Raw genomic sequence first — 57,671 nt, 5'->3', positions numbered from 1 at the left:
ATACGCGCTCCTCCAGGGTCAATGTATACATTTCGCTGGATTGACATACGGCAAACAGGCCGTCGGCCCCCCGCTCGATATACCAGTCGATAAGCCGCTCCAAGGCCTCGTAATCCACTTCGTTCTGCTCCGTAAACGGCGTTAGCATAACCGGCCAATTGCCGTCGGTAATTATCTGATACATATGCGTCCCCTCCCGAATGGTTCGTATCAATGGTTGAACATTATTCTTTTGATGTGAGTATATTTTGCGGTTCCCTTCCTTCGAATATATCAAGCAATGCCTGAGCGGTTATCATGCTGACCCGCGTATACGTCTCGAAAGTTTCGGCTGCGGTGTGCGGCGTCGTAATCAGGTTTCCGATCTGCAGAATCGGATGGTCGGCGGATACGGGCTCGGACTCGTAGACATCGATGGCCGCCCCGGCGATAACTCCGGAAGACAGCGCCCGGGACAGCGCCTGTTCATCCACGACGGCTCCTCTCGCGGTGTTAATGAAAATAGCGGATGGTTTCATCCTGGCAAAAGCCTTGTCATTCATAATATGGTGCGTCTCTAACAGGCTAGGTAGATGCATGCTGACGATGTCGCTATGCGCCAGCACTTGCTCGAAGGTTGTCATTGTAACGCCGTATTCCGAAGCTTTGGCTGTATCTGGATATTTATCATAAGCGATAATCTCGACATCAAAACCCTTTAACTTCTTCGCGGTGAGCTGGGCGATATTACCGAACCCTAGAAGGCCGATCGTTCCCCCAGCAAGCTCGGAGCCGACAAAGCGTTCCCAGCCGCCGTTCTTCGTCGATCGATCCAGCGCCGGAATGTGCCGGCGGACCGAGATCATCAATCCGATCGCCAGCTCGGCCACCGCGTTGGCATTGCCCCTTGGTACATTGGTCACTTGTATTCCATATTTCCTTGCAGCCCCCAAATCGATATTGTCCACGCCGACGCCGAAACGGGCGATGCCTCGAAGCTGCGGGGCAAGCTTGAATACCTCCTCATTCCAAGTGTCCACGCCGGCGATGACGCCGTCGACCGATCCAACCACTTCCTTCAGCTCCTCGAACGTCAGCGGACGTCCGAAACGATTCTCGATAATCTCGCATCCATGGCTCTCGAGCAGCCGCTTCGCATCCGCGCACAGTTTGGAGTAATTCGTAGCCGTTACTAATACCCTTTTCGCATTCATTATTTAACTCCTCCTACCGTCATTCCGCTTACCATATATTTCGATGTGAACAGATACATCACGATGACCGGAATCGATGCAATGATGGAGCCGCCCATCAGGGGTCCCCACGCGAATACGTCGCCGACGATCATATCCGACAGTCCCAGCGTGATCGTCTTGTCTGCGCCTTTAGTGACAACGACCAAAGCGTATAAATATTCGCTCCAGCATAACGTGAATGAAAAAATGAAGGTAGCCGCAATGCCCGGCGCCGATAATGGAAAAATGATGTGGGTCATCGTACGGATTCTCGAACATCCATCGATCATGGCCGCTTCCTCGATTTCGTCCGGGATGGATTTGAAATAGGAAATGAGCATCCAAGTAGCATACGGAATCGTGATCGTCGGATAAATCAGCATGAGGCCGTAAATGGAATTGTTGATGCCGATTGCCGTCACCAGCATGTAGAGCGGGATAAACAGAACGGCCCTCGGCATCAGGTACGCATAGAGGATGCTCTTGGAGATGAAGCTTCTCCCTCTAAACTTGAGCTTGGAGATCGCATACGCAGCCAGCATGCTGACCGTAATCGAGAACAAGGATACGATCAATGAGACGAACAAGCTGTTTTTGATATTCGTCATAAATCCCTTTTCGTTGATCAGCTTATCGTAGGCGGTGCCGAGAAATTCCTTCGGCCAAAACGTAGGCGTCATGGAATAGATCTCCCCGTTGGACTTGAAAGAGGTAATCACCATCCAATATAAAGGGAAGAGCGCGAATATTAGCAGCAGCGCGAGCGTCGAGTATACCGTAATTTGCTTGCCGAGCGAATTCTTCATCAAGATCACTCCTTACTTGTCGGACGCCAGCGAACGCTTGGTCACATAATGGATCAGCATGATCAGAGGCGGCAGCGTAATGAGGGATATCGCAATGGCTTTACCGAGACTCATGTTCAGAAAGCCAACGGTATAGCTAAGCGTGGACAGCACCTGCGTGCCGTTGTCCGGGCCGCCGCGTGTCAGAAGCCAGATGATCTCGAAGTCGTTCAGCGTCCAGATGGTGGTGATAACGGAAGATAGAATGGTCACTTCTTTTACCGAGGGGAGCGTCATGTAGAAAAACCGCTTGACTGCTCCCGCTCCATCCAGCATGGCGGCTTCATACATCTCTTTGGACACCGTCTGCAGGCCGGCCAGAATGGCAATGCCCATGAACGGAATGCCGCGCCACACGTTGACGAGAATGACGGAGAACATGGCCAGGTCAGGTGTGGCCAGCCAGCCGACGGGACTGTCGATGATCCCTGTTTTGAGGAGGATGGCATTCAGCACGCCGCCGACGTCGGAATAAATCCACTGCCAGGTAAAAACGGAAACGATCGTCGGAATGGTCCACGGAAGAAACAGCATCACCCTGAAAAAGTTTCGGGCGACGATATTCTCGTTGAGCACGAGCGCCATAATCATTCCGAACACCGCTTTCAGAATGACCGCCACCATCGTAAAGACAACGGTGTTCCATACCGCCTTCCAAAACACGGAATCGGTAAACAGCTCCGCATAGTTCCGCAAACCGATGAACGTTTCGGGAACGCCGACTACTTTATTGGTCAAGCTAAGATAGACCGCCCAGCAAAAAGGGAGCGCCATGACAGCCAGCAAATAAATTAGTACCGGACTCATGAGGAGGTAGGCCAGCCTGCTGCTTGTACCGCCTTGTTCCCGCCTAGGCGCCGGGGGCTTCCCCGGTGAGGTTTGAACTTCCAAGCTTTTCATGGAGAGCACCTTCTTTCTGTCGCTTCAGGCTCGTCCGCAGCCACGGACCTTGCATCGATGCCTTGTATTCGGACTGCGGTAGCCTGATGCGCGGCTAAGTCATAACCCTACTTCGCGTATACCGCCTCGATCTTACTCTGTAATTCGTCCACTGCTTGCTGAGCCGTGAAGCCTGAATCCAGCAGCATTTTTTGGAAGACGTCGTTGACATATCGAAGGTTATAAATCTCTCCAGCTTTCGGATTATACTCCCCGGGGTATCCAAGGAAAGCGAAATGTGCGATGGAGTCGACGAATCCTTTGTTCTTCTCCTCCTGCCAGACGGATTCGTTTGCCAGATCCGTGTAGATCGGACCGGTCAATGGAGCCCCGTTCTGCACCCACTGGCCGTACCACGTTTTGTCCGCCATATATTCGATGAAGGATTTGGCGAGCTCCTTGTTCCGGGATGCCTTGAATATGCCCAGATTATTGCTAATGCCAGGCACTACGGCTCCCTTCGGTCCTGCGGGCAGCATGGCGATCCCTGTATTCTCGTACAATTCGGGATTATCGTTCTTGATCGTCGCAGCCAAGCTTCCTACGTTGAAGATCATGGCTGATTGGCCGCTTAAATACGATTTGTTATTGCCGCTGTCATCCCATCCGATGGAGCTTGGAGGCGTCACCTTATCTTCGATGAAAATGTCCCTGATCAGCTGAACCGCCTGAAGAGTTTCGGGCGAATTCACCGCCACGTTCTTGCCGTCCTCGGTATCGAGGGAACCTCCGTAGGACCAGATGATCGCCCGGGTGAGCCATTCGGCATCCGAATTGCCTTTCCCGTAACCGAGCCCTGCACCGTATATCCCTTTGGAAGGATCCGAGAGTGCCTTCGCCATTTCGCGGAATTCTTCCCAGGTTCCGGGCGGCTCGCTGTACCCGGCAGCCTGAAGCATGTCCTTACGGTAATATAAAGCCGTGGACTCGGTCCAGAACGGCACTCCGTATAGCTTGTCCTCGAACGTTACGGAGGTTTTCAGGCTGTCCTGTATTTCCCCGTTTGCCTTCTCCACGCTGACCACAACGTCGGTAACATCCTCGAGAACGTCCTTGGCGTAGAATTGTCCGACTTCCTGGTAGCCGAAGAAAGAGACGTCCGGCATTGTACCCGATTCGATGGCTGCCGACCATTTCGGATAAAAGTCCTCGTACGCGATAAACTCCACGTTGACATTCACGTCATGCTCTTCTCCGAACTGCTTTGCCCTCTCTTGGATCATCTGGTTTTGCTCTTCGAACATCTGCTTCTTCATCCAGAATGTCAGGGTTTCCTTCCCCGGATCGGCATTCCCCGATCCGCTGTCTCCCGTTCCCCCTACGCTGCATCCTGCCATCAATAACATGGTTAAAGCTGCCGTTATCCATCGTATAGAGGTTTTCTTCATCTTCATCATGTTCACCCCTCAGCATATAGTGGAATGTCCTTACACCATTCATTGTAAGGGCTTCATAAACAGGGTTAAATGATATAGGCTTAACATCCCCTCTCCTTACTTAACATGATAACGCTATCGAAAGCAGCGGCCGAATTACACAAAAAAAGCCCGCTTCCAGCGCAAACGCATGGCTGGAAACGGACGGTATACAGGCTTTATTAGGGCTTTCCGGCTTCCAAGCTGTTTCGGTATTCTTGGGGCGTCACGGAATAATACTTTTTGAACACCCGAATAAAATAGTTCGGGTTGTGGTATCCCAGCTTCAGGGCAACTTCGAAGCTCTTCAAGGAGTGGTCGGCCAGCAGCTCGGCCGCTTGCTCCATCTTCAACCGGAGCACATAATCACTCAAGTTCGATCCGGTCTCCATTTTAAAGAGGCGGGACACGTGAACCGGATGCATATACATATGATCCGCAATGGCTTGCAGGGAAATATCCTGAGACAGATGGTCCCGTATGAACCGTTTCATCCGGGACACGGCAGCGCTCCGGTCGCTGCGGGTTGCCTGTTCGGCGCTAGACTCCAGTAGAGGCAGCACTTGACCCACCCATTTGCCGAGCGTGGCCGCGGTTGTGCATTGCGACAGTCCCGTTACGTCCGCAAGGGACGCTCCGACGATATCGGCCAGACCGCGTCCGTTCTTGTGCGCATACGCGCTTAGCGAGGAGTATATAAAGAAAAAGGCTTCGATTACATGCTCCTGCGATTGGCTGTGCGCGAGCGACAATTCCTTGAGGATCTGCTCAAGCTTCTCTTTAATCTGCTTCCAACTGCCGGATTCCAGCAGATGAGGGAGAAGCGGGGGCTCATAACACTTTTGCAAGGAACGGACCGGATGAAGCTCCTCTTCATCTTCTGCGTAAACGAACATATCACTGTGACTGCCAATATGGCGGCGCAAAGCGAAAAGACTGTCCTGGTACAGCTTTCGGACATCTTCCGGAAAGGAACCTCGTTTTCCTATCAGGACGGAGATCGTTCCTTTCAGGTAACGGCTGACGTTCATCTGTAACTGCGCCGCGAGATGCTTGAGTTCATTTTCCTGTGCATGCTCATGGGGGTGCATCCTGTCCGCCGATTCATCGCTTACAAAAACAAAAAAGACGAGATATCCGTGTATGTCCCTGCATCGCCACAACCGAAACCGTTCCCCGAAGATCTCGTCCGCCATGTTACCGATCGCGTACTCCATGATGGAGGAGTCATAAGGACTCATTTCCGTCAGACGGTCCTCCATCCGTACGAGCATCAAGGCCGCTTGATTGCCGATGGCGGATTTCATTTCAAGCAGCTCCAGTTTTTCGGCCCAAACGTTCTTCGGCGATTTCATGCCTTGAAGCAGCTGATTCAGGAATTCGCCTCGAATTTGAGGCAGATTAGCTCGAAAAGCCTGAACCGCACGGTTGTAGGTTTCGCTGGACTCACGCTCCTGCCGCAGCGATTCCACAGCTCCGCCTACTTTTTCAAGCACGACTTCGTCGCTGACGGGCTTAAGCAGGTACTCGTAAGTGCCAAGCGTTATGGCTTCTTTCGCGTAAGCAAACTCAGCGTAACCGGACAGCAGGATCGTTTTGATCTTCTTCCATCTCGATCTCGTGATCTCGATAAGCTCGAGCCCGTTCATCCGTGGCATCGTGATGTCGGAAATCATAATGTCGACCGGCTGCGTCTGCAGTATTTCCAGCGCTTCGAAAGCGGAGTATGCCTTGCGCACTTCATCAATCCCGATTGTACGCCAAGGTATCGTATGCGCCAGCCCCTCTACCACGCTTGCTTCATCATCAACGATCAGCAATGTATACAACATCATCCCCCCTTGCTCTACTTGGATCTTCCCAGCATAATTCTACGCGAAGCCCTCCCGACGGCGATTCCGAGAAGGTCAAACCCGCATGTTTGCCGTACCGGGTGATCAGTCTCTGATGAATGTTCCACAGGCCGAATCCCCCGCTTTCGTTCAAGGGCTCCTCGACCTGCCGCTTCAGCTTGTCGATGATGCCAACGTCCATGCCCTGGCCGTTGTTGTCAATTCTGATTCTGCATCGACTCCCTTCGGTTTCTCCGGAAATATGAATCATCGCAAAATCCAATTGATCCTCGACGCCATGAATGACGGCATTCTCCACGATAGGCTGGAGCAGTAAGCGCGGAATCTCAAGCTGCATCATTCTTTCGGGAACCTCGATCTCGAAGGTTAGGCGCTGAAGCCGCAGCATCTGAATCGTTAAATAATTGTCTACCAGCTTCATTTCCTCTTCAAGCGGCGCGGTCGGGTTTTCCAGTCGAGTCGTGTACCGGTAATACTCCCCCAAGTTCAGGGCCATGGCCACGACAGCTTCCTTCTCACCGAGATTTGCCATGTTCTTGATGTAGAACAGGCAGTTATACAGGAAGTGAGGGTTGATTTGCGATTGGAGCTGCTTAAGCGTGGCTTCCTTGGATCGCAAAGACTCTTTGTATACCCGTTCGATGAGCTCCTCGATTTGCTCCGCCATATTATTGAAGGAATGGAACAGATACATGAATTCATTCTTCGGCGCATCCTTCAGACGCGTCATATATTGACCGTCCCTGATCCTTCTCACCGCATGAAGCAGGCGGGAAATCGGACGCTGAACATTGCGGTACAACAACAAGGTCAGCAGTAAGACGAGAACAAGCAGGAGCGATACGGAAATGTAAAAGAGGGTGCTGCTTAAAGTGATCGGAGAATAAACACTGTCCAGTCGGACGAAATCCACCAGATACCAGCCCAAACTGCTGGACAAGACGTAATTCATTACATATTTGCCCTGCCCGGATTGCACGATTCGGCTGCCCTCTTCCCCAAGCTGCATCTCGTTCAGGATGCCGGCCGCCATTTGTATCGTCTCCTCGACCGATGTGCTGTTGGCAATAACGGTTCGGTCAGGTGCATACAGGAATGGCTCGCTGTCCCCATCCTGTTTCAACCGATTCAGCATATTGACCAGATTCTGGTCGGTGAAACGGACCTCCACGATCAGATCCTGCGAAGAAGCGGACGTTCTCATCCAGCTGAAAAAGGCTTGTCCTCGCGAATCCCGATGATAAGACCAGTTCTGCTCATGCGCATTAGCCAAGTATTCGGCATCATACCTTGCCGACAAGTCGGTAGTCAGCAATTCTTGATACTGCATTACGTACATAAGGATTTGGCTGTCCCAGCTGCTAGTTGCAATCTGCATATTCAACATATCCGTGATCCGCTGCTGGCTGTCGATTCGTTCCATGAGGGTGCTCCGTGGGCGCTCCGCCAGATAACTCTTGATCCCGTCATCATTGCTCGCAATCACCGAATATTTGGTTAGCTGATCGATCATGTTGTCCATCTGACTCATGAAGAACGTCAGTCGGTTCCGCTGGCCCTCCTCCACAGCCGAACGAACGACGTTGATGCTGACCTGATGGGAGTAGGCATACAGCAAAATAATCGGAATAACCAAGACCGCCAGCAGTGTTGTTAGCTTCGCAAACGTACTTGTCCTTAACCGCTTCATCAAAAAACATACCCCCGTGTCAGAGCGATTCGCTCTACTTCTCGCTGTCGATCAGTTCTTGCAATTGAACGTTTGCCGACTCCGCAGCAACCCCGACATCTTCGCCGATGAGTCCCTTCACCACAACGCTGCCGATAATGTCCCGTGCTTCCTTCACGTAAATGACTTTTGGACGATCATAACTCATTCCGATCGGGATGGATTCATTGATTACCGGAATCAGCTCCTCCGGAAAGCCGGAGATGCCTTCCTTGTCATGCCACAGCGAGCTCCGGGCTCCCGGGTTACCAATCCTCTGGGCTTGCAGCACCATGTCCCGGCCCGAGGCCCACTCGATGAAAGCCCAGGCCGCATCCTTGCGGGCCGATTTCGCATTGATCGCAATGCCCCAAGCGGTAGTGCTGTAGGGCTTGCGGCCGGCTTCGCCTGCCGGAAACAGCGCATACCCAATCTTCTCCTTCGCCAGTCCTGATTGCGTGAGCATGGGGTAGATCGCGCTGGCATCGGTGAAAAACGCCGCCTTTCCTTGAGCGAACAACTCCGCGGACTGAGTCCAACTGTAGTTCAGCACATCCGGTGGACCATATTTTCCGAGTAGCCTTACATACCGTTCAATTCCCTTGACCGCTTCCTTTGAGTTCAGTACCGCCTGATCCTCATTCGTAAAATTTCCGCCTTCGGAGTATACGAAGGACGAGAGCTGGGTGACGAGAGCGCTTCGCTGCCCTCTTGCAACAAAACCGTAGACGCCACGCTCGGGATCGTGCACCTGCTTGACCGCCGCTTCCAGCTGGTCCAAAGTCTGCGGCACTTCGATTTCTTTTTTCTCCAGCAAATCCTTGCGATAAAATAGAATCTGCTGCTCGGTTGAAAGCGGGACGGCAAGCAGCTTTTCCTTCACCGTTACCGATTCCAGCGCCGTTGACGAAAAATCGGCAAAGTCGTAACGTGGATCCGATACGGCATACGATTCCAAGGGCATTAGCCAGCCATTGTTCTCATACAGACTCAGCTCTTCCAAAGGCCGGATCATGAACACGTCGGGACTTTCGCTACCTACCGTCATCTGTACGAACATCTTTTGGCTGAGCTGCTCATTGGTCAACGCTTGAAAATCAACCTTGATGCCCGTCTCCTTCTCGAATTCGGGAAGATGGGCGCGAAGGATATCCGCAACCGGGTTTTTGGCCATATATGCGGTAATCCGCACGTTGTCAAACGGTCGTTCCGATTCGGACATTCTGCTGTCAGCTCCGTTCCTCCCCGCCATGCATCCAGCTGCCGACACCATCATGACGACTATCCATAACACCCTGCAGAAACGTCCTGCAACCTTCATAACTCCTCCTCCTGTTCAGTCGGTCATAAATCGATATTAAAGCGTTTACAATGAAGAAGACACTGAAAAAATTTAACATATGGTACACATATTTAGCGTCATGCATAGTCCTGATTCCCATACGGCTTTTCGGCAGACGAAATGCCCCTCTTTATCAAAGACTTTATTTAAACAAAAAAGCCGCTGATCTCATTCCAGATTAGCGGCTAAAAAATTTACCTATTATGCTTCCTCTTCATAAACAACAACGGTCTGACTTTCTGATTCCCACTTGACGGTTGCATTCAATGCCTCACTTATGAAGCGTACGGGCACATACGTATTGCCCTTTGTAACGGTGGCTGGGGCATCCAATGAGACCTTCTTCCCATTAACGGTTGCTGTTTTACTGCCCACCAGGAGTTGAATGCTAACCCCGTCCTTCGTAACGGTGATGGAACGCTTTTCCGGATTCCATATGACCTCGGCTTCCAAAGCCTCGGCTATGGCGCGAAAAGGAACATATGTATTGCCTTTTTTGACAAAAGGTTCGGCATCCGAAGCTTCGCCGTTCACATACAGCTTAACCCCATTCTTTTTACCCGCCTTTTCGTTAAGCTTACCCATGGTTTTGTATAGATCCAAATTTTTAAAATTTGCTTGAATAGCTTCTTCTTGCAAATACACAGCGTCCGTCACGCTGCCGTTTGTTTCAAGCATGCCCGCCGCCGCTTCTAACGCCTTGTCCTTTTCCATAATGGCTTCAAGTTGTTTTTGTTGTTCGTCCGTCAGCTCGGCCGTATATTCGGTAAGCAAAATATTGGCTAAAACGGCGCCTGCCGGTTTATCTTCTACGTTTTGAATGGCATTTAGCAAGCCTTTGTATCCTTTGTGTCCTTTGTTCTTGGAATCGACTTTATCGGTGGAATTGTCGTTTGTATTTTCTGTTTCCGGAGATATTGAATCCTTAACTTGGTCTTCTTCTTTGCTAGTCGTATCAGATGCCTCTGCTTCCTCGGTTTGAGGCTCTTCATTTCGAGTTTCTTTTTCTTTAGGTCCCTTTGTCGATGCCGCGTTACTCGTCTTGCCAGGTGGGGTGTTACCCGGTTTGGCTGAGATCGTGCCAGCGGCGGTCGCAAACATCAGTGCCGCACTGGTGAGCAGAATAACTGTTTTTTTCATCATAATTCCTCCTGAATGATAAAATTATATGCCCCTTCAATATCGGCAGAATAAATAGACTTCAATAGATATACGTTAAATTAAATAATCCCAGTTAAAAGAAAAAGTCGCCCTGATGGCGACTTTTCTTGCACAAATTTCGATTATTATCATCTGCATTCGTATTTATAATAATCTTGTACATGCACTGCCTTAAATCCAACCGACTCATATAACCTCAGCGCATGGTTGTTTTTCGTTTCGACTTCTAAGTGTACCGTAAATCCGGCAGAGCTTTGCTCTTTAACGACTTGGCGAAGCGCTTTTCTGCCTATCCCTCTGCCCTGATATTCTGGCAATATGGAGAAGCCATAGATCCACGCCTGCCCCTCTTCACGACTTACCCGAAGTTTCCCAACCGTTTTTTCGTTCACGTCAATCATGAGCATATCCGTATGATCCGCGAAATGATGGCTCTCCATCACTCTGGCGTCTTCTTCGTCCAATCCGAAAGCCCTCACGGACAAACGAACGCTCATTTCGTAGTCTTCTTCGGTTGCCTGTCTGAGAAGAATATCGGTTGTCTCCTCCAGAGGCGTTTCGTGCCATTCCATTTGATGCTCCGAGAATGCATATTCAGCACCTTGTTCATTCAAAAAGAATGTTGCCGCATCGGATCTCGCAGGCGCGTTCAACAAGATTTTTTTGTATCCATTGAATTTTACTTGTTCCATTGCAAGGTGAAACAATCGCCCGAAATGCCCCTTTCGACGTTCATTAGGCTTTACCATGCCGCATACTTCGACAGTCGAACCAAAAGGATATAAACCTAGAAACGCTACTAGTTCGTCATCCTCATAATGAAAAAAATCCAGATTCTCCGTTTTGCGTTCTCTGAGCATATCCCAGTTTAGCTTCAGTTGTACATGATCATGAAGTTCACACTCTTTTTGCAATTGTTCAATGTCTTGTAGTTGCTGTGTCGTTAACATTTTTTTCTCCTTTTAACTGTCGAAATCAATAAACTCTGCTATAAATATTCGGCAACTCGTTAATCGACACCTTTTATTTTGTCTCCATGGCGCGCCAAATCACGGTAATCGCTTCCGCACGGCTAGCATGAGATTTGGGTTTTAACATGTCGTTTGGATAACCCTTCATGATTCCATGATCTACTGCAATCAACATCGCTTTCCGTGCCCAAACAGCAATCTTATCCTGATCGATAAAGGTTTTGTTGGTAAGGGGATGATCCAATTGAAAGGCTTGAACCACCATTTGTGCCATTTCTTCGCGCGTAATGAAATCGTCGGGGCCAAAAGTAACCGGATCGTATCCTTGGATGATTCCGTAAGAATACGCTGTTGAAATGGCTTGCCTCGCCCAATGATCCTTGGTATCGGCGAATTCCTTACTGCCTTTATTAGTGAGACTTAATGCTTGAACCAGGATTGTCGCGAATTCTGCTCGGCTCATCGTACGGTCAGGTCTGAAGCTTCCGTCTATATAACCGTTCACAATGCCCTTTTCTGCGAGATTCTCAATGTTCTTTTGCGCCCAATGACCTTTTATATCGGAAAACGCAACACCGATTTCAACAGGCACAATCGTTCTCGCAAAAATCGCAAATGGAGTAAAGTGGTCGGTAGTACCACTTATAATCCCCTCATCCCAGTCTATGTTGACGTTATCCAGTGCTTCCCATTCCTTCGTTTCTTCGTTAACCTGACGAAGTTGGAGCTCATGACTGCCTTTTTGTATGGTGTTGGCGTCAAATTTCAGGCTGATGGTTACGTCTTGATCGAATTTTCCAGACACATCTTTCTTAAACTCAACGACTTTACTAACTGCTCGCTCTCCTTCAGATAGAAGAAATTTATCACCATCTGGAAGTGTTAGATTTATGGATAAACAAAATGGTCGATTCAGTGCTTTAGCAGGGATGAGAATCTGTCCCCCCTCAAAAGCAATGGTTCTCCCTTCCAGGCCTACAAGAAAGGCGTTGTTCGGCAGTGAACATACATGGCTTCCGTTAGTGAGATTTGAACCGCTTGCTTCACTCGCCTTCTGCGTTATCAAACGATACCGGCTGGACGTCACGTTAACAGGATTACCTGTTTGGTCATGTGCTCTTACATGCAAGTACCAATCACCGTCAACGCCGCTTTTCATTAGCGCGGCCTCGTTCGCAAACGGTCTCCAGCCTGTGGCTGGTATGGACGAATCGGTCGTCCACTGAAACTCCAGCGAGGCCGGATCTATGCCGCTCCCTGAATCAATGACCGTCACCCTCGGTACTACCGATGTTACCTGCATTTCGCTTCCATTAGGGTAAATCGTAATCGATGGCGGCGTATTGTCAATCTTCACCGTGATGTCGAGGAATAACGTATTGCCTGCTTGATTGGACGCCTCAAATCGAATGTTCGTCTCGCCTTCGCTCGAAATTTCGATGAGTGCTTTGTTCTCGTAGACTTGTGAAAGCCCCCCGTTCAGCGTATAGGTCAGATTGGAGATCTCGCTGACTGCCGATTCAGCATAGACGCTCAAAGTTACGCTCGACCTACTCCATTCGCCGCTCGTATATTCACTTCCGTCCGCCTTCACTAATGTAGGCGTCAAGTTTATTCCAGTTGTGCTGATGCAGACTGTGCGTCGTTCAATCGATTCATTGCCCGCAGTATCGACGGCTTTGAATGCGATTCTATGAACACCTTCATCGCCCAGGACGATATCAGATAAATAAGGGCTCCACGACACGCCGTCATTTAGCGAATACGTAAATGAAGTGACGCCAGACTCGTCAGATGCTTCTGCACTTACGTTAACCGTTTGATGGCTCCACGTGCGATCAACATACTCCATTCCATCCGCCGTGGTCATCGTAATGGCGATGGATGGCGGTATATGGTCAACGGGACGAGTCAGGTTATCGACGATCCGATCCGTTAAACTGAGCAGCGCATTGTTTGCGCGGTCGGAAATGTTTCCGGATGGTTTATCGTAGGATAGGAGAACTTGTTGGTCTTCTTCAAATGCTTTATCTACTTTAAGGACAAGTGTATTAGTTCCTGATCCGTCCACCCGAGAAATGGTAGAAGGCTTTCCGTCTGTTGTAATTATAATTCCCCCGGCGTCAGTGAGGCTGACTTCTTCATCAAAGCTCACGATGACGTTGCTCGGATGCTCGCTTTCGATCTTCGCACTGGTGATGGTTGGTGGAGCAGCGTCCCATTCGAGGTTGGCTGCAATTCCTTGCAAAACAGGAAACATGGCTCCCTCCTGTAACGCCCATATTCCGCTGAAGTCCCAATCGGTACCAAATCGTGCATACTGTTTCATTTCCGACGTAATCCGCGGTTCACCTTTGCCGGTATCCGATTGTCCGGTCGTTTCCTTATTATAGAAGCTCGAGGTAACCGTACCGAATTCCCGTCCGACCAGGCCGCCGACTTCGCCGCTGCCAGTTACACTTCCGACGGCATACGTGGTCTTGATATCACCGATATTCCTTCCCACGAGGCCGCCAACATCGTAACGACCGTCAACGGAGCTGATGGCATACGAATCATTTACCTTACCGCTCTCATTCCGACCCACGAGGCCTCCGACAAAATCCATACCGGTAATGCTCCCGGCGGCGAAAGACAAGTTCACTTGGCTATTCATATCATTGTGTCCGACCAATCCGCCGATATTGAATTGACCATCGACTTGACCCGTTGCATATGCGTTATACACCAGGCCCGCATTCGAGCCGATCAATCCACCGATATGGCTGTTTCCGCTAACGCTCCCGGTAGCATACACAGCCTCAGTAACACTCCCCATGCCGTTCCTTCCGACCAGACCGCCTACTTCATCCACTCCACCGACAGTAGCACTCGAGCTAGAACTGCCAATCGTTCCGTCGTTATTCCCGACCAGGCCACCTGTCATGCCTGCTCCGGTAACATTCCCTGTAACATGGACCTTCATAATCTGGCTGCTGGGCCCGTTTTGTCCCGACAGCATGCCTGTCTGAAGGCCGCCGGTGACATTCCCGTTCTTCAAATGAACGTCTCGAACCTCACCACTAGAAATATTACCGAACATCCCGACACTCATTAAACTGCTCCTGTTGATATATAAGCCCGTAATATCATATCCTTGGCCGTCGAGTGTACCTGTGAACGGAGTGCTGCCATTACCGATGGGTTCAAATCCAAAACCGTTCCCTGTGCTCGTCCCCCACATATCGGAGCGGGTGTTATCAGTGAATGTCGTGTCGAAATCAATACCCTGCGTCAGTATGTAGTTCGCCGACAGATCCATTGCCATCAGCTGCAGTTGATGCGAGTTCCATATTTCGGTCGACCATTCGGAGCGAAGGAATGGTCGCGTCGAGTCCTCGACCATAAACCAGTCATTGTTGAAATCCCAGCCGGAATAACTCGATTGGGTTAGTGCCTGTGCAGTCGTGAGGCCGCTCGCGGTACAGGATCCGTATGTATCGTATCCACAGGCACTATTCAAGCCGACAGTTTCAGCATCCCAGAAACTGTCGCTCAATTTCCCACTATTACTCCCAACCAGACCGCCCACAGATTGATCGCGCCCGCTGACGCTGCCACTGGCGTATGACTGAAGGATCAACCCGTGGCCCGTGCTGCCCGCAAGACCGCCGACAGCACTCCTGCCACGGACTGTTCCCGTGGCATATGACCTACTTATAAGAGCGGAAATATTATAACCGACCAGTCCGCCGACGTGTTCAGCGCTCCCGCTGACGTCACCCGTGGCGTAGGACCGGATGATTTCTCCACCTTCGCTGTCCCCTACTAACCCACCCACTATAGAGGTGCCACTGATCGTACCGGCAGCATAGGAGTCACTTACCATCCCGTCGCTGCGCCCTGCCAAACCACCCACATAATCGGTCCCGGTGACGGTACTCGTAGAGTAGGAGGAGGTTATTTTACCCTGAATGCCATTGTATCCTACCAACCCTCCGACGGTGGCCATGTTGCTTCTAACCGTTCCGGTAACGTAGGACCCGTTAATGGTTCCATCGCTGCGCCCTGCGAGCCCGCCCACATGGTTGTTTCCAATGATCGAAATACCTTCGAGAGCGATATTTTCTAACACACCATTGGAGCCTACAATTCCGAATAGGCCGACCATGTCCATCTTGGGCTGATTCATGGTCAGATTGCGGATGACATGTCCCGCTCCATCGAAGACACCAGTGAACGGGCTATTGCCGTTTTTGTCATCGCCGATAGGCATAAAGCCAGCCCCATTACTCCAATTTGCAGTCTCCGAAGCATCGATATCCGCTCCGAGCTTGTAATGAGCATTCAAGTCATTACGCACGGCGTTTAATTGATCTAACGTTGTGATGACGTAAGGATTGTTCGCCGTCCCGTCGCCGGACATCGCATCATTCGAATTAGCGAATGCTTGAAGCGGGATGATGCCGATCACGAGTAATAATGTCATCGAAATACAGAAGATGCGTCTCATCTGGTCTTTCCTTCCTTTCGTTATTCAATTGCCACGATGTACATTATATTGGATCTTTCGAGAGTTCGAATCTAACCCCGGTTATAGGCCCGGTTATAGTTACGCAATAAAAGAGACCCGCCGTGCGGCGAGCCTCCTGTTACAACCTTCCGTGTTTAACCCTGGAACTCTTTCCCTCTTTTGATCGCCTCGACTCGGTTTTTCGCCTGCAGCTTGCTGTAAATGCGATTGATGTGTGCCTTCAAGGTCCCCATTCCGATGCCGAGCGTTTCAACGATCTCCGGATTGTCCAGCCCTTCCTCCATATAACGAAATATCGAATATTCTCGCGGTGTCAGAAGCTTTTCCAATGTTGCTTTGCCTTGTAGCGGAAATTCGGCTGTCCCTCCGAAAGCGGACAAAATTCTCCGTACATAGGCAAGTGAAGGCGCGTTTTTATCTCGGATGTTTCCTTTTTGACGATGCTGGACATATACCGCAAGCAGTTGTGCCACCAGCTGGCCTTTATCAACAAACACACGGATATAATCATCGGGCTTCGCAAATATAAGCGCCTCTTCCAGCTTAAGCAGCGCTTGTTGCGGCTTATCCATCATCTGCAGCAGCATCGCCTGAAGCACTTGGAGCTCCAAGGCGTCCATCGGACGATGGCCTTTTATCGCGATTTGCAGCAATCTCTCCGATAACGTCCATGCCTCCTGACTGTTGCCGGTCTCCATCAACACCCTAACGAGAAAGATATAGGCGAATAGCTGAAATACGGATACCGGATCATCCGACGAGACCTTGTATCGATCCTTCCATTCGACAGCTGCAGACAAGTCTCCGGACTCCATTCGCAGACTTGCCATTTCGACATCGAGCAAGATGGGGGCTGCCTTAGCGCCATCCTCAATCGCCCTTCTATAGGCTTCTTCCAACCATTTTTCGGCCTGACTGATATCCTGTCTGGATTTGCTGATACGCGACAAGAAAAGACTGGCGGGAACGTACACCTTCTCTGGTTGGTAATGCGCCTGACTTGTGCCTTGTAATCCAAGCTTCAAGTACTCCTCCGCCTGCTCCAGCTCGTTGCGTTCGTAGAGTAATTCGCCATAACATACAACGACCGAATCCTGTAGTCCCATTGGTTTCATGAATTCGATCATGCTCAAAAAGAAAGTATCCGAAAGGCCCCGAGGCAAATGTTCGCCACGCTTGCCATTGTATGACCTGTATATAGAAGGAGACAGTGGCATATGAGGAGATGCGAAGATCAGATCCGTTCCTTTAGGACTATGCTGAAGTGACAGATGGATATACTCCAGCCCTTTTATCATGTCCATGTCATATTGGGTCGCTTTAAAGTTCCTTACATAATACAGATAACCCAAATAGCGATTATTCTCCTCCGGACTCCAGCTTGCTGAGGAAGCAGCATAATGCTTCTCTGCTAGCTGTAAATACCGTTCCGACAGCTCCAGCTCCTGAGACCACAATAACGAAAAAATGTAAGAAAAATAAAGGTAAGGATACTGCATAAGCAGTTCCTCGGGAATCGCTGACAACCAAACCTTCATGGTCGAGAATTCCCTGCGGACCATCAAGCTTCTCAACTGTTCTAGCAGACGTATCGCTTCCGAATGATAGTCTCCGGCCAAGTAGTAATCGATCGCTTCTTCCATCAGTCCCTGCGATTCACACCAGGCTGCAGCCGATTGGAAGAGCACGTTTGTCTTCGCAGGATCAAGGCGTCGCTGCTGCTTCAGCAGAAACTCGCCGAACACATGGTGAAATCGGAACCAATCCCTGTCTTCATCCAGCGGGATGAGGAACATGTTGCGTTTTTCCAGCTGGGCCAGCATCTGTGCACCGTGTTCTCCAGCAACAACCTTACATAGCTGCCCGTTCATCCGCTGTAAAATCGAGACGTTCAACAGAAATTGCCTTGTTGGCTCGTCCAACGATTCAAACACTTCCTCGAATAAATATAGCTCGACGCGTTCAGGGTTGGACTGTACGTGCTTGAAAGCTCCCATCCACTCATCGTCCTGAATAGACAACGAGATCAGCCTAAGTCCCGTCACCCAGCCCTCGGTCTGGATTTGGATGTGTTCAATCTGCTCCCTTGGCAGCTCCCTCTTCTCAACGATGTGGAAGAAATTCACCGTCTCCTGCAAATTGAAGCACAATTGCCGGGTATGGATTTCATGGATCCAGTCCCGACTAATCCATCTCGACTTCAGAAATCCATGGCTGCTTCGACTAGAGAAACAAAGATGCACCCGGGAAGGCAAATACTCCAGAAAATAAGAAACCGATGCCTGGATATCCGTATTATGTATGACATGCCAGTCATCCAAGATCAGGATAAACGGTTCATTCAAGCCGTTCAATTCGTTTAACAGAGCAACGATAAATGGCTCGTATTGACCGGGAGTCAGCATTGCGTTTGAGGCACGGACGGAGTCTGGCAAACTGCCGATTGCCTGTTCGATCGCTTTCATGAAGTAGTTCCAAAATCGGATGAGGTCATTATCCTTGTCATCCAGCGATAACCACCCGACGGGTCGGTCCAGTTGTCTGGCCCAATCACTGACCAGTGTCGTTTTACCGTATCCGGCGGGAGCCGTCACGAATGTCGCCCTGCGGTTTAGTCCCGCATTCAATCGCGCAAGCAGCCGGGGACGTGGCACAGATGGATAAAGGGGCTGGGGCAGTTTCAATTTAGTTAGAAGCAAGAACTGGCTTTCCTCTCTCTCTTGTATCATGTATCCTCTTTTCGAAGGCCTCTCTGGGCCGTATCTTAGGTTTTGTCCATGAAAACTTCCAGAAGCCGGGTTGTTGTCAATCTGGTAATGTGTAATGACATGTTGAGAAATTCATAATCAGTGGAGAACCAGCAGATGTGTGACATCGTTTTATAAAATGAAGGATATCATTATCTAAAATTCAGATTATCTTAGTTTTAGAACTTTTGCACCTGTATTTTGGGAGCAGCCCGTTTTCTTTATAGAGTCGATACTTGGTAGTCCCCCAATAAGCCATCCGAGAATGACACGGTTTTGTACTAAATAACAATATCAATATCAATATCAAATCTGTCAATTACCCGGTTTATTTAAGTGAAGACAAAAGAAAAATGATCTAAACAAAAAAAAGACTGTGCATAGACAGTCTTTTGGGGCTGGTTTAAATCAATTATAAATGGATCCTGAATTTACTGCTGGCATATTCGAGTTATGTTGCATCATCCCTTGAGGGATCGAGTTTCCGTGACAATTGTTGTACATTTGCTCTAAATCGGAATCGCTGAGATTGGGATGCATTTCTTTCATGAAAGGAATCATGTCTTTAAAGGTACTTGGAGCCACCTCCGAAGCATAGACAGCAGTTCCGATGCCAAGTGTCAAAACAGCAGCACCTACTATCGCGATGAACTTGGAGTTCATGATGTTCACCTCCTTTCCAGACCCTCATGCATGTTTGGACAACCCTTGTCCGATATGAATTAAAGAACCTTCATAGCTGGCATGTTCCTACTCATATTTAGGTCAATAATGAACTTCCACTATCATACATAATAAATGTGTTGAAGCTGTGAAGATATCATAAACGTCACTTTCTTTCCTTTCCTCTTATAGTATAGGACCTCTCTCCCTCCTTCATTTTTGTATGCAGATTCGGCATTTCTACCCCTTTAGTTTAATGAAGTAAGTGAGTTATGCTGGCAAAATCGACTAATGTAAAACGCCCATCACAACACCTGATATGCGTTACAGAACATTCTGGGGCCAGATCGCTTTGTGCCAGTATAAAATTCGGGTGTGTACCGTTCAACTCTTCCTCGGTAAATTCGTTTACCATAAAGTCTGTGATTAAACCACCATGTGTCACAATAACCATGCTTTCGTGTGGATGCTGATCTGACAGCTCCAGTAAGCAGGAAGACAACCGCTCACCGGCTCTCCTAGCGGAGTCTCCCACAGGAGGCACATAGTCTCGTTCCTTATTGCAGCGATTCCACATCTCAACAAACTCCTGAAAGGTTTGACCAGGCGAGTCTCCCCAGTTCGCACGTTCCCGTAACCGAATGTCCTCTGATACGGTTATATTAACGGCTTTTGCAACAATTTGAGCGGTCTGCTTTGCTCGATTCAGCGGGCTGCTAATCATTCTATCTATGGACATTTTACTAAAATGAAGGGCCATCATATGAGCCTGCTTTAGCCCTTCGGTTGAAATGGAAACATCTCCAACACGCTTCTCTTTTTCAGCATGTCGAACTAAGTAAAACTCTGTGCTCACCATCATCATTCCTTTCATACGTCCATCAATTTGATAATGTTTAAATTAAATGGGTATCTAATTAGATATTACATTGTCTTGGACGCAATGGATAGACCGCGCTTCGATATGGGGCAAGAAAAAAAGCCGCCAAATTGGCGGCTTAAGCATGCATATGTTTTTATTTATAATGTCATGGCGTGTCCGTACTTCGCGAGGAACGCTTCCTTCGCTTTGTAATCCTTCATCACGCTGCCAACGAGCCGCCAGAAGGAGCGATCATGATTCATGTGAATGAGATGGCAGAGCTCATGTATGACCACATAGTCAATGACCTCAAGGGGCGCCATCGCGAGCCGGTAATTGAAGGTGAGATGCTTCGTCGAGCTGCAGCTGCCCCACTTCGTTTGCGACTCCTCAATGGTGAAGGATTTAGGCGTGACTTTCAGCTGCTTTTGATAGATCTTAATTCGTTCCCCGATTACCTTCTTGCAGCTGGCAAAGTAGAACTTCTTCAGTTCATGCTGGAGCGCTTCTTCCGTACGATTATGCGTCTCGATTAACTCATCAAGCGAATAATATCGGCCAAGATGAAGGAACTTGCCACTTTCTTCGTATGCTCTAACCTTCGGAGCATTTCGAGCTGCCTCAATCGATTGCAGTTGATTCATAATCTTATCCCCATACTGCTTCACGGCGTTCAGCACCACATCATCAGCTGTATGATTCGGTGCCTTCACCGTAACCAGCCCTGAAGGATCGATATGGATCGAGATCTTCTTGCGTGGGCCATATTCTACATGACATTCTATTTGTTGTTGTCCTAGTTCAATTTTCATATTCAACTTCGTTTCTAAAAGGTTTTAACTTCATTGTAACAGAATGGTGCCGAATCCACCTCTATTTGGTGGTATGATTCAACCTGTTGCGTGTTTTATGGGCTCGAATATAGCACAATCAAAAATGCAGCTATATTTTGATATGGGATAATATTGCGGATGGTTTCCGGCCTGTAATCAGCTGTTGCCCATCCGTATAACCTTCCTCACGACCATCAAGCTCCTGTATGAGAACGGAGCGCCAATGTCGGATACGTTCCTGACGTTCTTCATCCGCAATCGCATTGTGCAGCTCTTGCGGGTCATGAACCAGGTCAAAGAATTGCTCCTCGCCGGTTTGGGAGAACCAGATGAACTTCTCCTTCCCATCGGTCACCCAGTGATTGGACTGCATTCCTTGTGCATGCTCGCCATGAAGATGGTGGCGCCAAGACGAAGCGCTATGCCCTTCTTTCTCTTCTGCTGAGGCAAGTCTCCAGATGCTTTCTCCTTCGACTGTATCCGGTATAGGCACGCCGGCCGCCTCCAGCAGCGAAGGCATGATGTCCCGCATCTCCACCACTTGATCCGACACCATTCCCCGCTGCAAGCCTAATCGGTTGCCCGGATCATTGACGATAAACGGCACGTGGGTGCTTCCTTCATACGGAAGAGACTTCCGGAATAAATGATGGTCTCCAAGCAGCTCGCCATGGTCCGATGTAAACAGGATCACGGTGTTCTGTAGCTCGCCATATTCATTCAACGATTGCAAGAAGCGGCCAATTTGGTGATCGATATGCGTGATCAGAGCGTAATAGGCAGCCATCGCTTTACGCAGGCGGCGTTTCGGGACCAGCCCCCGCCCCGTTATAGGGGAGTATCCGGCCAAATCCGGATCTTCCGTCTGCGCCCAATCGCCAATCGGCGGCTCCGGAATATCAGCATCCTCATATAGATCCAGATACGCCTGTGGAGGGTCGAACGGTGGATGGGGCCTGACGAATGACATCCACAGGAAGAATGGCTTCCCGGGATCCCGGCGACGTAGAAAATCAATAGACTGCGTGACTACCCAATTTGTCGGATGCAGCATTTCCGCCAAATGCCAAGGACGGGCGACGGTCGATGCATTGCAATCCAGACCGAGATCGATCATATCCGAGCCGGGCACCCGCTCACGAAGCCATGGCAAGTAATCGTCGACTTGATCGTAATGCTCCTGCATCGGAATGCTGTGGTTATTGCGGTTGTGATGCAGGTAACCGTCGTGAAGCATGACGTTGTGGAACCCCATCAGATTCCGTGCCGGATAGACATGCATTTTACCGATACACTGTGTGTGATAACCGGCATCGGCCAATTCCCCCGGCAGCGTTCTCTTATAATCCCATGGCACGCAGTCCTGATAGCCGACACGGCCATGAGCCCGCTGTGATTGCCCGGTGAATATGGCTGCCCTTGCAGGTACGCAAGTCGGTGTGGCAGAATACGCACGGCTAAACCGTACACCTGTCCTCGCAAGCTCGTCCAGATTGGGCGTCTCGACGACGGGATGACCCGCTATGCTGAGACAATCAAAACGCATCTGATCGACTGTAATGAGCAACACATTCGGCTTTCCTTGGTTTTGACTCAAATTCATCAGTTTCCCCCCTCCAACTACACCCCGCGGTTTCTTGAACATTTGGTCAACTCTACTTTATCGGGGACGGCACCCACTGACTAATAAGTCATGGCAGTTTCCCAAAAACGAGATGTTCTATTGAATGTATTCGTCCGAATTCATTCATTTCCTTTTATTAAATTCCTAATGTCCCTGTTGAAGAAATTGTTGATGGGATCACCCAAGAAAGTGAAAAAAGAGCCGGAATTTTGCGGCTCCTATCGTTCTGTTGCTAGCAAACGCTCCATGATACTTTGAAGCTATCGATCCTATTCGTTCAACACATATCGATACGCAAAAAGTGAAACCCATAGCAAAGCTGCTAACCATATAGCAATAATTATACTTCCTGCAAACCAATTTTTGGGTTTACCGCGCTTCATCCGTTCGTCGGCTTGCAGTTCATGCTCTTGGACCACGGCGCTAGGTATCATTTTCAATGTGATCGCAATTCCAAGGGGGACTAATATCACATCGTCCAGATAGCCTAGTACAGGTATAAAATCCGGAATCAAATCAATGGGACTGAAGGCATAAGCTACAACACATATGGCGAATATTTTGGCGTACCAAGGAGTCCGATTATCCTTGTAGGCATAATAAAGTAAAAAGACCTTTCTTTTTAACATCCCAGCCCATTTTTTTATCCGATCCTTCATAACCGTTCTCCTACGCTGCATTTTACTTCATATTACCACGCAATCCTGTCCGGCGGCTAACTGCTTTCCACTGGTTAGTCAAGCGGCAATGGCTGCAAACTCCCAGCCCATTATTGGTTATAACAAAAAAGCCGCCAATATGACGACTTCGTAAATACTTTGCTTATTCCGAGACTACCTTGGTCAGTTCCTGATGCACATCCACCTTCTTATTGATCGCTTGCATCGCAAGACATGCTTCCGTTCAGATGTTTGGCATGCGGCACGATTCTTCAACCTGTGACTCTCGGCTTTGTCGGATCGCAGTTCGGGTTCTGTACTTCACCCAAAGCGGCCAACTTGGACAAATAGTAGCACTCTTCTCGATACATATGATCCGGCATCAGCGGATTAATCCGGTCCAGCACCTCCCCGCGGAGTTCAAATTCTTCGAGTTCTGCCAGAAAGTGCATGAACACTCTCATTTCCAGATCAATATCAGCGTGAAATTTGCGCAGGGCAGGAAAATCCTTTAAATGGGTCCTTAAATAACCCGTCATTTCTACTGCTTTTAAATAAAAGCCTTCAAAATCTTTCTGGAACGCCAAACTTTTTGCAATTAACGGCTTTTCAGCAAAATCCAGATCGGCCGCAAGGCTTGCTGCATGACCAAATGCATCCTGCAGCCAAACCATATCATAGTGCAAGGGGTGGAACAGAGGTACGCCCTTACCTTCTTGTAACGCCTGTAAGATCCGAAGGTATTCCTCCAATTCATTGACCATATGGTTGACAAAGGAAGGCGTCAGGAGCAAATCAATTTTGCCTGCAAGCTGTCGTTCCAGCAAATTCAGCTTGAATTCGCGCAGTTCATACGTGGCATTATAGGCATCATTCGTCAGTTTTGCGATGAATGTGGATGCATCGGGTCTTCGCGCCTCCCCAAGCAGCATATCAAATGTAGCCATTAAGGACTCGGCTGTGGCGATATCCCCTTTTTCCTTGGGTGAAAGCGCAGTAAAAATAAAACGACAGTGGTCGCCAAGAATCTGTAGCCAAAACCGGTGCTCATACAAGGGATCACTCATTGATCTTGCCCCTCCCAATAGCGTTATTCTCAGAAAATATATGCTGATGACAACGGAGTAGAACGCGGAAGGGATCATCGGACCATATTTGCAACTCGAGCATCATTCACGACAAAATACGGGATAGAAAGTTTTCAGTTCTTTGCCTAGGGCCTCCTTACGACTGCATTTCGTTTTCGATCCGTTTCATAAAGTCTTCAGCCGCGCTGTATCCAAGTTGTTTAAGATACCAATTGTTGGCCGCCGCCTCGATGAGACTGGCGACGTCCCGTCCCGGCTGAAGCTGAACCTCGATATGCGGAATTTGAATGCCTAAATACTCGGTAAACTGAGGCACCGCCTCCAGCTCGTTGTTCAGGGAATTTTCCCGCCAAGGCGACAGCTCAATATCGAGCACAATTCGCGTCTCGTCCTGAAACGCCGTGCGTCCGTATTGACGAACGACATTGATCAGACCGATGCTTCGCAGCGCCAGAAACTCGCGGGTTGTCTCATTGTGTGTGCCGAGAAGAGTCGAAGGACCCAGCTTTTTAAGCACCACGATATCGTCTGCCACAAACCGGTGGCCTCGTCTGATCAAGGTGTGGGCTGTCTCGCTTTTGCCAATCCCGGATTTACCCCGAAGCAGGATTCCTATGCCCGATACATTCACACATACTGCATGGATCGACATCTCCGGTGCCAGTGTCTTCACCAAATAGCTGTCCAACTTGGCGATAAATTCCGTTGTTGTCTCTGTCGTCCGCAATAACGGTATGCCCTCTTGATTACAGAAAAGGGTCAGATATGGAATCTCCTGCTGTCCTGACGTGACAATAAAGCACGGCGGATGATATTTGACGATATTCCCGATATGTAACTTGCGTTCTTCTATGGTAAGCGTCAATAAATAGTTGATTTCTTTGCGACCAAGCACCTGCACTCGCTCCATAGGGAAAAAATCGAAATACCCGACAAACTCCAGCCCCGGTCGGTGCGTTTGTGGACGGGAAATCATACGATCCATGCGATTGGCTCCTGCAAGTACTTCCAAATGAAAAATTTCCGTAAGACTTTGAACGGTGATCGACTTCATGTTGCTCTCCTCCTGCGATTGCAGTATGTATTCGGAATATATTCAACAAACAGCAGGTATTTTCCTGCCTATTTGTTTCCATTTATGAGCCCCCCACCCTTCCAGATAATTAGATCAATGACGACCTTAACTGCCTCCAAACATGAGTTTACATCAAAAAAGCCGCCTATTCGGCGACTCTTGTGAGTATATAATGTGATCAATATCGTAGGCTGCATGGCAACCTTTTACAACAACTCAAAAGTAAGGCTGGGTGTGTTCTCTGCCTTCTCAAGCTCCATGGATCGTTCATGATATCCCAATTCCAGCACAGCAACGATCCGCTCGTCATCATGAACACCAAAACGAAGGGTGCAAGCTCTATCATAAATCCAGTCATTCATCGTCATTCGCACATGGAGCATACGATCCTGAGCGAGCAGACGAAAATTCTGCATGAGGCAGCTTGCTGCTGCGTAATCTTCTTCTCTTTTATGAGGATCATGATCTTCCTTAATGACCAATATCAGATAAGCCGGTGCCTGATCCTGCAATTCAGATAGCAAGTCTGTATTGCTTGAGCCGATAAATATAAACCGCCAAGGTTCCCGCATTCCGTCATTGGGAGCCCATACCGCAACATTTAATAGTTCCAGTATATGATTTTCGGAAACGGGTCTATCGATATAGCTCATCAAAAGGACCCTCCTCCACTCGATAAAATCGTCCATTTCTTTTCTGCTTGTGTTCGTGCTCTGGCTCTTGGAGCCTTATCGAAGTATCCCAGATGAAAAATACCAACCAGCCTCTCATTGGGCTGCAGCTTCAACAGCTCGAATAATTCGTTGCTCTGCATCATCGGTTCAGTATCCCACAGCGTACCGAGCCCACGTTGCCAGGCAAGAAGCTGAAAATTTTGCATGATCCCGCAGACCGCCGCATAATTCATATCACTTTTCCTTCTGTCCGCATCCGTAGAGGCAAGGATGATAAGATGGCCAGGTATATCGGTGACCCTCTTCCGAACGAAATCCCGAACCTTTTCCGGCAGCCATTTGACCAGTCTGTTCTTCACCAGCGGTTCCAGCATACTGACAGCCAAACGTTCCTTCGAATCCGCCGTCCCCGCATACATGCTTCGGAACGCCACTTCTTCTCTGGATGGATAAAGCTGCCACGCAGCGTAGAGTAATTCGATCACCAGCTCCTGCTCCACGGGAATGGAGTTAAACTTGCGAATGCTTCTTCGTTCTCTGATCGTCTTCACGAAATTCATGTATTCAACCCCCAGCCATTGCTCGCTTGAATAACCCTTTAAGATCTTCAAGTATCACATCGGCGAACATATTCTTATTGATAAAAGTCAGCCAAATCTCCAAATAATCGCTTCATAAGGTCAAGCTCGGATTCGCTATACCTATCCAAAAACTCGTTCATCCTCTGCTGCTCCTTGATATGGAGCTCAGCATGTATGGCAAAAAGCTTTTTCCCAGCCGTTGTAAGCCGGAAGTACACTTCTTTTTTGTTATCATTGAGCTGGGCCCTGCGAACCCAACCCGCCTTCAATAATTTATTGGTTATCTTGGAGGTGTTCCCTTTGCTCAGGCTCATCGTTTCGGCAATGGAAGTGACATTAATCGGTTCTTGCTCACCAATACATGCGATGGTATGTAGTTCCGTTATGTTTAGGGTGGAGTCTATCTCTATTATTTTCCGGAGCTCTTCGATAAAAGCGCTGCTTAACCGGTTCTCATATTGTTCTTTTTGCTGCAGAAATTGAATGAAATTTTCATGGATAGCGTTTTTTATTTTGCTCGTACTCATGATTATGCAAGCTCCTCGACTCATTGTTTTTTTTCATTATAACCAAAATTAGTTTCGCGAGAAACAATATGAGCATATTAAAGAAGTTACACCCCGGAAAGAAATGATGGTTTCAGTTGTTCAGCCATATCACGCTCCTTCGCATTAGTATATTGTTTCTATAGAAATAAAAATTAACCGATAAAACAGGAGATAATTCGATGAGTCACTAAAATATTTATTCATATGAAACAATTTCATTTTAAGGTTATTTCGATCCGATGTCAAATTCAGTAAGAATACCGCGCTCTCCTAGCGGAGAAAAAAAGGCAGCTGCGTGATCGCAGCTGCCTTTTGGATAAGCAGTCTTGGACTATTTGCTTGTCTTTAATGCAAGCGCAGGTCTCGTTAAGGAATAAACGGCGCAGACTAGCGCCACCATGACAATTCCTCCGCCTACCCAAGACGTACTGGCTACGGTACCTCCCTGCTCTAACACGAGGCCGCCGATAGCGGATCCCAGCGCGATTCCGATTTGCAGCGCCGAATTGTTAAAACTTTGCTGAATATCAGACGAGCCTGGATCCACTTGAATCAAGTAATTCTGCAGCGGAGGAGCCAGACTCCAGCTTAATGCTCCCCATATCATCATCACGACTAAAAATACGCCGATCGAGAATGTAGAGAACGGAAGTAGAAACAGAACCAACATGAATGACGTAATGATGATGACGATGCTTTTATTCGACCCCAGTCGGTCGGCGAGCGCGCCTCCAAACGCTCCGCCGCCGACTGCGGATAGTCCGAACAGGAAGTAGCAGATGCTGATCCAGTATGGACTCAGCCCAAGCTCGGATTCAAGAAACGGCGTGAAGTATGCATAAATCGTGTAGTGCCCTGCAAGCATGAACAAGGTGGCGAGATGCGCTCCGGCGATTTTCGATTTGCCCAGCGCCTTGATCTGGACGGATAACGACGTGACATTTTCAGGCTTGATCCGATCCAGGAACATATAGATCAAGATCATGGAGCCAATTGACAGAATGCCGATACCGAGGAATAATACCCTCCATCCAAAAGCTTCACTGATCAAAATGCCGAGCGGCACGCCAAGCACCAATGACGAGCTGATCCCCATATAAATAACGCCTAATGCTTTCGCCCGATGCGCAGGCTCAACCACCTTGGCGGTAATGGTCAACGATAACACGATAATCAGCGCTGTACTCATGGCGGTTAATATTCTGGCAGCCATTAACAACATAAAACTTGGACTTAGATATGCAAGTAAGTTACCAATGAAGAAAACGAATAAGGAAATCATATAGAGTCGTTTCCGCTCCACTCTTGCCGTCAGTGCAAGGAGAACCGGTCCAGCTACCGCATAGACCAGGGCGAACACAGTAATCAGCTGACCAGCCGTACCGAGTGAAATATGCAAGTCGTCCGCGATGAGCGGGAGTATTCCGCCAACAATAAGTTCAACCAGCCCGACGGATATCGTCGATATCGCTAGAATTAATACTTTCAGATTCATCTGGAATGGAATCCCCTTTCTTCGATGTCATATTTGCCTATAAACAACAAAAAATCCTGATTACAAAAAATGAGAAACATTTTCTGTAATCAGGATTTTACGGTTCCTGGTAGAGACCCTCAGACCATATTAATGAGGTTATACATTCAAATATTTTATTCAGTTGCACAACAATCGTTGATTAATTTATCACATTCGTTACGAAAGATCAAGCTCCCAGGCAGGATTCCAGCAAATCTCCCACAAGTGACCATCCGGATCGAGAAAGTGGCCGGAGTATCCTCCCCAGAATGTGTCTTGTGCCGGAACGGTAACCGTTGCACCCGCCCTTCTGGCTTGCTCCATCACCTCATCCACTTCCTCCTTGCTGCCGACGTTGTGACCGATGGTAAACTCCGAGGAACTCGGAGGGGACAGAGGAACATTTGCCTCAACTGACAGATCTTTGCGATTCCAGATCGCCAGTTTCACGCCTGCTTGCAAGTCAAAGAATGCTACAGCCCCGTGCTCAAATTCCGTCCCCATGATCCCTTCGGTCGGGAGGCCGAGTCCATCACGGTAAAACTTCAATGACCGCTCCAGGTCATCGACGCCGATTGTAAGTACGGATATACGCGCTCTCATTATGGTAATACCTCCTATGCATCATCTTTGTTACCCGTTACTATTTTCGTCGATTACGCTATTAAAAGATTGTAAAAAACGGACAACTTGCGCTTAGACATCAAGAATTCCATGATCGATCACTTAAAGCCTGTTTTGGTGACATGCCATATAAACGCCTAAAGCTGTTAATAAAATGAGGCTGATCATAGTATCCGTATTGGGCAGCGATGTCGGGAAACCGCGTTAGCCTGGCCTGATGCAATTCCTGCAGCAAATATTGAAAACGAATGATCTCTGCCATGACCTTCGGACTGACGCCCAATTCCTTCTGAAATATCCTTCTTATGTTTCTCTCGCTATAATTAAGCTTTTCGGCCAAAGCACGAACCGTTATTTTTCCTTTGGCGGCGTACAGATACTGCATGCCGTGCTCCAGCAGCGGCTCGGAACGGACGTTATTCTGTCCTAAGACGCCCATTAAAAACCTTTCAACCAAATCCATTCGGTGCGCGGAATCCAGAGCCGTGACCATTTCCTCGTTCAGCTGATTCACATTCAGCCCCCAGGCTTCCTCCAAGAATACAGGACCCTCCCGGAAATCGGAAGCGGGATAATGTATGAAGGGGCGGACGGATTCCGCGAAAAAGCGGATGCCGAACAGTGACTGATCCTGTGTGAGCCTCATGGCTTCGTAAGATGACATCAGACCGGTAATGAAGCCGGAGGTTGAAGCTGCCGGTGCCTTCAGATTAAATATGATATCAATGCAACCGTCAGGAAGGATACGATGAAGCGGCTGCTGAAGTGACGAAGCTTGATAATCCAAGGTCCAATAACAGGCCACATAAGGAGTTAGTGGAGGGCTTGGCAAATGTTCGTGATAGGTGTAAGAAGAGTCCGGAGGTGGATTCTCTATCGTTGGTGCTTGTATAGGGACATAGTTCCGCAATGTGCTCACCCTTTATTAGCGTTGGATATGCAAATGACTCAAATAACTCCATTTAATTATAGCATCTGATTCATACTGCCCGCCGGCTTTGACATCCATATATCCGAATTCCTCCGTTCCTCAGTAGACATTCAGTATCACTTTGCCCAAGCTGTTCATGTTACGATCTTTAACCGTTAATTTCTTGCCATTATAAACTTCCCTATTCGCTGCGCTGCTTCGCGGAGTGCCTCTTCTTCCTGGACTAACGCGATTCGCACATAACCCTCTCCCTCGGAACCGAAAGCATCTCCAGGAATAACCGCAACGCCGGTTTCAAGCAGTAATTCGCGGGCGAAACGGCGCGAGCTCCATTGAACATCACGAAAAGCTTCAGGGAGCCGGGCCCATAGGAACATCGTGGCCAGCGGCTTAGGAACAACCCATCCCGCTTCGGCAAGCGCTGCCACGAGGACATCACGCCGGCGTTCATATAGTGAAGCGACACCCTGTTCCTCATCGCCAGATGCCATGGCTTGACGGAGTGCATGGACAGCTGCAATCTGAACGGGCTTGAATACGCCGAAATCGATGTTGCTTTTGTACTCCCGCAGCGCGCCCACTGCTTCTTCGTGACCGGCAAGAAAGCCGATGCGACAGCCTGCCATGTTAAAGCTCTTGGAGAAGGAGTGAAATTCCACCGCGATGTCGATGGCGCCTGGAACCTGCAGAATACTCATGGGACGGTAGCCGTCAAACCCCATCTCGGAATATGCAAGGTCATGGACGATAAGCACGTCCCATTGTTTCGCCAAGCCGACCAATTTTTCAAAAAAAGCATCATCTGCCCGGACCGCAATCGGATTTCCCGGAAAATTCAGCAGAATGAAGGTCGCCTTCGCCCAAATCTCCTCCGGAATGCTGTCCAGATCCGGTACAAATCCAAACTCTTCCTTCAGCGGAAGATACCAAGGCGTCACGCCTGCAATCGCAAGCGCTCCGGCATAGATCGGGTACCCCGGATTCGGCACAATGGCCACATCCCCCGGATTACATATGGCCTGAGCCAGATGCGATAATCCATCCTGGGATCCCATCAAAGCCAGTATTTCGGTATCCGGGTTAACATTTACACCAAAACGGTGCTCCATCCAAGCCGCTGACTGTTCTCGAAACTCCGCGATTCCTCTAGTACCTGGGTATGTATAGTTATCTTCTTTCAACGCTTCCTGGCTAAGCACCTCTCGGATATCCGCAGAAGGACCACGGTCAGGACTGCCGATGCTCAAGTCGATTATATGTCTTCCCGCTTGAAGAGCCTCTTGTTTCCACTCGCTGACCTCGGCAAATATGGAAGAACCGATCTGCGATAGTTTGTCCGCACGCCATGTGCGTTTTGAAGTTTGATTCGGCAAGATATCCACCCACTCCACTTTTTTCCCTACATTATAGCATGAAGCTGGGGGAGCATCTCTTTGAAATCCTCATTTCAGGCTTGACTTGAAAAGCCTTTCATAACGTAAGATCGAAGCATACAAAAAGAGAAATCAGGAGAAGAGACAACCATGACCAGAACACGAGAGACCATCTTTATTATCGCCTTTACTTTTGCCGCCTTTGTATTGGGTACTACCGAATACGTCATTGTTGGATTATTAAAAGACATTAGCGCAAGTCTCAGCATATCGCTTGCTGGAGCCGGTGTCCTTGTATCCAGCTTCGCCATTGCTTATGCCCTCGGAACGCCGTTTGCGGTGACGCTGCTCGGACGCATTCCGCGGCATGTTACCATTCTGACAGCGTATATTGCGGTGTTAGTATTTAATTATTTGACCATCTTTGCCACCACGTACCCCGTCATGTTATTCATTCGCATCATCACCGCGATTCTGTGCGGTTTAACCTTATCGCTGGCCATTGCCGCTACAAGCGAGCATATGAGCGCTTCCCGCAGGGCTGGTGCGGTTGCCTGGATCATCGGAGGTTTCTCGATTGCCAATGTCCTGGGCGTTCCGGTCGGAACGCAGATCGGCCAGATGGCAGGCTGGCAAACGGCTTTCATTGTTACTTCATTGGTCGGGATCCTCCCGCTAGTCTTGATGATGGCAGTCATGCCCAAGAGCAATACCATTAGCGTAAGCTCCATGAAACAGCAATTAGCCTTGTTCAAGAACAAGCGGATTCGTCTTGCCTTCTTCATTCCGGTCCTTGGCGTAGGCTCCGTATTTATCGTATACACGTACATAACGCCGCTCTTAGAGAATGTGATGGGGATTCCGCAGCAATGGATCAGCACCGTCCTGCTGGCCTACGGCGCTTTCACAATTCTTAGCAATTGGCTCGGGGCCAAGGTAGCGCAAGGCAATTCCAGGGTAAAATTGAAAGTCATATTCACCATCCAAGCGATGATTATGATGGCTCTTGCCCTTACCCTATCACTCCCATGGATGGCCTTAGTGTCGTTAATGCTGGTCGCCTGCTTCTCCTTTGCGCTCAGTACCGCCGTTCAGTTATACCTGATTGACCTAGCGGATGAATCTTCACCCGGCTCCAAGGACTTCGCTTCCACGCTCATGCCGGTTGCATCCAATCTGGGTATCGCCGTTGGTTCCCTACTGGGCAGCCTAGTCGTGGATAACGTCGGACTCGAACACCTGCCTTGGGCTGCAGTTTTGTTCGCTATCGGAGCATTTGCCGTTACGTCCCGCTGCCATCAGCTGGATCAAGAGCATTTGGATATAACGCTGTTGACATCGGCAAAGGCTTCGTAGAACGCCCTTTCTTCGATCCCTCTCGTGTCCAGGCGAAAGGGATTTTTTGTAGCGGCGGGAAATCGGTCATTCTCGTGAGAACAGCAACCTTATCGGAAAAATGAACAGTAATAAGAACAGCTACCTTATGCCCCGGCATCGTTAATGTCTATCGAGTTGCGATATTGAGGACACTGGTTCCGCTATTTCCTTGTTTTCACCCATTTCGCAGCAATAAGCGGACAAGAGATCCGCTATTGTGAGATTTTCAGCGGAATAATCCGTGACTATGTGGCAATAACGGATCCTCTGTCCGTGTGAACTTCATAATAGGCCGTTTCCAGTAAAATAACGGATCCTGTGTCCGCAAGAATTCGATAATTGGCCGATGCCCACAACATAGCGGATCCCGTGTCCTCTTGATCTCCAATAACGGACGAATTTTAGCATATTAACGGGGCCATATATCGGAGCCTCTTCTGCCCACATGTGCCAAAAAAAGGCCGATTCCGCGTATATCTGTTATTCTGTTCAGCAGCGATTAGTCGTTTACAGAGTCCCTCACCATGATACCGCACCCAGCTTAGTTAAAGTCCTGCGAGTTGCGATATTTGAGGACACTGGTTCCGCTATGTCCTTGTTTTCACCCATTTCGCAGCAATAAGCGGACAAGAGATCCGCTATCGCGGGATTTTCAGCGGAATAATCCGTGATTATGGTGCAATAGCGGATCCTCTGTCCGTGTGAACTTCATAGTAGGCCGATTCCAGTAAAATAACGGATCCTCTGTCCACAAGAATTCGATAATTGGCCGATTCCCACAACATAGCGGATCCTCTGGTGCTCTTGATCTCCATAACGGACGAATTTTAGCATATTAACGGGGCCATATATCGGAGCTCCTTCTGCCCACATGTGCCAAAAAGAGGCCGATTCGGCGTATTTCTGTTATTCCGTTCAGCAATGATTAGTCGTCTACAGAATCCCTCACTATGATACCGCCACCCAGCTTAGTTAAAGTCCTACGAGTTGCGATATTTGAGGATACTGGTTCCGCTATTTCCTTGTTTTCACCCATTTCGCAGCAATAAGCGGACAAGAGATCCGCTATCGTGGGATTTTCAGCGGGGTTATGGTGCAATAGCGGATCCTCTGTCCGTGTGAACTTCATAATAGGCCGATTCCAGTAAAATAACGGATCCTCTGTCCGCAAGAATTCGATTATTGGCCGATTCCCACAACATAGCGGATCCTCTGTGCTCTTGATCTCCATAACGGACGAATTTTAGCATATTAACGGGGCCATATATCGGAGCCTCTTCTGCCCACATGTGCCAAAAAAAGGCCGATTCGGCGTATTTCTGTTATTCTGTTCAGCAGCGATTAGTCGTCTACAGAATCCCTCATTTTAATACCGCCACCCAGGTTAGTTATAGTCCTACGAGTTCCGATATTTGAGGACACTGGTTCCGCTATTTCCTTGTTTTCACCCTTTTTGCAGCAATAAGCGGACAAGAGATCCGCTATCGCGGGATTTTCAGCGGAATAATCCGTGATTATGTGGCAATAACGGATCCTCTGTCCGTGCGAACTTCATAATACGCCGATTTCCGCAATTAACGGATCCTCTGTCCTCATGATCTCCTTAACGGGCGATTTTCAGCATATTAACGGGGCCATATATCGGAGCCTCTTCTGCCCACATGTGCCCAAAAAAAAAAGGCCGTCTCCCTCATATAGCGGTTCTTCCCGCATCGTCCACCTGTTCGATGGATGCCGTGCTTAAGCAGCCATCTCCCGGCATGCTTTTGCACATCGAAAGCATGCCTCAGCACATTCCTGACAGTGCTTCATATCATGCTTCTTGCACTCGTTACCGCATGCTTCACAGACATCGACGCAGATGCTGCATATCTCGCTGGCATACATACTGTTCGTGGACATCGCTTGGGCCGCAAATCCGCAAATATCCGCACACTGCCGATCCAAGCGAATGCATTCTTTCATCATCGCCACATCATGTTCATCCAAACATGCGGTGTAACAATGGTTGCAGGCTACCATACAGCGTAAGCATTCCTCGATACATTGTTGAAATTGTTCATGGGACATCATACATTCTCCTTTCGGTCTTAGCGATCCTAGGATTACCTTTTTTCAAGGTTGTATGTAATTAACCAAAACTTGTGAAGATTATGTGAGGATATTTTATGATTTCGATACCAGTGGCGAACAGAAAAGACGACTGCATTGCAGTCGTCTTTCTTTGTCGTTTTTTTCATGAATTATGTTAACCAATCTTCACATGAATCCGCCAAATTTTGCAAATCTTGAAAGAACATGCTGGCATGGTAACCATCACACACAGCATGGTGCACCTGCAATGAAACCGGGAGTAGTATACGGCCACCCTGCTCGATATATTTTCCGCCGGTTATGATGGGAAGAAGATAGTCTGTTTCATTGACAATGTTTAGATTAAATCCGCTAAAACTTGCCCAGGGTATCATGGATATGGGAAACGTGTTCAGCGGTGGGTTCTCTTTAACGAAAATCCCTTTTGCATCCCGATATCGCTCCATGTCCTGCACGTAATGATCGTGGAATCGATAAAAATCATTTGAACATGCTGTCCATAAGCAGGAGAAGGTATGGTCATCGTTATGGAAAAAGGTATAACTCGGCGTCATCCGATCCCAGTAACCCAACTCCCCTTCGGGACTATAGGACGTTTTGAATTCGACCCGGTTATTGACAACGCTGGTAACCATATAAATAAAAGCTGGATAAAGCTTGAATCCATAGGCTTTTAGCGAATACAGCAAGCGAGTAATGTCGATATCCACGGTAATGCTAAAGGTACATTTATTCGATCGATAATGCTCGTAATAAGGCTTTCTCGTCCACTGTTCAACATCTATAATATGAAATTTCATCGTTTATGCCCTCCTAAAATAAAATCGTTCTATTTCAGGAGGGAATATCCACTGATCTAATCACACGCCATCACTCCAAGTTTCCGTATTAGCAGATTTCTGTTAGATCTTCTGATGTATCCGATTCTGCCCCACTTCCCTATTATAAATGATACACCCATTGAAAAATAGGTGTCTGTCTATGCGCCCACTGGGTACTTGTGCACTCAACTCATGCACAGGATACGTATGATATACCAATTCAAGGGGAGGTGTTCGCGGATGGGATGTCCACCTAGGAAGGCCAAACGCTGCCGGAAGAAAAAAATGATCCTCATACGTAAACCAAAAAAGAAAAAACGTCGATGTATTATTGTCAAAAAGAAAGTGATCCGGGTAAAATGTCCTCCACCTACGATCATAAACGGAACTGCAGGGACACAAGGCCCACAGGGTACTTCAGGATTAACAGAATCTCAGGGTATTCCAGGACCACCTGGACCACCTGGACCACCAGGACTGCAAGGAATCCCTGGTCCACAAGGCGCTCAGGGCGTACCAGGACCTCAAGGTCCACAGGGTCTTCAGGGTCTTCAGGGTCTTCAGGGTCTTCAGGGCCCTCAAGGTCCTGCAGGTGAAAGCCCAACGGATCCCTGTTTTGAAGAATTGAGAGATACTTTACTGCAATTAGACAATCAATACATTTCGGTTTCGACTTCCGGCTTCGCCGATAGTATCGAGGGCCGGATTTTGCGAACCGGAGAAGGAACGGTTATTGTTACCGGTGTTTTCGGAACGCGAATCATTCCGGTATGCTCCATCAATTCCGTGGACCATGGACCCTTCGCTTACGCTATATTTGGTTTCAATGATGTCATCACCGTCATTAATACGGCTACAAATACCATTATGGGTTTCATCCCAGTCGGAGATAGTCCAAACGATATTGTGTTCACGCCCGACGGCACTCGTGCCTATGTTACCAATTTTAGCGATGATAGTGTACAGGTGATTGATACGGCCTCCAACACCATCATCGGTTTGCCGATTCCGGTTGGCGATGGTGCAGATCGGAATGCCATCACGCCGGATGGTTCGCGGGTATACGTCACGAATTTTATTGACAGCACCGTCTCCGTCATTGATACGGTCACAAATACGGTCATCGGAACGCCGATACCCGTAGGGGACGGTCCTACTGGAATCGCCATTACGCCAAACGGCCTGCGAGCCTATGTCGTTAACTCAACCGATGGAACCGTCTCCGTTATCGATACGGCTTCTAACATGGTGCTCGGCTTGCCAATACCGGTTGGCTTATTGCCTCAGGAGGTCGCCATTACGCCGGATAGTACGCGAGCGTACGTTACCAATTTTTCAAGCGCATCTGTCTCCGTCATCGATACCGCCTCCAACGTGGTCATTGCGACCATCCCGGTCGGAAATAACCCTACCGGAATCGCGATTATGCCTGACGGATCTCGAGCATATGTCACCAATGCCGGCTCAGATACCGTATCCATCATTCATATTGCAGCCAACACGGTTATTGCTCCCACAATCACGGTTGGAGATAGTCCGAACGGTATCGCAATTACTCCAGATGGTACAAGAGCGTATGTAACGAATACACTGAGTCCCAACATTTCAATCATTAACACATCATCCAACACGGTTACCTCATTGCCTTTAACCAATACGGGATATACAGGGATTGGCATAACACCTATAACGATTTAATGATTCAAAAGAATAATCGATGAGAGAAGGTGTTTTATGCGGAAAAATGATATCCGTGCTTGGATTCAAAAAGAATTGGATGAGCATCCGGACATCACAAGCATACAGCTTGCGGAGAAATATCGAATTCCACTGCATATCGTCCAAATGATGAAAGACAAATTATTAAAGGGTGTTGATCATACACCACGTAAAGAGCATGAATAATACCATATTCCGCTTCCCGTATGAGGCGATAGGTGAACCGACTCTCAACAGAGGAAGAAACAGTGCCCAGCAGAGGAACATGATTTAACGCAAACCATGCAATACCACCGCACTCTTTACTCCTGTTCATCTATCGACTAACAACAATAAAGGCTTCACTCCTCAAGCAGCTGCTCAAGTCGTGAAGCCTATATGCAATCAGGTCTTAATGAATTGCTTCAGGCATTTGTGTAAACAGCAGGTTGACTGGCAAATTGCTTCCTGGCGCAGCCGTCAGCATGATTTCAACCTTTTGTTCGTAATCGCCTGTACGATAGAGGACCGCTTGCTCGCCAGGAGCGACCTGTCCAAGGGAATAGATCGGTACAATTGTTCCATTTACCATAGCATATCCCGAGTACTTACCGCCCCGCGGGTTAAACGAGATCAGGGTATCCGGTGCTACGCGATCCAATGTTATTTTATACAGAACACCAAAGTTACCCGTATTGTGCGTAATGTCCCCAACCATAGGGTCCATCCCTTCCAAGTTAGGGTCATCCTGATTGTCTCCAAGTATGAGACGCTCGGATTCGGCACCCACCAGTTCGGAATAACGGATGATCCGCGTCGAATCCGGATAGGTTCCACGGTTATGAACACCATCGCGATTCAGGATCGGCAGTGTGCTCAGAACCTTCAACGGATCGGATTTCTCATCAATCATCACCACATCGAACTGAATCGGCAGGTCGCTGTACATATCCGAGTAAAGGGAAATGACATGTCCTTGCTTCATTCTAACATCGCTCAGTTCCGTCATGACCAGCTTTTGTTCACCTGGTGCAAGCGTTACTGAAGTTCGCTTCGAATCGTCCTGCATGGATTGGAAGTAGTTCAGCACAGACTTCTTGCCTGCTGCCGTTGCGATCGGCGACGGACCTGCAAATCCCAAGTAATCTTGTCTGAGCGTTACCGGGGTGCTGTTCTTGTTCGTTGCAATAACGTACATTTTCACATTTTTATTCAAATTGTTTACATGGTGAATCATAAAGCGCATATCGCCAACCGCCGTCTCTTGGTACACAATGCCTTCGCTGTTGACGGTTTCCGGACTGTTACTGCGAATCAAGGTGCTTGGCTCGTCGTAAAAATCATAGTTAATCTTCGGACGCGAAGTCACATTGCCGAGGAACGTGAATTTCTCACCTTCCGGGATAAAGAGCATATTGAAATCCTCTTCTTGATATAATGTCTCGTTTGTCACGTTAATCGTCGTCTCGTAGGTGGAGCTAAGTCCCTTCTTGTCGGTAGCCGTTAACTTGATCGTATAAACGCCCGGTGTGAAGAAAGCATATTGTTTATTCTCCCATTTGTACGTCAGATCCTCAGGCTTGTCCTGATCATCTGTACTTTGGTTCGTATAAGTAATCAACTCACCCATTTTATACTCGGACTTATCGGTCTCGAACATGGCAACAGGCGGAAGATTCGGCTGAATGACCGTAATCGTTTGGCTGTATGGCTCGCTCCACGCTCCTGTAGAATCCTGAACCGAGTAAGTGACTATGTATTGGCCTGGTGCATCGAAAATATCCTGTTTGCCTTCCCAGCGTTCGTCGATGATTTCACCTTGTACATTCTCCAGCTGCGGTGTATAGGTCACTGTAGTTTGTCCTGCATAAATCTCTTTAGGTCCCACCGTAAACTTGGCTACGGGCTTGGTTTCCAGATTCATGATGACGCGTTTACCCACATTATCCACTTTATATTGAATGTCGAGCGCTTGGGTTATAGCTGTCAGGGGAACCATGAAGGTACTCTTTGTCTGGTAGGAGGTGCCTTTCATCTCTTTCGTTACGCCATTCACGGTATACTTGCTGCTGTCTGTTTTGAAGCGAAGCTCATTGGTTCCTTTGGTAATGACGGTTTCTTTGGTCTTCTTATCGTAAGTGACCTTGAAGCCTACACGGTCCACAAGGGCACGAATGGGAACATAGGATACTCCCTTTTTGACTTGCATCGGTTGCGGTGCATTGTAGGTAACGCCGTCTTGTACCATTTTTGTACTATTAAAAAATAGAATAAGTTCTTTACCCGTCACGGTTTGCTGGTTATTCTGGTTGCCCTGCTCTTCCGTAGTTGTTGCCGGATCTTGCACTTCCCCGGTTTCCTCAACCGGTACTTCGGTTGTTCCTGCTTCATTCGGCTCTTGAGACCCTTCTGTCTCTGTCTCTGTTGTATCGGTTGTCTCTTGAGCAGCGTCTGTACCCCCGGATGTTACTGCTTTGGTTGCCGCAGCGTTTTGCTCGTACACTTCTTGGGTGACTGACTGTTGTGGTTTGTCTGCGGTATTTGCATCCGCGCTCGCCGGATAAGCTGCCGCTAATTGGGCAACAGCCAATACGGTTAGCAATGATCGTTTCTTCAGTTTCATTCCATAACTCCTTCTAATCCTTTTTTGATATTTTATTTAGGTCATACTATTAGACGCAAATTTTGGTAAAAAAGTTTCTCTGATCTGTTAATAATATTTACGATAATGTAGATCATTGTAAAGCCTATGAAAAGTCCCGCAACAGCACGATGGCTATAGCGGGATTTTAATGTGCATATTATTTCATAATAGATGCTCCTGCAAATTCGTAGCCGCGATTATCTTTTTCCCGCTACGATCATATCTCCATAGATGAACGCCTGTATCGCCTGTCGGGATATGAATATCCGTATGATAAGGAAGATTCAAGAAGCTTCGGAACAACATCGTGATCATTCCGCCATGGGAGACAATGCATACTCTTTTCAAGTCAGGCTCGCTATGGATTGTAGTAAACAGCTTGGATATGAATTGTTCGGCCCTTGCTCTGAAACGCACTTCAGACTCTCCGCCTTCGATCGAATCGTGCCGCTTTCTTCCTCCATCAGGCAAGGGATATTTAAGTAAAGCCTCTTCTCTTAGCATACCGGCTATGACCCCATTATTTTGCTCCATTAAATCATCATCGTAGGTAACGGGGACTTTTGTTGTTTCAGCTATGGCTGCCGCGGTCTGCTTGGCCCGGTTTAACGTACTGGAGAAAATGGCATCCAAAGTATATTCACGATGAATCCACTCTGCCAGGAGCCGTGCCTGTTGCTGGCCAAGACCCGTCAGTGCATAGTCAGCCCGTCCTTCACACCGATTCAAAATATCCGCTTCCGATTGTCCATGCCTGACGACCAGAATTTCAACCATGTCTCATCCCCCTCCTTTTCGCGCCTAGTTTCTATAGCTTATTACCAACTGCGATCCAGCGTCCGTCCACATCCTCAAACACAAACTCATGATTGTTATAATCCGTCGTCGATAAGGCTTTAACAATATTCACGTCCAAATCCATAAGCGCTTGCTAGATCTCCCGTTGTCCATAAGTAATAAAATAAGCATCGTACCCATATCCGTAACGGATTCGATTGGGAACAACCTCAATCTCCGTCTTCGTTAATACAATCTCAATAGAGTCCTTGTAGAGGCACACATGCGGTTCTGCTGCATCAAAATAGTTCACAGCACGGAACCCGATTCGCTCATAAAACTCGCTGGTCTTCTCGAAGTTAGACGTCGGGAAAATTTGCAAGCAATGGGAAAACCCTTTATTCATCGTTCATTCTCCTGTTCGAGCTTATTTATGCTTATCCACATTGCCCATCTTTACTTACTCCTCTAGACCGTGAATCTATTGTTTATTCTTTAATTCACGGATATCTTTGATCATGAGATCGAGTCTCTCAATGATTCTCTCGTCATGATGCAACTTCTTTTTAAGTCTGACCTCAATTACAAGGAGTTCAATAATAAGCACCACGATAAGGATGCCGATGATCATAGCCCGCTCCTTTCTGAACCTGATACATTCACCTGATATTTATTCATTAAACTCATGTCACTTGATCCTCCTCCATCCCCTCAGTAATCGGGGTAGTTCCAAACAGATGAAGGATAGCCAGATAGAATGGGTACAGTGCCAAAACTGCGATGGCAATGAGCCCTGTTACAGGATTCGGTTTGTCTGCCGGATCGATGATCGGAAACCATGCAGCCACAATATAGGTCAGAATCATGAAATAGGGGATCCACAAAAGAAGCGAAAAGAAAGACGTTTTACGGCCACCCAACCAATGCCTGATCAGCTTTGGAAATCCGTAACCCGATAGAAGCAGGCCAACTAAGGAGAAGACCATAATCACAACATTCACGTGATCCAGCCCCCACCCTGTTACTCGACTGAGTCGGTAAACGTTAGCCATGAGTTCAATCCCGGCAAAAGGGAACAGTGCATACAAAAAACTCGATATATTTAATCGAATGAAAAAGCTCATGCTCATGCTCACGCTCCTGAAACTTATATAACTGAAGCCGATTATTTGCAGTACGCTATATTAAACCAGCTCTTTAATCAGATACAGATTCAGATCGTCATCCGCACATACCATGTCACCGGGCACCACAGGTTCATTGCTGTACATAATCCCGTTGCCATCGGGAATATAACCGCGACGGACATATATTCTTTGAGCTGCACCATAGTCTTTGTACAATCCAACCCCGATACCGATACGCGCCATTTTTTTGCGAACGATGTTCTCGAATTCTTCCATGATGCAGTTCGCTATGCCGTTTCTCCGGTACTCCGGGAACACATTCAGATCATTGATTTCCGGAATGTTCTGATCTCGAAAATACGGATAACTCGATTCGTATTTCAAGTGGGAAACCCCGGCCAGCTCCTCATGAACAAATGCCAACAAAGTGACACGCTTGCCAATTTGGTTCTCATATTCGCACAAATCATAGTACTCATCCGGTCGCTTTATATTTTGCTGTTGAAACGCTTCCTTCCAGATGCTTTTAAGCTCCGTGTTATCTAACACCTTTAATGTAACGTTCATTGGTTTACCTCGCTGTTATGTATTTTGTTGGTAGGATTCAGCTCATGATATAAGTTGTTATGCTGGATTTCTTTCAGCATTTTAGCGTGCACCTTGCTTCAATACCTGCTGGATAAAATCAGATTTGCCTTCCGTATAGGCTTTCCGATCATTTCGAAAAGTTATGGCTAAGTCTTTCTTTAATGAGGCGTATTCTTTGACCAGCTCCGGGTTATTGATGAGAGCATCCCGAAAAGTAATGTGCCTGAACAGTTCTTTGCTGTCCCGATGGCAGACATATAAATGCTGGGTCATTCTCAATGTAAGCTTCTCGCTGTGTGGGGCATACTCATCTTTCCTTTCAAAAGCTTCTCTGCCCTCGACCCCTAAATCCCCCTGATGGTTATAGCCAAGCGTTTCTAATTTCGCAATGACCGCCGGAAGCGATTTCATGGATTCGATCACAACGTCAATATCCAATATTGGCTTTGCGGCAAGCCCTGGTATGGAGGTGCTTCCCACATGCTCGATACTCAGCGCATCAGCACCAAGGGTCTGTGCCAATATGGATTGAATCACCTGAAACATTTTCGGCCATTCGGGATTATATTCCTCGATGATGACGGGTTTAGGTGTCATTTATGGGATACCTCCAGTACTTGTATCATGTATAACCCCATGATTATGTTTCATCTAAAATCTCGTATGCCTGCCTCAAACGCCTCAGCATCTTGATGAATGACCCCATGCAGCGCCTCTTGCAAGGCAAATGTGCTTCTATAAAAATGTACGCGCTCCGCGATTTGCTCTCCATTCGGATACATGGCGATACACTTATCGAAGAACGCTTGACCATACCCCGACAGAATTCCCGCAAGATCATAAGCCGGGTCTCCGATCCCTGAGCCTCCAAAATCAATGATGCCTGTAATTCGACCTTTCTCCGGGCTCCATAAGATGTTGGACGAGCCAAAGTCACCATGAATGCAGCTTGGACGAATGTCATGATTCGCAGGGTTGTTCAAAAATCCGGTGAAGTTGCTTGAGATTTCCACCTGTGCATCGGGTCTGATGTAACCAAACAATAGGTTTTGAATTTGAGTGTACAATCCGGACATTTCTTCGTGGACATTTACAATCTGTTTATCGCCAGCGATCCATTCATTGATCTCCACAGCATGAAGTTGAATGAGAAATTCGATCATCTGTTCTGCCAGCCTATCCTCGATGTCCGAATTCCGGTGTGAAAGCAAATCTTCTGTCCATAACGGTTGACCCTCGATTAAAGGATAACCCATGAACATTTTGCCCACTTGCATATCGCCAAATGAAACATACATCGGATTCGGTATAGGCAGCGTCAACTTGGTCTTGATCCCATTCAATATTTGGGTTTCTCTGATCAACGCTTGGAAACTTTCCGCGTACTTAGGAAATCTGAAGACCAGCGTCTGATTCACAATCAACACATCGTTGTTCTGGCCTATGTTGTTCATCTCAACGTCTTGAATATCCAGGTGCGGATAAACTTCTTGTATGCGCCGGGTATATGACGGGTTCATGCATAACTCCTTCTACTTGCAATGTCGTTAACCTCTATTTTAATGCTTTTCCTTAACATGGTAAATCATGACGGAGCAAATTGGCTGCATTACAATGACCCAAGGCACACTGTTCCCATTTCCGTCGGGTCCAGTTCGTTCTAAATTTCTGATAGGTTATTCTCCTAAATTGAAAGGGCTAGGACAAGTGTCCTAGCCGCTCTTTCCTGATGATAATCGAATGCCATATAACCGTTTCACGAAAATGATATCCGATCTCACCTAATCTTTCAGTCGTTCTGCCCGAATAATTCTACGGATCGATTGCTCCGTTAAATAATATCGTTCTGACAATGCACGGATGGAGTCGCCATGCAAAAAACTTTTGAAAATGCTGCGATTCCGAATATCCAGATCCTTCTTAACCCCGGTTTGTTCACCCCAGGACTTCCGGTTCTCCGACTTTCTCGGAATATAAATATAACTTCCATCAATATATTGTTGAATGGTTTTGACTACGTGTTCAGGTAAAATATCTAGTGCTTTCTCGTATTTCATTCTCCCTGCTCCTATCTACATAGAATCGTGTAAATAGTGAGCAAAGCCGACACATGAAATAATGCAGTTCTAATTAATGTTGAAGAAGGCTCCGAACAAATAGTCTGCCCGATATTTCCGTGCGGCTTTGCCCGGAGCCTGATTTAACGACTTGAACGGTTGTGGTTCTAATGTGAGCCATCATGATTTTCACCTCGCCGAATTGGATGATTCAAAATTTACTCGCTTCTACTTTCTATTCTAACAAATTCCTTGCTTACCCGCACTCACCGCTCACAAGTGACTAGGTCCTTGCTCCTCTTTTAACCATCAGTCCGGATAGGTCGCGCCCGGCATGGTATACTTTTCCCAAAATCCAGTTATTAAGGAGCTTGTTCCCGTGTTAAAAGAACGAATTGATTTCTTGTGCAAGAAAAAAGGAATATCCCGCAAAGAGCTAGTTGAGGGATTCGTGACAACCACCCATTTTGCGAACATCCTTGCCGATCGTTATCCATTGGCCGAGGACCTTGCCGGGCATCTGGCACAGCGTTTGCAAGTGACCCCCTCCTATTTAATCCATACGGCTAATTCCGATAAGGATACACTCGAGACAGCGGAACGCATCTTTGAAGAATTATCCCAATCGGTCTCTCACGTTACAGAGGAGCGCATACACGATCTTCCCGATCGACATGACTGTCTGACGGTAGAACTTACAACTGCCTTGATGAAGGCGGTCTATTATCAACAAGTGAACGATGCGGTATCCCATGATTATCTGCACCAGAATTACCTCAATTTTTATCTGGAGAAATACGGCCGTCCTGACGACGCTGGGCTCCCGCTCCCCGCGAAAAAAGCGATGCTGTTCTATAAAATCCAGTTCTATCGCTCCAAGAACCGCTATCATGAGGCTTTAAGCCAAGTGAACCGGTTAAGCGAATATGTGCAGGACGGCACCGATTTATGGCTGACCACCCAAAACTTCAAGATGGAGGCCTGTATATTTTTGAAGCAATATGACCAGGCCAAGCAGGTGTTTGAAGGTACGATGAGACGGGTTTATGAAGACCGATTGTTTCACCGCTTATCCGATCTGTACATCGCGTACAGCGGCTATTGTTATTCCATGGGATTGTATCAGGAAGCGCTGGTTACCCTCTCCATGGCGGAAGCCCATTTGGTCTATGCGGTAAACCAGGGGAACATGGTGTCAACCATCTTGAACAATCGGATCATCATGCTGACGATGCAGGGAGATCATGAAAAAGCCGAAGAAGAAATCCACCGTTTTGAAGGACTTCTCGCGCGGGAAGCCGTAGAGGTACGTCAGCAATTCCGCCCGGTTCTATTGATTTACCGGTGTGAATTGGCATTGGCTCAAAAGCAGTGGGGGCTTGTAACCCAGTATATTCAAGAGCTGAAAGCGATAGAGCTGACAACGGATCAAGAAATGTCGGCAGCCTACTACCAATGCCAGCTGGCCTTGGCTCACGGTCATCATGATGAATTTATGGGGTATGCCCTTTCTTGTTTACCGTACTACGAGTCCAATCAGCTTACATTGCGACTCGAATCCTTATATGAAGCATTGGCCGTGGTATCAGAGGAAGCAAGGAAATACAAAGAGTCAACGTCTTACTACAAAAAGCTGGTCTACCTGCTTCGAAGTAAATAACTCATGCGCCAAAATGGTTACAAAAGCATGCTTTACAAGCAAAACTTTTGCCGTTCCCTTCATTTTATTCGCTGTGTGACAGGATAAAGAGTGCGCAAACCATTTCATTCGGCAAAAGTTTTTGAAGGAGTATCGTATTAATTTACTCCTAACGCCGAAAGTTTTGTATCCTTGCCAAACCATTGTCTCCTTTAGACCCCACGGGTAACATGGAATAATAAATAATTTAACTAGCGAGGTGCTGAGCTTATGGGATGGTTTGGAAAAAAGAAAAGTCCGCAGGATGCTTTGGAGAAAGCAGATAAAATGATGAACAAGGGTTTAACGGGCATGATGATGAAAGGTTTTGTACCGAAGGAGCATCGCAATGCCATCAACCAAAGTTTAGAGCAGGCGAAGCAAGCGCAGCTGGCAGCGACCGGAGCGCTGGCCATAACGTCCACCGCTAAAGTACGAACCGTACGGGATACCGGGAAGCTGATCAATTTCGACCCGGTTGTCATCCTTGAATTGGATGTAACGGAGAACGATGGAAGCCAATATACCAAAACGCTGGAGACCCTTGTATCGAAGCTGCAAATTCCCAGAGCTGGTGATATCATTGGTCTTGCCCAGCATCCGGCCAATTCGTCCGAGCTTGTCTATATGGGACCGATTGGATGAATATAGGCAAATGAAAAAGGACCTGATTCAGGTCCTTTTGTCATGTGCTCGCAGCTTCCTGCAATTTCTCATTCAACAATTGAAAAGCTTCTTGAATGCTTTCTCTCGGCGTCTTGCCGTACCGTTCCCCAATGTGAACTTCCGTATAACAATGACTTTCCCCTGCTTCGTTTAGATAACTGATCAATCCGACGCCCGTCGCGCGGAAAACCTCGATCAGAATGGGCTCAAGCTGTTCTTTGTCCCATTCAAAATGGACATGAAACATATTCGATACGGGCACGGCAGGCTTCGTATTCACGCCCTCGCACGAATTAAACAAAGCTGCAAGCTCTTTAGCCTCCTCGTAATATTGGCCTATATTACCTATTCTTTCCGTGTAATAATAACTTGAACTAATGATATACGGGTAAAGACTGACCAGATCCCCGCCATGCCTCCTTTTCCATACTTTGGACTTCGCCACAAAATCGGTGCCGCCAGCCAGAATGGCGCCGGCAATCCCGCCTATACCTTTATAGAAGGACACATATACGCTGTCAAAAAGAGCACAGATTTCTGCCGCCGTTTTTTGATAATACGGGGTGATCTCGAACAATCTTGCCCCGTCCAGATGCAGCTTAATGCCTTGAGAACGACAATACGCCGATATGGCCTCCAACTCTTCGTAATCGGGCAGCTGACCTCCGATTTCACGCTGCGGCAACTCCAGCAGTAAACAAGCAATGTCATGATCCAGGCTCTGCACGTCTTCAAGCGTGATCAAACGCTCTTTATCGGCAAGAAGAATCGGTTCGATATGATGCAGCTCCTTAAGCCCGTCCTCTTCGTGGATCTCCAGATGACAGAGGGGATGATAGGCCACTCGTTTCAGCCCAGCATCATCGCACCAGATCCGCAAAGCAATCTGCTGCGCCATGGTTCCGCTTGGAAAAAAGACAGCCGATTCCTTGCCCAGTACGTCTGCCATGCGCGCCTGAAATTCCTCAATGATAGCGCCTTTGCCGTATGTATCCCCCATCTGCGACCCATCCACATCCCGAAATGCCTCCAGCAGCACCTCAAGATTCCTGCGGCTATGTCCAATCAATGGATAGGCTGTTTCGCCATAAGCTTCACTAATCGATTTACGTTGTTCTCCCATGTCGCATACCACTCCTTCTCTACAACCGATATTAGTTCCAAGATCATCACTCGGAGATCTAATTATCTCGCTAATCAAGCATACTAGATAAATGAACAAGTGGAAAATGATTTTCACATTCGCAGACTCTCCGGAAAAACTTGACAAAAACAAACGGAGGGATTACACTGTATATGAGCATATGTTCATATTATATATAATGTAAATTATTTTATGATTATGGATTACATTTAACAGATGGATCCGAAGGGAGTTTTCGATTATGCATCATCATAACCATCATCATGGGCATGACCACAGCCACCATGATCATGCCCGCTCAGGAAACAAAAAAGGACTTGCCATTGCCCTCATCATCACACTTGGCATCATGATTCTAGAGTTTGTAGGGGGCTTGCTAACCAACAGTTTGGCGCTGTTATCCGATTCCGGACATATGTTAAGTGATGCCAGTGCGTTGCTGCTCAGTCTGGTTGCATTATGGTTTGCCACGAAGCCCTCATCGCCGAATAAAACCTATGGCTTTTATCGTTTTGAAATATTGGCAGCACTATTAAATGGCGTCGCCTTGTTTGTCATCGCCGGCTTTATCGTATGGGAAGCGATTCAGCGCTTTGATGACCCGCCTACCGTCGCTAGCGGAAGCATGATGCTCATTGCAGCTATCGGCCTGTTGGCTAACCTTCTCAGTGCCTGGTTCTTGATGCGGACGGGGGATGTGAAGAACAATGTCAATCTCCGCAGCGCGTACCTCCATGTTATCGGTGATGCACTCGGCTCTGTAGGCGCAATCATCGCCGGAATCGTGATGCTTGCCTTCGGATGGTACATTGCGGACCCGATCATATCCATCCTTGTGTCGATCTTGATTCTGAAGAGCGCCTGGAGAATCATACAGAATACCGTTCATATTCTAATGGAGGGTGCACCGGCAGCGATAAACCCTGAAGAAGTAACGAAGTCCTTGCTGTCTATTCCAGGGGTCACCGGCATCCATGATCTTCATATTTGGACGATTACGTCCAATTTCGATTCCTTGAGCTGCCATCTCGTCGCCCAGGATGACGCGAATAGTTATGAGATTCTGCAACAAGCGATTGATCTTCTGGACAGCCGATTCCACATCGAGCATTCAACGATCCAGATTGAGAATTCCACCATCACGCATCGTGAACATAAAGTCTAATCTCTTCTCTGCGGTAGTCCTTTAGTTCATGAAAAGGGGAAAAAAGGCGGCCGAGGTTTACACTTTTTACAAGTTCGGTTGACCTCCATAATGAGAGTATCAAGACATTCTACCGGCGTTACAGCGAATTCCGAATGTCTGATAGGGAGGTTAACATGAACAATGATCATTATACGCTGGAGAAATTGAACGAATACCAGCAAGCTAAATGGGACGAACTTGATCGCCAAGGAAGATTCATTATTCATGACGAGATCGCAAGTGAATCGCAGCATACCACAAGCAATACCCGAATTCTCGATAAACTTTATGGCTTCTTTCGAAAGCGGAGATCCCGAAGAAGCCGCACGAAATCCTTATAAGAAATAAAGAGCAAGCGCGGTTATTTGCGCTTGCTCTTTTTATGAGAAGAAATCATACTCGCCAAATCTGCTTAAAATCCAGCCATCCCAGATTATTGATGACAAGCCCTTTATAAGAAGGATCCAAGCTTGCGTAAAATCTTGTATGAACCAAGAATGATACATGCGCTTCCTCCCGAAGCCTCTCTTCGATATGGGATAACAAACTCATACGCTCCTCATACCACTCGCTGGCAAGCGCATCATCTACGCAATCTTTCACCCAATGATGCAGCGATGGATCCATGAACTCCTTGACTACGCTTCCCTTCTGTTCGTAATTCTCGATTAAACATACTTCTTCACCTGGAAGAACCAGACCATGCAAGATACAATCCATGCTGTTCATCACATCCGATTGGTGTATGGTATCCATCCTCTCCTCCCGGATGATCAATGGAATCCCGATGGAAGCGCACTGATTCTGCACCCATTCGGCGTCTTTGATATGATTGACGAGCGTCCCCATGGTAATGGGAGAGCCGTCATAACCCGATTGTTCCAGCATTGATTTTGCAAGCTCGGGATCATATCGGTCTTTACGGTAAGGCGCTTGCTCATCCATAATGAATCCTTTGGCCGGGTAAAGCCGATTGTCGCCAAGTTCGCGTATCATCTCGGTACGATTCAGAATCAGGCTGAATGCCCGACGAAATTCAATGGACTGATAGGGCCCCTGCTTTTTCATATTCCATGTAATCAAAGTCGTACAGCCTTCGGATGATTCGATGATATCCACTGCATGTTTCTCACCGCTATGATTGACATGCTCCGGATCCCGCAGCAGCCGCTCCCAGCTGACCTCGCAATGCTCCGCATCTTCCGGCATCAAGATAATGTGGATGTTGTCCAAATGCGGCCGCCCTTGATAATAATGGGGGTTAGCATGAATGGTCAGCCGTTCATCGGTCCATTCCTCTACCCGAAAGGGTCCCGTTCCGACAGGTTGCTTCCAGAACTGTTCTTCATGGACGCTCGCCAAATGCTTAGGCACGATGGACATGCAAGTGGAGCTAAGAAACCGGATAAAAATCCGATTCGGCTTGTTAAGAATAAAACGAACCTCACGAGGGGACACCACCTCTACCCGCTGCAGTTCACGCACGATCCAAGCATTTCGTTTATCCCGTCCCAGACGTTCCACCGTGAATTTCACGTCCTCCGCCGATAATTCCTTACCGTCATGGAATAGTATTCCTTTACGGAGATGAAAAGTCCAAATCGTTCCATCCTCATTGCTGTTCCAATAATGCGCGATAACGGGAAGATATTGATCGTTGGCATTATCGTATATCACCAGCCGGTCAAATATCTGCTGGATCATATGAGCTTGAAAACTGTAGTAGCATTCGGCGGGATCCAACGTTTCAATCAAGCGGTAAACGGGAAGCCGCAGCGAATCCCTTGCTTCCGCTTCCCCTTCTCTCATCTCCTTGCTAAAGCCAAAATGCCCATTCATCCATTCCACGTAGGAATCGTTAGTGTGAATACCTTGACCATAGGTACGCATCAGTTCGAAGGCCTGCCGATATTCCCCTTTTAACGCGAGCTGCTGCGCAGCTTCCTGAAGCAGATCAGCTTGATCGGCTAGAAACGTAAGCTTGGAACGGTTTCCTCGCCCGCGTCCTGCCTTCCATATAATCCAACTCTTCTCCTCGAGCTTGCGTATAACGAGCTTGGCATTCCGCGTTGTGCAATACAGCGTTTCGGCGATCTGCTCAAGCGTCACTTCCGTAGCCGTGTTGGCTGGAGCGTTAACAGCAAGCTTTTGATGCAGCATGAAGAATTGTTCGTACAGCATTGCAATCCGCTCCCCCCTGGTAACATCTATACGCTTTATTCTACTTGGAGATCGTTTCGAGCGCGAGTCCCTTTTCGGTAGAAAACCATTATATTCGAAAAAGAACAAAGGCATTCCATATGTCGGCCTACACAAGTTGTTAGTCATGAGTTTACACGCCATGATGGATAAGCGCGGCTTCCTCCATGTCATCATTCACAGGATTGCATGATAAGCTCAACCGCCTTCTGCAGAGTCAATGCAAGCTCCTTGCCCTCGGTCATATTCTTCAATCGAACCATGCCCGCCGCCGCTTCATCTTCACCGATCAGGATGGCATATGGAATACTCTCAGCTGAAGCGGAAGCTAATGTTTTCTTCAATTTGCGGCGGTTGTCCGCCAATCGCGCATGAATCCCGCGATTCCGGAGTGCCGCTGCAGCCGTCAATCCTTCCGGTATGGTTTCTCCAATCGGGATAACCACAACGAGCGGCTTGTTTGTTTCAATTGGACGGTTCCGGATCATCTCCATGATGGATTCCATACCAAACGAAAGACCCACCGTAGGATAAACAATGTCCTCGCGGCCAACGAGCTGCCCGATAATCGCATCATATCTGCCGCCTCCGCCCAAGCTTGAACGAAAGCCCTGAGATGCGTCAAAGATTTCGTAAACGGTTCCCGTGTAAAATGACAAGCCTCTTGATAGAAAAGGATCAAATACGCAGATCTCTTGCAACCCGACGCGCTGCAGCATATTTTGCAGGATCTGGACTTCTCGTGCTCCGCGCTCGTTGTCCAGGTTGTATGTGCTTGTTATTTGCGTTAATGTCGGCTCCTTGAGATCAACAAAATCAAGAATTTGACGACAAATCTCCGATGGGAGCACCTTACCCGCAAGCTCTTGCTGAACTCCCTCCTTGCCAATCTTATCGAGCTTATCCAGCGTCAGCATGACAGATGTTTTCCTTTCTTCCGGTACGCCCATAGCTCCAAGAATTTCACCAAGAAAGCTTCGGTTGTTCCACCGGAGCACGATCGGGATTTCAAGTCTCCGAAACACTTCGGCTGCAAGCTGCATTAACTCAACTTCCGCTTCCGGTCCCGAGATTCCCACCACATCAACGTCGCACTGCAGAAACTCCCGCAATCTTCCCCGTTTGACGGGACCATCCCGGAATACCTTTCCCATCTCATAACGCTTGAATGGCTGGCTGATGGCGGGATTCAGCGCGATCACCTTGGCGAATGGAATTGTTAGGTCGTACCGGAGCCCCAGACGTCGCGTGCCCTGATCCGTCAGCTGGTACATCTCCTTCAGAATTTCTTCCCCTCCTGCGTATTTGGAAGACAACAGGTCCGATTCATTCAGAATGGTTGTCTCCATTTCAGCATAGTCATAGCATTCAAACACTTCACGCAGCGTCGATTGCACCTTTCTTCGGATCGCCTGTTCTTGGCCAAAATAATCATACGTTCCTTTTACGTTCTGCATCGCTACTCATCCTTTCGTTCTAATGAAAATAAAAAACGCGCCGGACCTCTTGGTCCCGCGCGCTGGATATGCGGCAGGGAGGCCAACGCGAACAGCGTTAGCCCACCCTGTAGAATGACAGGCGTGCTAACGCTGCTTGTGATGATGAAGTTGATTGAATTGGATGTTCATCATCGTGTAATCCCCTTCACTTTTCAGCCAATGATTAAAGGGAATTATAGCGCAATCGTTTTATATATTCAAGGGCAATCCATTCTTAGATCGTACGCGACCAATGGCGATGCGCCGCGATGGCATCAATGAAGGCTTCGCCAAACGGCTTCAAATCCTCATTCTCTTGCGCAACCACGATCCCTTCACCACTGGATGATGGTAGCAAGTTTGCCCCTTCGGCTATGGCTGCGATCGGCTTGAAATGCTGATACGCTTCCTTGACGAAATCCAGCACTTTCTGATCCGCCAGGAGCTCCGATAAGCTTAACGCGCCGCCTGCAACAAGCACCGCATCAAACAAGACGGAATCCGCCCCAAGCAGCGAATGGTTCACTTCCAGTTCCGCGCCGGCTTTGCCTTGAATGACGCCGAGCTTCGCGCTAACCACCTCGGTGATAATGCCGGCTTGCTGCAGCTGCGTGAGCACAAAGGGAAGTTCGTCCGTAAATCCGTTGCCTGCCAGCACCGCCACTTTACGGGTTAACGGGAGCTTCACGGTATTCATCATGCTCAGTGCCGGAGAAGAGTCGCTGGAAGCGGAGCCGCTGGTTTGCGGAGGCATGGTTCCGATGCCCTCCGAAATCCGTGTGGCAAGTTCGCTATCAACGTTCGCGAACAGATCGACGACTTGCTGGCGAATTTCCTTTCGCAGCACTTTACCAAGCTCGAACTGGAACGCGGATACGATATGCTGCTTCTCGACCTCAGACATACTGTTCCAGAACAGGGCCGCTTGGCTGAAATGATCCTTAAAGCTGTCACTGCGTGCCTGCACCTTACGTCCTTCCACCTTCTCGGTGTAATGCTCGTAACCGCCGCGCTCCACTGGAACCGGCTTCGGCGTGTTACCGGCAATACCGTTCTTGTGGTAGCTGACTGGTCCTTTATTAATGGTCATACGGTGCATCCCGTCACGCTGATTGTTATGAACCGGTGCAATCGGGCGGTTGATCGGAATTTCGTGGAAATTGGGTCCACCAAGCCGGGAAAGCTGGGTATCGGTATAGGAGAACAAGCGGCCTTGCAGAAGCGGATCATTGGTAAAATCGATTCCGGGTACGACATGTCCCGGATGGAATGCAATCTGTTCCGTCTCCGCAAAAAAATTATCCGTATTGCGATTGAGCGTCATCTTGCCGATGATTTTGACGGGAATGAGTTCTTCGGGCCAAATCTTGGTCGGATCAAGGATGTCAAAACCAAAATTGAATTCTTCATCCTCCCGAATCATTTGAACACCAAACTCAAATTCCGGATAATTTCCTGATTCGATCGCATCCCATAGATCACGGCGGTTAAAGTCGGGATCCTTGCCTGCCAGCTTCTGCGTTTCATCCCATACAAGGGAATGTGTGCCGAGCACGGGCTTCCAGTGAAACTTCACGAAATGCGCTTGTCCTTCTTCGTTCACGAAACGGAAGGTATGTACGCCGAAGCCCTCCATCATTCGGAAACTTCGCGGAAGCGATCGGTCGGACATCGCCCACATGATCATGTGCGCGCTTTCCGAGTTGTTAGTGACAAAATCCCAGAACGTATCATGGGCGGACTGTGCTTGCGGGATCTCGTTATGCGGCTCAGGCTTGACAGCATGAACGAAATCGGGAAACTTCATGGCATCCTGTATGAAGAAGACCGGCATATTGTTGCCAACAAGATCATAATTCCCTTCTTCCGTATAAAACTTGGTTGCGAAGCCGCGCACGTCCCTGACGGTGTCGGCTGATCCCCTGGAGCCCGCAACCGTGGAGAATCGGACAAACACCGGCGTGACGACGGAAGGGTCCTGCAGAAATTTGGCTTTTGTATAATCTTTCATGGATTCATATAGCTGAAAATAACCATGAGCCCCAAAACCGCGGGCATGGACGATTCGTTCCGGTATCCGCTCATGGTCGAAATGCGTCATCTTCTCTCTGAAATGGAAGTCCTCCATCAAGGTCGGACCGCGCTCGCCCGCTTTAAGCGAATGTTCATCCTCAGAGACCTTAAGTCCCTGATTGGTTGTCAGTTCCTTACCGTCATTGTCTACCGTGAATTGTTCCAGCTGTTGGTCCTTGCTCGTCTTGTTGTGGCTGCTGTTAGCATTCGAATTGGCGTTTGAATTGTCCATTTGTCGGAACCTCCTGGTATGTAGGTAGTAGATGAGTGCCTGACGAAAATGCACTTGGTAACAGATCCGCTTGCGAACCCGAAATGTAATTACCCTGCATACTGGAATACGAATCCAGGATCAAACTTCCTTCATGAAAATCTCATCTAACCGTTCGATTGGGTTTCGCTCATGCATCTCCTGTCTCCAGTAAAAAACAGCCCCTCCCTAGAGGTAGGCTGCTCTAATTGTACTTTAACGATTTTCAAGCATACGCTTAGATCCCCGCAAGTTTATCCGGATTCCTCACAATATAAATATTCTGCAGCAATCCGTTGCGAATATTGACAAAGATAACGCCGGTGACACTTCGTCCCTGACGGAAAATAACAGCAGTTTGATGGTTCAGTTCCCTTACCTCGATCTCCGGAGCTTCTCCATCCTCCAGCTGCGCTTGGTGAAGAATGCCGATGAGGAAACGGGCAACCCGCTCCTTGCTCTCGACCGGTCTTGCAGCTGCAATTACTTTACCGCCGCCATCGGAGAGCAGCACAGCATCATCCGCTAGCAGGGTCAGGACATGTTCGGCATCTCCCTCGGAAAGGGCCGTGAAGAATCTGCTCACCCATTCCTCTGCCATAGACCCCACGCCGATCAGATCGTCCTCCGTGATCCCCATCTTTCCTCTCGCCCTGCTCATGAGCTTGCGGCAGTTGGACTCGGTTTTATCGATGAGTCCTGCGATTTCCGGATAATCGAATCCAAGCGCTTCCCGCAAGACAAATACGGCCCGCTCCGAAGGAGACAGCCGCTCCAGCAGAACCAGCATGGCATAAGAGAGCAGTTCATGATTCTCGATGGCTTCAAAGGACTCGCTATAAGACGCCGGAATCGGCTCCGGAAGCCAGGGGCCGTAGTACTGCTCTCTTCGCTTTCGGGCTGACTTGATCTCATCAAGACAGCGATTCGTCACCATTTTGCACAGATACGCTTTGGGCTCCTCCAACTGCCCCAGGGGGAGACTTTGAACTCTCACGAACACATCCTGTACCGCATCCTCTGCGTCCGCCACCGTTCCGGTCATTTGATATGCAAGATGAAACAGGAGCCCCTTATACTGCTCATACAGCTCTAACATGCCGTTTCTTCATCCCTTTCAAGCAGGATTGCTCCTCATCTATCGAACCATGCTGGAATAATTCCACATGAACGATTTCACCTTGTAAGCCAGCTTTCCTGTGATCATGATATCCAATCCCCAGGTACGCGACCAGACTAACCCATGTCCCGGCCCCAGCCCTACCGTATAACCCTCCGTTACACTCCTGTGCTTGGCGGCGGGGGCACCGATTAAATCCGCATGCACAATGCCACCAAGTCGCGCCGCTTGGGGGATCGCTTCCTTGCATGTCATTCTGTCAGCAGCACCGCTTGCGGGATCAACCACATGCGCGCAATCGCCGATGCTGTATACTCCCGGCGCATCCTTGACACGATAGCTTTCATCTACAACGATTTGACCGTCTGCCGTAACCGGCAGTCCAAGGCTGAGCAGGGCGGGGTTCGGAGCCAGGCCGAGCGCCCACACCATGAAACCAACAGGGATGGGAGATCCAACATTAACATGAACCAGTCCCTGTTCCTCTTTGAGCACTTTGCTCCCATGGTGAATAGTTACGCCAAGATCGATTAAATATGATTCAAGCCGATGTCCCACCTTCGCAGGTCCTTCCAGGAACAATCGCTCCTGAGAATTGAATAGATGCACACGGATTTGCTCCGGATCTAAACCAAGCTTAACCGCCTCTGTCCGCATGGCGTGGACCAGCTCGGCGGACGTTTCGATTCCCGTTATGCCTGCACCTGCTACGGCTGCACTCATCAGCCGCTGTTTCTCTTGCGGATCCGTTTCCTCTGCCGCCAGCCTAAGGTTTGAGTGCCACCGTTCCCGGATACGTTCCGCCGCTTCAACACCTGTCAGCGATATCCCGCCTAGGTCCGGTGCTGCCTGACGCACGATGCTTCCAACGGCCATAACAAGGACATCATAATGAATCTTATGCTCCAGCCCTTTGTCATCTTCGCAGCTCAACT

General features: G+C 48.3%; 49 protein-coding genes, 1 pseudogene and 1 riboswitch (2 of these 51 running past the window's edge). Of the genes and pseudogenes, 7 read left to right on the top strand and 43 right to left on the bottom strand.

The features are described from left to right. From ACETK5_RS09690 to ACETK5_RS09565, 26 genes are all read right to left on the bottom strand, one after another. Positions 1-184 carry the start of a dihydrodipicolinate synthase family protein gene (locus ACETK5_RS09690; RefSeq protein ID WP_100537572.1) on the bottom strand. It extends 746 nt beyond the left edge of the window, so 184 of the gene's 930 nt are visible here — the first part of the coding sequence; the start codon lies at positions 182-184; its stop codon lies beyond the left edge, outside the window. Positions 185-224: 40 nt separating this feature from the next. Then, positions 225-1,193 (bottom strand): phosphoglycerate dehydrogenase, encoded by a 969-nt coding sequence (locus ACETK5_RS09685; RefSeq protein ID WP_100537573.1) that lies wholly within the window; start codon positions 1,191-1,193, stop codon positions 225-227. Then, the gene (locus ACETK5_RS09680; protein WP_071218478.1) at positions 1,193-2,020 is read right to left on the bottom strand and encodes a carbohydrate ABC transporter permease; all 828 of its coding nucleotides are present in this window, start codon (positions 2,018-2,020) and stop codon (positions 1,193-1,195) included. Before ACETK5_RS09680 ends, ACETK5_RS09685 begins: the two co-directional genes overlap by 1 nt. A gap of 12 nt (positions 2,021-2,032) precedes the next feature. Further along, positions 2,033-2,959, bottom strand: a complete 927-nt coding sequence (locus ACETK5_RS09675; RefSeq protein ID WP_394055325.1) for a carbohydrate ABC transporter permease — start codon at positions 2,957-2,959, stop codon at positions 2,033-2,035. A 107-nt stretch (positions 2,960-3,066) separates the two neighbouring features. Then, entirely contained in the window at positions 3,067-4,392 is a 1,326-nt protein-coding gene (locus ACETK5_RS09670) for an ABC transporter substrate-binding protein (protein ID WP_243390729.1), read from the bottom strand. Positions 4,393-4,595: 203 nt separating this feature from the next. Then, on the bottom strand, positions 4,596-6,245 hold the full coding sequence (locus tag ACETK5_RS09665; RefSeq protein WP_394055322.1) for a response regulator: 1,650 nt from the start codon (positions 6,243-6,245) through the stop codon (positions 4,596-4,598). Further along, positions 6,220-7,956 carry a sensor histidine kinase gene (locus tag ACETK5_RS09660; RefSeq protein WP_394055320.1) on the bottom strand — a complete coding sequence of 579 codons (1,737 nt, stop codon included), beginning with the start codon at positions 7,954-7,956 and terminating at the stop codon, positions 6,220-6,222. The genes ACETK5_RS09665 and ACETK5_RS09660 overlap by 26 nt, the downstream gene beginning before the upstream one ends. A gap of 34 nt (positions 7,957-7,990) precedes the next feature. Further along, positions 7,991-9,295, bottom strand: a complete 1,305-nt coding sequence (locus ACETK5_RS09655) for an ABC transporter substrate-binding protein (RefSeq protein ID WP_394055318.1) — start codon at positions 9,293-9,295, stop codon at positions 7,991-7,993. A 222-nt stretch (positions 9,296-9,517) separates the two neighbouring features. Then, a complete protein-coding gene (locus tag ACETK5_RS09650) occupies positions 9,518-10,456 on the bottom strand; it encodes a copper amine oxidase N-terminal domain-containing protein (RefSeq protein WP_394055316.1) in 939 nt (312 codons plus the stop codon). Positions 10,457-10,605: 149 nt separating this feature from the next. Further along, complete coding sequence (locus ACETK5_RS09645) at positions 10,606-11,427, bottom strand: GNAT family N-acetyltransferase (RefSeq protein ID WP_394055314.1); 822 nt, start codon at positions 11,425-11,427, stop codon at positions 10,606-10,608. 73 nt (positions 11,428-11,500) lie between these two features. Then, positions 11,501-15,916, bottom strand: coding sequence for an S-layer homology domain-containing protein (locus ACETK5_RS09640; protein WP_394055312.1), 4,416 nt, complete (start codon positions 15,914-15,916; stop codon positions 11,501-11,503). A 179-nt stretch (positions 15,917-16,095) separates the two neighbouring features. Beyond that, positions 16,096-18,690: a LuxR C-terminal-related transcriptional regulator gene (locus ACETK5_RS09635; RefSeq protein WP_100537582.1), complete on the bottom strand. Its 2,595-nt coding sequence runs from the start codon at positions 18,688-18,690 to the stop codon at positions 16,096-16,098. A 426-nt stretch (positions 18,691-19,116) separates the two neighbouring features. Continuing rightward, complete coding sequence (locus ACETK5_RS09630) at positions 19,117-19,371, bottom strand: CUE domain-containing protein (RefSeq protein WP_326113343.1); 255 nt, start codon at positions 19,369-19,371, stop codon at positions 19,117-19,119. Positions 19,372-19,624: 253 nt separating this feature from the next. Continuing rightward, positions 19,625-20,245: a histidine phosphatase family protein gene (locus tag ACETK5_RS09625; protein ID WP_394055309.1), complete on the bottom strand. Its 621-nt coding sequence runs from the start codon at positions 20,243-20,245 to the stop codon at positions 19,625-19,627. 146 nt (positions 20,246-20,391) lie between these two features. Further along, complete coding sequence (locus ACETK5_RS09620; RefSeq protein ID WP_394055307.1) at positions 20,392-21,045, bottom strand: M48 family metallopeptidase; 654 nt, start codon at positions 21,043-21,045, stop codon at positions 20,392-20,394. Between the two features lie 130 nt (positions 21,046-21,175). Beyond that, positions 21,176-22,669, bottom strand: a complete 1,494-nt coding sequence (locus ACETK5_RS09615) for an arylsulfatase (RefSeq protein ID WP_100537585.1) — start codon at positions 22,667-22,669, stop codon at positions 21,176-21,178. Positions 22,670-22,959: 290 nt separating this feature from the next. Continuing rightward, on the bottom strand, positions 22,960-23,349 hold the full coding sequence (locus tag ACETK5_RS09610; protein WP_100537586.1) for a YkvA family protein: 390 nt from the start codon (positions 23,347-23,349) through the stop codon (positions 22,960-22,962). A gap of 272 nt (positions 23,350-23,621) precedes the next feature. Further along, positions 23,622-24,416, bottom strand: a complete 795-nt coding sequence (locus ACETK5_RS09605; protein WP_100537587.1) for a DUF2935 domain-containing protein — start codon at positions 24,414-24,416, stop codon at positions 23,622-23,624. Positions 24,417-24,573: 157 nt separating this feature from the next. Beyond that, positions 24,574-25,491 (bottom strand): HPr(Ser) kinase/phosphatase, encoded by a 918-nt coding sequence (hprK, locus tag ACETK5_RS09600; protein ID WP_100537588.1) that lies wholly within the window; start codon positions 25,489-25,491, stop codon positions 24,574-24,576. Between the two features lie 227 nt (positions 25,492-25,718). Then, positions 25,719-26,165, bottom strand: coding sequence for a nitroreductase family protein (locus ACETK5_RS09595; protein ID WP_243390731.1), 447 nt, complete (start codon positions 26,163-26,165; stop codon positions 25,719-25,721). After that, positions 26,165-26,746, bottom strand: coding sequence for a nitroreductase family protein (locus ACETK5_RS09590; RefSeq protein WP_394055304.1), 582 nt, complete (start codon positions 26,744-26,746; stop codon positions 26,165-26,167). Before ACETK5_RS09590 ends, ACETK5_RS09595 begins: the two co-directional genes overlap by 1 nt. A 74-nt stretch (positions 26,747-26,820) precedes the next feature. Further along, positions 26,821-27,294, bottom strand: a complete 474-nt coding sequence (locus ACETK5_RS09585; RefSeq protein WP_100537589.1) for a MarR family transcriptional regulator — start codon at positions 27,292-27,294, stop codon at positions 26,821-26,823. Between the two features lie 352 nt (positions 27,295-27,646). Continuing rightward, the gene (locus ACETK5_RS09580) at positions 27,647-28,810 is read right to left on the bottom strand and encodes an MFS transporter (protein ID WP_394055301.1); all 1,164 of its coding nucleotides are present in this window, start codon (positions 28,808-28,810) and stop codon (positions 27,647-27,649) included. Positions 28,811-28,876: 66 nt separating this feature from the next. Beyond that, a riboswitch (purine riboswitch) is annotated at positions 28,877-28,976 on the bottom strand. 32 nt (positions 28,977-29,008) lie between these two features. Further along, a complete protein-coding gene (locus ACETK5_RS09575) occupies positions 29,009-29,434 on the bottom strand; it encodes a VOC family protein (RefSeq protein WP_326113338.1) in 426 nt (141 codons plus the stop codon). Between the two features lie 100 nt (positions 29,435-29,534). Further along, positions 29,535-30,374, bottom strand: a complete 840-nt coding sequence (locus ACETK5_RS09570; RefSeq protein ID WP_326113337.1) for a helix-turn-helix transcriptional regulator — start codon at positions 30,372-30,374, stop codon at positions 29,535-29,537. Positions 30,375-30,541: 167 nt separating this feature from the next. Next, complete coding sequence (locus ACETK5_RS09565; RefSeq protein WP_326113336.1) at positions 30,542-31,777, bottom strand: aminotransferase class I/II-fold pyridoxal phosphate-dependent enzyme; 1,236 nt, start codon at positions 31,775-31,777, stop codon at positions 30,542-30,544. 132 nt (positions 31,778-31,909) lie between these two features. On the opposite strand from ACETK5_RS09565, the gene ACETK5_RS09560 reads away from it, so the two are divergent. Continuing rightward, complete coding sequence (locus tag ACETK5_RS09560; protein WP_326113335.1) at positions 31,910-33,115, top strand: MFS transporter; 1,206 nt, start codon at positions 31,910-31,912, stop codon at positions 33,113-33,115. A gap of 1,761 nt (positions 33,116-34,876) precedes the next feature. Here the strand turns inward: ACETK5_RS09560 and ACETK5_RS09555 are convergent. The 3 genes from ACETK5_RS09555 to ACETK5_RS09545 form a co-directional block, all read right to left on the bottom strand. Beyond that, on the bottom strand, positions 34,877-35,206 hold the full coding sequence (locus tag ACETK5_RS09555) for a four-helix bundle copper-binding protein (protein WP_394055296.1): 330 nt from the start codon (positions 35,204-35,206) through the stop codon (positions 34,877-34,879). Positions 35,207-35,379: 173 nt separating this feature from the next. Continuing rightward, a complete protein-coding gene (gene catA / locus ACETK5_RS09550) occupies positions 35,380-36,030 on the bottom strand; it encodes a type A chloramphenicol O-acetyltransferase (RefSeq protein WP_394055294.1) in 651 nt (216 codons plus the stop codon). A gap of 397 nt (positions 36,031-36,427) precedes the next feature. After that, positions 36,428-36,655 carry a hypothetical protein gene (locus tag ACETK5_RS09545; RefSeq protein WP_394055293.1) on the bottom strand — a complete coding sequence of 76 codons (228 nt, stop codon included), beginning with the start codon at positions 36,653-36,655 and terminating at the stop codon, positions 36,428-36,430. Positions 36,656-36,675: 20 nt separating this feature from the next. On the opposite strand from ACETK5_RS09545, the gene ACETK5_RS09540 reads away from it, so the two are divergent. Then, positions 36,676-37,749, top strand: coding sequence for a YncE family protein (locus ACETK5_RS09540; protein ID WP_326113332.1), 1,074 nt, complete (start codon positions 36,676-36,678; stop codon positions 37,747-37,749). 36 nt (positions 37,750-37,785) lie between these two features. After that, positions 37,786-37,956, top strand: coding sequence for a hypothetical protein (locus ACETK5_RS09535; RefSeq protein WP_165789656.1), 171 nt, complete (start codon positions 37,786-37,788; stop codon positions 37,954-37,956). A 205-nt stretch (positions 37,957-38,161) separates the two neighbouring features. Here ACETK5_RS09535 and ACETK5_RS09530 read toward each other — a convergent pair whose 3' ends face one another. From ACETK5_RS09530 to ACETK5_RS09495, 8 genes and pseudogenes are all read right to left on the bottom strand, one after another. Beyond that, positions 38,162-40,372: a stalk domain-containing protein gene (locus ACETK5_RS09530; protein ID WP_394055290.1), complete on the bottom strand. Its 2,211-nt coding sequence runs from the start codon at positions 40,370-40,372 to the stop codon at positions 38,162-38,164. A 183-nt stretch (positions 40,373-40,555) separates the two neighbouring features. Next, complete coding sequence (locus tag ACETK5_RS09525) at positions 40,556-41,170, bottom strand: histidine phosphatase family protein (protein ID WP_394055288.1); 615 nt, start codon at positions 41,168-41,170, stop codon at positions 40,556-40,558. Positions 41,171-41,201: 31 nt separating this feature from the next. Then, positions 41,202-41,576, bottom strand: a pseudogene (locus tag ACETK5_RS09520) (VOC family protein). A gap of 277 nt (positions 41,577-41,853) precedes the next feature. Then, positions 41,854-42,300, bottom strand: a complete 447-nt coding sequence (locus ACETK5_RS09515; protein ID WP_394055286.1) for a hypothetical protein — start codon at positions 42,298-42,300, stop codon at positions 41,854-41,856. A gap of 54 nt (positions 42,301-42,354) precedes the next feature. Further along, positions 42,355-42,864 carry a GNAT family N-acetyltransferase gene (locus tag ACETK5_RS09510; RefSeq protein WP_326113328.1) on the bottom strand — a complete coding sequence of 170 codons (510 nt, stop codon included), beginning with the start codon at positions 42,862-42,864 and terminating at the stop codon, positions 42,355-42,357. Between the two features lie 81 nt (positions 42,865-42,945). Then, complete coding sequence (locus ACETK5_RS09505; RefSeq protein ID WP_394055283.1) at positions 42,946-43,482, bottom strand: GrpB family protein; 537 nt, start codon at positions 43,480-43,482, stop codon at positions 42,946-42,948. 50 nt (positions 43,483-43,532) lie between these two features. Further along, entirely contained in the window at positions 43,533-44,405 is an 873-nt protein-coding gene (locus tag ACETK5_RS09500) for a phosphotransferase family protein (protein WP_394055282.1), read from the bottom strand. 261 nt (positions 44,406-44,666) lie between these two features. Beyond that, positions 44,667-44,942, bottom strand: a complete 276-nt coding sequence (locus ACETK5_RS09495; RefSeq protein ID WP_394055280.1) for a CD3324 family protein — start codon at positions 44,940-44,942, stop codon at positions 44,667-44,669. A 379-nt stretch (positions 44,943-45,321) separates the two neighbouring features. Between ACETK5_RS09495 and ACETK5_RS09490 the strand changes: the two genes are divergently transcribed. Both ACETK5_RS09490 and ACETK5_RS09485 read left to right on the top strand, forming a co-directional pair. Continuing rightward, positions 45,322-46,602, top strand: coding sequence for an XRE family transcriptional regulator (locus ACETK5_RS09490; RefSeq protein ID WP_394055278.1), 1,281 nt, complete (start codon positions 45,322-45,324; stop codon positions 46,600-46,602). A gap of 249 nt (positions 46,603-46,851) precedes the next feature. Further along, complete coding sequence (locus ACETK5_RS09485; protein WP_326113323.1) at positions 46,852-47,265, top strand: hypothetical protein; 414 nt, start codon at positions 46,852-46,854, stop codon at positions 47,263-47,265. A gap of 40 nt (positions 47,266-47,305) precedes the next feature. Here ACETK5_RS09485 and ACETK5_RS09480 read toward each other — a convergent pair whose 3' ends face one another. Continuing rightward, a complete protein-coding gene (locus tag ACETK5_RS09480; RefSeq protein ID WP_394055276.1) occupies positions 47,306-48,409 on the bottom strand; it encodes a threonine aldolase family protein in 1,104 nt (367 codons plus the stop codon). Between the two features lie 262 nt (positions 48,410-48,671). Between ACETK5_RS09480 and ACETK5_RS09475 the strand changes: the two genes are divergently transcribed. Further along, on the top strand, positions 48,672-49,595 hold the full coding sequence (locus ACETK5_RS09475; protein ID WP_100537609.1) for a cation diffusion facilitator family transporter: 924 nt from the start codon (positions 48,672-48,674) through the stop codon (positions 49,593-49,595). Between the two features lie 155 nt (positions 49,596-49,750). Beyond that, complete coding sequence (locus ACETK5_RS09470) at positions 49,751-49,957, top strand: hypothetical protein (protein WP_100537610.1); 207 nt, start codon at positions 49,751-49,753, stop codon at positions 49,955-49,957. Between the two features lie 52 nt (positions 49,958-50,009). Here the strand turns inward: ACETK5_RS09470 and ACETK5_RS09465 are convergent, their stop codons facing one another. From ACETK5_RS09465 to ACETK5_RS09445, 5 genes are all read right to left on the bottom strand, one after another. Then, the gene (locus ACETK5_RS09465) at positions 50,010-51,797 is read right to left on the bottom strand and encodes an ABC transporter substrate-binding protein (protein WP_394055273.1); all 1,788 of its coding nucleotides are present in this window, start codon (positions 51,795-51,797) and stop codon (positions 50,010-50,012) included. A gap of 191 nt (positions 51,798-51,988) precedes the next feature. Then, complete coding sequence (locus ACETK5_RS09460) at positions 51,989-53,272, bottom strand: histidine--tRNA ligase (protein ID WP_394055271.1); 1,284 nt, start codon at positions 53,270-53,272, stop codon at positions 51,989-51,991. A gap of 256 nt (positions 53,273-53,528) precedes the next feature. Continuing rightward, positions 53,529-55,598, bottom strand: coding sequence for a catalase (locus ACETK5_RS09455; RefSeq protein WP_394055269.1), 2,070 nt, complete (start codon positions 55,596-55,598; stop codon positions 53,529-53,531). Between the two features lie 256 nt (positions 55,599-55,854). Then, positions 55,855-56,715: an RNA polymerase sigma factor SigJ gene (sigJ, locus tag ACETK5_RS09450; RefSeq protein WP_394055267.1), complete on the bottom strand. Its 861-nt coding sequence runs from the start codon at positions 56,713-56,715 to the stop codon at positions 55,855-55,857. 39 nt (positions 56,716-56,754) lie between these two features. Next, positions 56,755-57,671, bottom strand: the 3' portion of a protein-coding gene (locus ACETK5_RS09445) for an NAD(P)/FAD-dependent oxidoreductase (protein ID WP_394055265.1). Its footprint extends 268 nt past the window's final position; only the last 917 of its 1,185 coding nucleotides appear in the window; its start codon lies beyond the right edge, outside the window; it ends in the stop codon at positions 56,755-56,757.

It is taken from the genome of Paenibacillus ilasis, from assembly GCF_043195395.1.
GTDB lineage: Bacteria > Bacillota > Bacilli > Paenibacillales > Paenibacillaceae > Paenibacillus_AQ > Paenibacillus_AQ lautus.
This window is presented reverse-complemented; position numbering and strand designations above follow the sequence as displayed.

Excerpts from the sequence above, each read along its gene's own strand:
- ACETK5_RS09640 (WP_394055312.1), bottom strand. The coding sequence starts at position 15,916 with ATGACATTATTACTCGTGATCGGCATCATCCCGCTTCAAGCATTCGCT.
- ACETK5_RS09590 (WP_394055304.1), bottom strand. The coding sequence starts at position 26,746 with ATGAATTTCGTGAAGACGATCAGAGAACGAAGAAGCATTCGCAAGTTT.
- ACETK5_RS09595 (WP_243390731.1), bottom strand. The coding sequence starts at position 26,165 with ATGAGCTATATCGATAGACCCGTTTCCGAAAATCATATACTGGAACTA.
- ACETK5_RS09505 (WP_394055283.1), bottom strand. The coding sequence starts at position 43,482 with ATGACACCTAAACCCGTCATCATCGAGGAATATAATCCCGAATGGCCG.
- ACETK5_RS09495 (WP_394055280.1), bottom strand. The coding sequence starts at position 44,942 with ATGAAATACGAGAAAGCACTAGATATTTTACCTGAACACGTAGTCAAA.
- ACETK5_RS09675 (WP_394055325.1), bottom strand. The coding sequence starts at position 2,959 with ATGAAAAGCTTGGAAGTTCAAACCTCACCGGGGAAGCCCCCGGCGCCT.
- ACETK5_RS09620 (WP_394055307.1), bottom strand. The coding sequence starts at position 21,045 with ATGAAAATTGAACTAGGACAACAACAAATAGAATGTCATGTAGAATAT.
- ACETK5_RS09615 (WP_100537585.1), bottom strand. The coding sequence starts at position 22,669 with ATGAATTTGAGTCAAAACCAAGGAAAGCCGAATGTGTTGCTCATTACA.
- ACETK5_RS09635 (WP_100537582.1), bottom strand. The coding sequence starts at position 18,690 with ATGATACAAGAGAGAGAGGAAAGCCAGTTCTTGCTTCTAACTAAATTG.
- ACETK5_RS09455 (WP_394055269.1), bottom strand. The coding sequence starts at position 55,598 with ATGGACAATTCAAACGCCAATTCGAATGCTAACAGCAGCCACAACAAG.
- ACETK5_RS09585 (WP_100537589.1), bottom strand. The coding sequence starts at position 27,294 with ATGAGTACGAGCAAAATAAAAAACGCTATCCATGAAAATTTCATTCAA.
- ACETK5_RS09465 (WP_394055273.1), bottom strand. The coding sequence starts at position 51,797 with ATGCTGTACGAACAATTCTTCATGCTGCATCAAAAGCTTGCTGTTAAC.
- hprK (WP_100537588.1), bottom strand. The coding sequence starts at position 25,491 with ATGAAGTCGATCACCGTTCAAAGTCTTACGGAAATTTTTCATTTGGAA.
- ACETK5_RS09560 (WP_326113335.1), top strand. The coding sequence starts at position 31,910 with ATGACCAGAACACGAGAGACCATCTTTATTATCGCCTTTACTTTTGCC.
- ACETK5_RS09470 (WP_100537610.1), top strand. The coding sequence starts at position 49,751 with ATGAACAATGATCATTATACGCTGGAGAAATTGAACGAATACCAGCAA.
- ACETK5_RS09515 (WP_394055286.1), bottom strand. The coding sequence starts at position 42,300 with ATGAGCATGAGCTTTTTCATTCGATTAAATATATCGAGTTTTTTGTAT.
- ACETK5_RS09525 (WP_394055288.1), bottom strand. The coding sequence starts at position 41,170 with ATGGTTGAAATTCTGGTCGTCAGGCATGGACAATCGGAAGCGGATATT.
- ACETK5_RS09625 (WP_394055309.1), bottom strand. The coding sequence starts at position 20,245 with ATGAAAGGAATGATGATGGTGAGCACAGAGTTTTACTTAGTTCGACAT.
- ACETK5_RS09500 (WP_394055282.1), bottom strand. The coding sequence starts at position 44,405 with ATGAACCCGTCATATACCCGGCGCATACAAGAAGTTTATCCGCACCTG.
- ACETK5_RS09665 (WP_394055322.1), bottom strand. The coding sequence starts at position 6,245 with ATGTTGTATACATTGCTGATCGTTGATGATGAAGCAAGCGTGGTAGAG.
- ACETK5_RS09605 (WP_100537587.1), bottom strand. The coding sequence starts at position 24,416 with ATGAGTGATCCCTTGTATGAGCACCGGTTTTGGCTACAGATTCTTGGC.
- ACETK5_RS09650 (WP_394055316.1), bottom strand. The coding sequence starts at position 10,456 with ATGAAAAAAACAGTTATTCTGCTCACCAGTGCGGCACTGATGTTTGCG.
- ACETK5_RS09460 (WP_394055271.1), bottom strand. The coding sequence starts at position 53,272 with ATGCAGAACGTAAAAGGAACGTATGATTATTTTGGCCAAGAACAGGCG.
- ACETK5_RS09485 (WP_326113323.1), top strand. The coding sequence starts at position 46,852 with ATGGGATGGTTTGGAAAAAAGAAAAGTCCGCAGGATGCTTTGGAGAAA.
- ACETK5_RS09580 (WP_394055301.1), bottom strand. The coding sequence starts at position 28,810 with ATGAATCTGAAAGTATTAATTCTAGCGATATCGACGATATCCGTCGGG.
- ACETK5_RS09680 (WP_071218478.1), bottom strand. The coding sequence starts at position 2,020 with ATGAAGAATTCGCTCGGCAAGCAAATTACGGTATACTCGACGCTCGCG.
- ACETK5_RS09510 (WP_326113328.1), bottom strand. The coding sequence starts at position 42,864 with ATGAACGTTACATTAAAGGTGTTAGATAACACGGAGCTTAAAAGCATC.
- catA (WP_394055294.1), bottom strand. The coding sequence starts at position 36,030 with ATGAAATTTCATATTATAGATGTTGAACAGTGGACGAGAAAGCCTTAT.
- ACETK5_RS09655 (WP_394055318.1), bottom strand. The coding sequence starts at position 9,295 with ATGAAGGTTGCAGGACGTTTCTGCAGGGTGTTATGGATAGTCGTCATG.
- ACETK5_RS09535 (WP_165789656.1), top strand. The coding sequence starts at position 37,786 with ATGCGGAAAAATGATATCCGTGCTTGGATTCAAAAAGAATTGGATGAG.
- ACETK5_RS09660 (WP_394055320.1), bottom strand. The coding sequence starts at position 7,956 with ATGAAGCGGTTAAGGACAAGTACGTTTGCGAAGCTAACAACACTGCTG.
- ACETK5_RS09530 (WP_394055290.1), bottom strand. The coding sequence starts at position 40,372 with ATGAAACTGAAGAAACGATCATTGCTAACCGTATTGGCTGTTGCCCAA.
- ACETK5_RS09480 (WP_394055276.1), bottom strand. The coding sequence starts at position 48,409 with ATGGGAGAACAACGTAAATCGATTAGTGAAGCTTATGGCGAAACAGCC.
- ACETK5_RS09475 (WP_100537609.1), top strand. The coding sequence starts at position 48,672 with ATGCATCATCATAACCATCATCATGGGCATGACCACAGCCACCATGAT.
- ACETK5_RS09670 (WP_243390729.1), bottom strand. The coding sequence starts at position 4,392 with ATGAAGATGAAGAAAACCTCTATACGATGGATAACGGCAGCTTTAACC.
- ACETK5_RS09645 (WP_394055314.1), bottom strand. The coding sequence starts at position 11,427 with ATGTTAACGACACAGCAACTACAAGACATTGAACAATTGCAAAAAGAG.
- sigJ (WP_394055267.1), bottom strand. The coding sequence starts at position 56,715 with ATGTTAGAGCTGTATGAGCAGTATAAGGGGCTCCTGTTTCATCTTGCA.
- ACETK5_RS09555 (WP_394055296.1), bottom strand. The coding sequence starts at position 35,206 with ATGTCCCATGAACAATTTCAACAATGTATCGAGGAATGCTTACGCTGT.
- ACETK5_RS09685 (WP_100537573.1), bottom strand. The coding sequence starts at position 1,193 with ATGAATGCGAAAAGGGTATTAGTAACGGCTACGAATTACTCCAAACTG.
- ACETK5_RS09630 (WP_326113343.1), bottom strand. The coding sequence starts at position 19,371 with ATGAACTCCAAGTTCATCGCGATAGTAGGTGCTGCTGTTTTGACACTT.
- ACETK5_RS09610 (WP_100537586.1), bottom strand. The coding sequence starts at position 23,349 with ATGAAGGATCGGATAAAAAAATGGGCTGGGATGTTAAAAAGAAAGGTC.
- ACETK5_RS09575 (WP_326113338.1), bottom strand. The coding sequence starts at position 29,434 with ATGAGAGCGCGTATATCCGTACTTACAATCGGCGTCGATGACCTGGAG.